This window comes from Mesorhizobium sp. M2E.F.Ca.ET.209.01.1.1, from assembly GCF_004010375.2.
Classification (GTDB): domain Bacteria; phylum Pseudomonadota; class Alphaproteobacteria; order Rhizobiales; family Rhizobiaceae; genus Mesorhizobium.
Genome location: NZ_SADP02000025.1, coordinates 1 through 57,671, shown reverse-complemented (window position 1 = coordinate 57,671; position 57,671 = coordinate 1). Strand labels below are relative to the sequence as shown.

At 63.9% G+C, this 57,671-nt stretch carries 48 protein-coding genes and 1 tRNA gene (1 of these 49 running past the window's edge); 22 read left to right on the top strand and 27 right to left on the bottom strand.

Annotated elements, in window-relative coordinates; all coding sequences use genetic code 11:
- Positions 1–417 carry the beginning of a histidine--tRNA ligase gene (gene hisS / locus EN852_RS30350; protein WP_127879601.1) on the bottom strand. It extends 1,089 nt beyond the left edge of the window, so only the first 417 of its 1,506 coding nucleotides appear in the window; the start codon lies at positions 415–417; its stop codon lies beyond the left edge, outside the window.
- 487 nt (positions 418–904) lie between these two features.
- Between hisS and EN852_RS30345 the strand changes: the two genes are divergently transcribed.
- Positions 905–1,132, top strand: a complete 228-nt coding sequence (locus EN852_RS30345) for a hypothetical protein (RefSeq protein WP_112130047.1) — start codon at positions 905–907, stop codon at positions 1,130–1,132.
- 93 nt (positions 1,133–1,225) lie between these two features.
- Here EN852_RS30345 and EN852_RS30340 read toward each other — a convergent pair whose 3' ends face one another.
- A complete protein-coding gene (locus EN852_RS30340) occupies positions 1,226–1,864 on the bottom strand; it encodes a DNA-3-methyladenine glycosylase I (RefSeq protein ID WP_127879574.1) in 639 nt (212 codons plus the stop codon).
- Between the two features lie 215 nt (positions 1,865–2,079).
- On the opposite strand from EN852_RS30340, the gene EN852_RS30335 reads away from it, so the two are divergent.
- Entirely contained in the window at positions 2,080–2,820 is a 741-nt protein-coding gene (locus EN852_RS30335) for a L,D-transpeptidase (RefSeq protein ID WP_127879572.1), read from the top strand.
- Positions 2,821–3,291: 471 nt separating this feature from the next.
- A complete protein-coding gene (locus tag EN852_RS30330) occupies positions 3,292–4,212 on the top strand; it encodes a bifunctional 5,10-methylenetetrahydrofolate dehydrogenase/5,10-methenyltetrahydrofolate cyclohydrolase (protein ID WP_127879570.1) in 921 nt (306 codons plus the stop codon).
- 147 nt (positions 4,213–4,359) lie between these two features.
- On the opposite strand, the gene glcF is transcribed toward EN852_RS30330, so the two are convergent.
- The 6 genes from glcF to EN852_RS30300 all read right to left on the bottom strand — a co-directional run bounded on the left by glcF (position 4,360) and on the right by EN852_RS30300 (position 11,148).
- The gene (gene glcF / locus EN852_RS30325) at positions 4,360–5,685 is read right to left on the bottom strand and encodes a glycolate oxidase subunit GlcF (protein ID WP_127879568.1); all 1,326 of its coding nucleotides are present in this window, start codon (positions 5,683–5,685) and stop codon (positions 4,360–4,362) included.
- Between the two features lie 10 nt (positions 5,686–5,695).
- A complete protein-coding gene (locus tag EN852_RS30320) occupies positions 5,696–6,085 on the bottom strand; it encodes a DUF4870 domain-containing protein (protein WP_127879566.1) in 390 nt (129 codons plus the stop codon).
- On the bottom strand, positions 6,082–7,338 hold the full coding sequence (locus EN852_RS30315; RefSeq protein WP_127879564.1) for an FAD-binding protein: 1,257 nt from the start codon (positions 7,336–7,338) through the stop codon (positions 6,082–6,084). The genes EN852_RS30320 and EN852_RS30315 overlap by 4 nt, the downstream gene beginning before the upstream one ends.
- A 214-nt stretch (positions 7,339–7,552) precedes the next feature.
- Complete coding sequence (locus EN852_RS30310; RefSeq protein WP_246694455.1) at positions 7,553–8,017, bottom strand: DUF559 domain-containing protein; 465 nt, start codon at positions 8,015–8,017, stop codon at positions 7,553–7,555.
- A 47-nt stretch (positions 8,018–8,064) separates the two neighbouring features.
- Complete coding sequence (locus EN852_RS30305; RefSeq protein WP_127879561.1) at positions 8,065–9,561, bottom strand: FAD-linked oxidase C-terminal domain-containing protein; 1,497 nt, start codon at positions 9,559–9,561, stop codon at positions 8,065–8,067.
- 264 nt (positions 9,562–9,825) lie between these two features.
- On the bottom strand, positions 9,826–11,148 hold the full coding sequence (locus EN852_RS30300) for a DUF3422 family protein (RefSeq protein WP_127879560.1): 1,323 nt from the start codon (positions 11,146–11,148) through the stop codon (positions 9,826–9,828).
- A 207-nt stretch (positions 11,149–11,355) separates the two neighbouring features.
- On the opposite strand from EN852_RS30300, the gene EN852_RS30295 reads away from it, so the two are divergent.
- From EN852_RS30295 to EN852_RS30285, 3 genes are all read left to right on the top strand, one after another.
- Positions 11,356–12,159: an FCD domain-containing protein gene (locus EN852_RS30295; RefSeq protein WP_127879559.1), complete on the top strand. Its 804-nt coding sequence runs from the start codon at positions 11,356–11,358 to the stop codon at positions 12,157–12,159.
- 23 nt (positions 12,160–12,182) lie between these two features.
- The gene (locus EN852_RS30290) at positions 12,183–13,319 is read left to right on the top strand and encodes an alpha-hydroxy acid oxidase (RefSeq protein ID WP_127879558.1); all 1,137 of its coding nucleotides are present in this window, start codon (positions 12,183–12,185) and stop codon (positions 13,317–13,319) included.
- A gap of 61 nt (positions 13,320–13,380) precedes the next feature.
- A complete protein-coding gene (locus EN852_RS30285; protein ID WP_127879556.1) occupies positions 13,381–14,148 on the top strand; it encodes a metallophosphoesterase in 768 nt (255 codons plus the stop codon).
- A 97-nt stretch (positions 14,149–14,245) separates the two neighbouring features.
- Here EN852_RS30285 and EN852_RS43245 read toward each other — a convergent pair whose 3' ends face one another.
- Both EN852_RS43245 and EN852_RS30275 read right to left on the bottom strand, forming a co-directional pair.
- Positions 14,246–14,377, bottom strand: a complete 132-nt coding sequence (locus EN852_RS43245; RefSeq protein ID WP_263481599.1) for a hypothetical protein — start codon at positions 14,375–14,377, stop codon at positions 14,246–14,248.
- Positions 14,378–14,671: 294 nt separating this feature from the next.
- Positions 14,672–15,370, bottom strand: a complete 699-nt coding sequence (locus tag EN852_RS30275) for a type 1 glutamine amidotransferase (protein ID WP_112130056.1) — start codon at positions 15,368–15,370, stop codon at positions 14,672–14,674.
- An 87-nt stretch (positions 15,371–15,457) separates the two neighbouring features.
- Between EN852_RS30275 and EN852_RS30270 the strand changes: the two genes are divergently transcribed.
- The 4 genes from EN852_RS30270 to EN852_RS30255 all read left to right on the top strand — a co-directional run bounded on the left by EN852_RS30270 (position 15,458) and on the right by EN852_RS30255 (position 19,548).
- On the top strand, positions 15,458–16,120 hold the full coding sequence (locus EN852_RS30270) for a hypothetical protein (RefSeq protein WP_127879555.1): 663 nt from the start codon (positions 15,458–15,460) through the stop codon (positions 16,118–16,120).
- Between the two features lie 133 nt (positions 16,121–16,253).
- Positions 16,254–16,988 (top strand): 16S rRNA (uracil(1498)-N(3))-methyltransferase, encoded by a 735-nt coding sequence (locus EN852_RS30265; protein WP_127879553.1) that lies wholly within the window; start codon positions 16,254–16,256, stop codon positions 16,986–16,988.
- A gap of 164 nt (positions 16,989–17,152) precedes the next feature.
- Complete coding sequence (locus tag EN852_RS30260) at positions 17,153–18,526, top strand: glutamate--cysteine ligase (RefSeq protein ID WP_127879551.1); 1,374 nt, start codon at positions 17,153–17,155, stop codon at positions 18,524–18,526.
- A gap of 101 nt (positions 18,527–18,627) precedes the next feature.
- The gene (locus EN852_RS30255) at positions 18,628–19,548 is read left to right on the top strand and encodes a DUF937 domain-containing protein (protein ID WP_127879549.1); all 921 of its coding nucleotides are present in this window, start codon (positions 18,628–18,630) and stop codon (positions 19,546–19,548) included.
- Positions 19,549–19,902: 354 nt separating this feature from the next.
- Here EN852_RS30255 and EN852_RS30250 read toward each other — a convergent pair whose 3' ends face one another.
- Positions 19,903–20,193: a DUF1127 domain-containing protein gene (locus tag EN852_RS30250; protein ID WP_127879547.1), complete on the bottom strand. Its 291-nt coding sequence runs from the start codon at positions 20,191–20,193 to the stop codon at positions 19,903–19,905.
- Between the two features lie 182 nt (positions 20,194–20,375).
- Here EN852_RS30250 and EN852_RS30245 point away from each other — a divergent pair, with 182 nt between their 5' ends.
- Complete coding sequence (locus tag EN852_RS30245) at positions 20,376–21,332, top strand: LysR substrate-binding domain-containing protein (RefSeq protein ID WP_042640974.1); 957 nt, start codon at positions 20,376–20,378, stop codon at positions 21,330–21,332.
- 3 nt (positions 21,333–21,335) lie between these two features.
- Here the strand turns inward: EN852_RS30245 and EN852_RS30240 are convergent, their stop codons facing one another.
- On the bottom strand, positions 21,336–23,546 hold the full coding sequence (locus tag EN852_RS30240) for an EAL domain-containing protein (protein WP_127879545.1): 2,211 nt from the start codon (positions 23,544–23,546) through the stop codon (positions 21,336–21,338).
- Positions 23,547–23,664: 118 nt separating this feature from the next.
- On the opposite strand from EN852_RS30240, the gene xseA reads away from it, so the two are divergent.
- Both xseA and EN852_RS30230 read left to right on the top strand, forming a co-directional pair.
- On the top strand, positions 23,665–25,230 hold the full coding sequence (gene xseA / locus EN852_RS30235) for an exodeoxyribonuclease VII large subunit (RefSeq protein WP_127879543.1): 1,566 nt from the start codon (positions 23,665–23,667) through the stop codon (positions 25,228–25,230).
- 7 nt (positions 25,231–25,237) lie between these two features.
- Positions 25,238–26,362 carry a P1 family peptidase gene (locus EN852_RS30230; protein ID WP_127879541.1) on the top strand — a complete coding sequence of 375 codons (1,125 nt, stop codon included), beginning with the start codon at positions 25,238–25,240 and terminating at the stop codon, positions 26,360–26,362.
- A 30-nt stretch (positions 26,363–26,392) separates the two neighbouring features.
- Here the strand turns inward: EN852_RS30230 and EN852_RS30225 are convergent, their stop codons facing one another.
- The 5 genes from EN852_RS30225 to EN852_RS30205 form a co-directional block, all read right to left on the bottom strand.
- The gene (locus EN852_RS30225; protein WP_127867336.1) at positions 26,393–26,647 is read right to left on the bottom strand and encodes a DUF768 domain-containing protein; all 255 of its coding nucleotides are present in this window, start codon (positions 26,645–26,647) and stop codon (positions 26,393–26,395) included.
- 352 nt (positions 26,648–26,999) lie between these two features.
- Positions 27,000–27,602 carry a GNAT family N-acetyltransferase gene (locus EN852_RS30220; RefSeq protein ID WP_246694454.1) on the bottom strand — a complete coding sequence of 201 codons (603 nt, stop codon included), beginning with the start codon at positions 27,600–27,602 and terminating at the stop codon, positions 27,000–27,002.
- A 102-nt stretch (positions 27,603–27,704) separates the two neighbouring features.
- Positions 27,705–29,105, bottom strand: coding sequence for an NAD(P)-dependent oxidoreductase (locus EN852_RS30215; protein WP_127879539.1), 1,401 nt, complete (start codon positions 29,103–29,105; stop codon positions 27,705–27,707).
- A 310-nt stretch (positions 29,106–29,415) separates the two neighbouring features.
- Positions 29,416–30,009, bottom strand: coding sequence for a DJ-1/PfpI family protein (locus EN852_RS30210; RefSeq protein ID WP_127879537.1), 594 nt, complete (start codon positions 30,007–30,009; stop codon positions 29,416–29,418).
- A 15-nt stretch (positions 30,010–30,024) separates the two neighbouring features.
- Positions 30,025–30,723, bottom strand: a complete 699-nt coding sequence (locus tag EN852_RS30205; RefSeq protein ID WP_127879535.1) for a GntR family transcriptional regulator — start codon at positions 30,721–30,723, stop codon at positions 30,025–30,027.
- Positions 30,724–30,947: 224 nt separating this feature from the next.
- On the opposite strand from EN852_RS30205, the gene EN852_RS30200 reads away from it, so the two are divergent.
- The 6 genes from EN852_RS30200 to EN852_RS30175 all read left to right on the top strand — a co-directional run bounded on the left by EN852_RS30200 (position 30,948) and on the right by EN852_RS30175 (position 39,217).
- On the top strand, positions 30,948–32,174 hold the full coding sequence (locus tag EN852_RS30200; protein ID WP_127879533.1) for an iron-containing alcohol dehydrogenase: 1,227 nt from the start codon (positions 30,948–30,950) through the stop codon (positions 32,172–32,174).
- Between the two features lie 21 nt (positions 32,175–32,195).
- On the top strand, positions 32,196–33,683 hold the full coding sequence (locus tag EN852_RS30195) for an NAD-dependent succinate-semialdehyde dehydrogenase (RefSeq protein WP_127879597.1): 1,488 nt from the start codon (positions 32,196–32,198) through the stop codon (positions 33,681–33,683).
- A gap of 110 nt (positions 33,684–33,793) precedes the next feature.
- The gene (locus tag EN852_RS30190) at positions 33,794–34,507 is read left to right on the top strand and encodes an alpha/beta hydrolase (RefSeq protein WP_348643490.1); all 714 of its coding nucleotides are present in this window, start codon (positions 33,794–33,796) and stop codon (positions 34,505–34,507) included.
- Positions 34,508–34,801: 294 nt separating this feature from the next.
- Positions 34,802–36,070, top strand: a complete 1,269-nt coding sequence (locus tag EN852_RS30185; protein ID WP_127879529.1) for an AGE family epimerase/isomerase — start codon at positions 34,802–34,804, stop codon at positions 36,068–36,070.
- A 140-nt stretch (positions 36,071–36,210) separates the two neighbouring features.
- Positions 36,211–38,139, top strand: a complete 1,929-nt coding sequence (locus EN852_RS30180) for an adenylate/guanylate cyclase domain-containing protein (protein ID WP_127879527.1) — start codon at positions 36,211–36,213, stop codon at positions 38,137–38,139.
- 334 nt (positions 38,140–38,473) lie between these two features.
- Positions 38,474–39,217, top strand: a complete 744-nt coding sequence (locus EN852_RS30175) for a DUF4239 domain-containing protein (RefSeq protein WP_246694453.1) — start codon at positions 38,474–38,476, stop codon at positions 39,215–39,217.
- A 142-nt stretch (positions 39,218–39,359) separates the two neighbouring features.
- On the opposite strand, the gene EN852_RS30170 is transcribed toward EN852_RS30175, so the two are convergent.
- From EN852_RS30170 to EN852_RS30150, 5 genes are all read right to left on the bottom strand, one after another.
- Positions 39,360–39,872 carry an OmpA family protein gene (locus EN852_RS30170; protein ID WP_127879523.1) on the bottom strand — a complete coding sequence of 171 codons (513 nt, stop codon included), beginning with the start codon at positions 39,870–39,872 and terminating at the stop codon, positions 39,360–39,362.
- 9 nt (positions 39,873–39,881) lie between these two features.
- Positions 39,882–40,538 carry a L,D-transpeptidase gene (locus tag EN852_RS30165; RefSeq protein ID WP_127879521.1) on the bottom strand — a complete coding sequence of 219 codons (657 nt, stop codon included), beginning with the start codon at positions 40,536–40,538 and terminating at the stop codon, positions 39,882–39,884.
- A gap of 126 nt (positions 40,539–40,664) precedes the next feature.
- A complete protein-coding gene (locus EN852_RS30160; RefSeq protein WP_127879519.1) occupies positions 40,665–42,749 on the bottom strand; it encodes an adenylate/guanylate cyclase domain-containing protein in 2,085 nt (694 codons plus the stop codon).
- Between the two features lie 631 nt (positions 42,750–43,380).
- Positions 43,381–43,457, bottom strand: a tRNA-His gene (locus EN852_RS30155).
- Positions 43,458–43,799: 342 nt separating this feature from the next.
- On the bottom strand, positions 43,800–44,267 hold the full coding sequence (locus EN852_RS30150; protein ID WP_126079079.1) for a phasin: 468 nt from the start codon (positions 44,265–44,267) through the stop codon (positions 43,800–43,802).
- Positions 44,268–44,538: 271 nt separating this feature from the next.
- Here EN852_RS30150 and EN852_RS30145 point away from each other — a divergent pair, with 271 nt between their 5' ends.
- Positions 44,539–48,576 carry a PAS domain S-box protein gene (locus EN852_RS30145; RefSeq protein ID WP_127879517.1) on the top strand — a complete coding sequence of 1,346 codons (4,038 nt, stop codon included), beginning with the start codon at positions 44,539–44,541 and terminating at the stop codon, positions 48,574–48,576.
- A 251-nt stretch (positions 48,577–48,827) separates the two neighbouring features.
- On the opposite strand, the gene EN852_RS30140 is transcribed toward EN852_RS30145, so the two are convergent.
- The gene (locus EN852_RS30140) at positions 48,828–50,786 is read right to left on the bottom strand and encodes an acetoacetate--CoA ligase (RefSeq protein ID WP_127879515.1); all 1,959 of its coding nucleotides are present in this window, start codon (positions 50,784–50,786) and stop codon (positions 48,828–48,830) included.
- Between the two features lie 265 nt (positions 50,787–51,051).
- On the opposite strand from EN852_RS30140, the gene EN852_RS30135 reads away from it, so the two are divergent.
- Positions 51,052–52,932 carry an AsmA family protein gene (locus tag EN852_RS30135; protein ID WP_127879513.1) on the top strand — a complete coding sequence of 627 codons (1,881 nt, stop codon included), beginning with the start codon at positions 51,052–51,054 and terminating at the stop codon, positions 52,930–52,932.
- Positions 52,933–53,060: 128 nt separating this feature from the next.
- Here the strand turns inward: EN852_RS30135 and EN852_RS30130 are convergent, their stop codons facing one another.
- The 4 genes from EN852_RS30130 to EN852_RS30115 all read right to left on the bottom strand — a co-directional run bounded on the left by EN852_RS30130 (position 53,061) and on the right by EN852_RS30115 (position 57,166).
- Positions 53,061–53,879 carry an ABC transporter permease subunit gene (locus EN852_RS30130; RefSeq protein ID WP_042640957.1) on the bottom strand — a complete coding sequence of 273 codons (819 nt, stop codon included), beginning with the start codon at positions 53,877–53,879 and terminating at the stop codon, positions 53,061–53,063.
- The gene (locus tag EN852_RS30125) at positions 53,876–54,838 is read right to left on the bottom strand and encodes an ABC transporter permease subunit (RefSeq protein ID WP_127879512.1); all 963 of its coding nucleotides are present in this window, start codon (positions 54,836–54,838) and stop codon (positions 53,876–53,878) included. Before EN852_RS30125 ends, EN852_RS30130 begins: the two co-directional genes overlap by 4 nt.
- A gap of 10 nt (positions 54,839–54,848) precedes the next feature.
- Positions 54,849–55,988 carry an ABC transporter ATP-binding protein gene (locus EN852_RS30120; RefSeq protein ID WP_127879510.1) on the bottom strand — a complete coding sequence of 380 codons (1,140 nt, stop codon included), beginning with the start codon at positions 55,986–55,988 and terminating at the stop codon, positions 54,849–54,851.
- Between the two features lie 80 nt (positions 55,989–56,068).
- On the bottom strand, positions 56,069–57,166 hold the full coding sequence (locus tag EN852_RS30115) for a polyamine ABC transporter substrate-binding protein (protein ID WP_127879508.1): 1,098 nt from the start codon (positions 57,164–57,166) through the stop codon (positions 56,069–56,071).
- 253 nt (positions 57,167–57,419) lie between these two features.
- Here EN852_RS30115 and EN852_RS41740 point away from each other — a divergent pair.
- Positions 57,420–57,671, top strand: a 252-nt coding sequence (locus tag EN852_RS41740; RefSeq protein WP_210238269.1) for a hypothetical protein, incomplete at its 3' end; no start/stop codon positions are given.

The window sequence follows — 57,671 nt, the reverse complement described above, 5'->3', positions numbered from 1 at the left end:
CGTGCCGATCGTGTCGGCATCGAACTGCATGAACTGGCGGAAGCGGCCGGGACCCGGCTTCTCGTTGCGGAACACCCAGCCGGAACGGTAGCTACGATAAGGCTTTGGCAGCTTGTCGAAATTTTCCGCCACGAAACGCGCCGTCGGCGCGGTCAGGTCGTAGCGCAGCGACAGCCACTGGTCGTCGTCGTCCTGGAAGGAAAACACGCCTTCGTTCGGCCGGTCCTGGTCGGGCAGGAATTTGCCCAGAGCATCGGTGTATTCGATCATCGGCTGGTCGACCGGCTCGAAGCCATAGAGCTCATAGACCGAGCGGATGGTCGCCATCATCTTCTCGACGGCGCGGATGTCTTCGGCGCTGCGGTCGGCAAAACCGCGCGGCAGCCGCGCTTTCGTCTTCTCGGATTTGTCGGCCATGGGATCGGTACTCAGTGTTTCGTGGCTCGCCATGGATAGGAAATTTCCTATTTCTAAGGCGCGCGTGTCCTAACCGATGCTGCTTGGTGCGGCAAGGGTTTGCAGCCTAAGTCGCAAGCGCCGCGCCGCCCCTCATCCGCCCTTCGGGCACCTTCTCCCCGTGGAACGGGGAGAAGGAGGAGCCTCGGCGCTGGCGCGACAGCTCCGGCGCGGGTGATTGGCGAAAACCACGGCGGCAGCTGTCCAGCGGATAGATGGGTAACACTTTGAACCGGATACATAGGTAACAGTTTTCTCCCCCTATGATGCGGTCGCCGCAGCGCCGAGCGGCGAAGATTAGCGTCGGTCTTGGTTTCGGGTATTTTGAGGTTCCAGCCCACCTTTCGAAACAAACCACACCAAAAACGAAACAATTCCGCCACCAGCGCGGCATGCTGCCGACACAATCGACGACCATAAAGCGCGCCGAAACAAGGGGTTCGGGGCCATGACGACGGCTGAAGACATCATCGAGAACGAGACCGCAAGGCTGAGGCCTGCCGGGGTTTCGGCGCTCAAGCCGGCGCAGCAGCCGGCCGGGCCGTTCGAGGTTGCGGCGGCCAAGCCGAGCGCGCGCGACGCGCTGGTGACCGGGCTTTTGGTGATCTACCCGGCTTTCGCGGCGGTGGCGGCGATCCTCGCTGGGTTGTTTTTGGCAGGTGCCAGCAGGGTTTGAGCTGAGGTCTATTGGGAATCTCGAAGGTCGCCGCTGCCCCTCATCCGCCCTTCGGGCACCTTCTCCCCGTGAAGGGGGAGAAGGGAAAACCCTTCATTTCGGCCGCTTAAGTTTCTTGCGCTCTTGCTCCACCTCCGCCCTGCAGTAGCAGCCCTCGAGATGGTCGTTGACCAGGCCCATCGCCTGCATGAAGGCGTAGACCGTCGTCGGGCCGACAAAGCTCCAGCCGCGCTTCTTCAACTCCTTCGAGATCCTGACCGACACGGCCGTCGTCGGATTGGCGCGCAGATGCGCGAGGTCGACGATTTCCGGACGCTCGTCCGGGCCCGGTTCAAACTTCCAGAACCAGGCGGCTAAAGAGCCGAACTCGTCGACCATCTCGCGGGCGCGTTTGGCGTTGTTGATGGTCGAGACGATCTTGCCGCGATGGCGGATGATGCCGGCATTGCCGAGCAGGCGCTCGACGTCCGCGTCGGTGAATGCGGCCACCTTGTCGAAGTCGAAGCCGGCGAAAGCCTCGCGGAAATTCTCGCGCTTGCGCAGGATGGTGAGCCACGAGAGGCCGGATTGGAATCCCTCGAGGCAGATCTTTTCGAACAGCCGGCGATCATCCGTAACCGGGCGGCCCCATTCATGGTCGTGGTAATGGAGATAGTCCGGCAAATTGCCATGCCAGAAGCAGCGCGCCTTCCCGTCAGGGCCGTCGAGAATGCCGGCATTTTCAGTCGCCATCGCTACCAAATCCATTCGTTAATGCGCTTCCGCGCTGGTTTTACCGTGGCTTTACCAGATTCCTGAACCGGCCGGTAACCACACCAAAAGGTTTACTGACAAAGCGGCATTTTACGCATTCCGATTCATGTTTTGCTTGCCGCTACGCGCCAAGGATCGCGCAACCGAAGGGCCCTCCGCTCTCGGCACGAGTTCGACGATCAAGGTGCGTTCCGATGAAGACAGCGTTCTGTTCCCTGCTTGGTGCCGCGGCGATCCTTGCCGCCGGCGCCACGACTACCCTTGCCAATGACCGCTATGCCGATATGCCGCCGGTGACGGTGAGCCCCGACCTTTCGGCGCCCTGGGTGCTGCAGCTTGGCCATGCGCCGGGCATCGTGCGGCCGGCCCGGCAGGCGATGCAGCAGCCGCTGCTGCGCCTTTTCCAGGCGCAGCCCGACCGGCAGCGCACGGCGGCCGTGCAGCAGCCGGCCAGGCGCATGGTGATGCGGCCGCAGATCAACCCGATCTATCTGCCGCAGGAAGTTGCCTATGACGGGCCGGCGAAGCCGGGCACCATCGTCATCGATACGCACCAGAATTTCCTCTATCTGGTCGAGAAGAACGGCAAGGCGCGGCGTTATGGCGTCGGCACCGGCAAGCCCGGCTTCGAATGGTCGGGCACGCACAAGATCACCGACAAGAAGGTTTGGCCTGACTGGCGGCCGCCGGCGGAGATGATCAAGCGCGAGGCCGCCAAGGGCCGTTACCTGCCGACGTATCTCGCCGGCGGCATCGAGAACCCGCTCGGCGCGCGCGCGCTCTATCTCGGCACCACCGAATACCGCATCCACGGCACCAACCAGCCCTGGACGATCGGCGGCGCGGTGTCTTCCGGCTGCATCCGCATGCGCAATGAGGATGTCGTCGACCTTTACGAGCGCGTGAATGTCGGAACCACCGTCGAGGTGATATAGCCGCAGCGAATCGGCCGGTTAGACGGCGCAGCACTTTTTAGTTCGATGCTGTTGCCGACAAGTCATAGTGCGATCCTTCGGGATGTGCTTAAACCGGCGGCAGAGTTTACGGGGGACGGGCCGTGTGGGGATACGGCCGGTCACGAAAGGGCAGCGCGGGCAACTGCGCTGCCCTTTTCGTTTTTGCGTCTTCTTTGACGCATGGCGCGCTAGAGCATGTCTCCCGAAAGTGGGAACCGGTTTCGGGATAAAGACATGCGTAAAACTAAAAACCTAAAGCGCATGGAGCGAATCTGAAAGATCGCGACGCGCTTTAGGTCGCCCCAAAAGCAGGCGGTTTCGCTTTCGGGGCTGATTTCGCGGCGCTCCTCTGCTATTGCAGTGCACAAATCCTGATAGTCACGCAATTCCGGTCGCAACGCCGCTTACGCGCTTTTCCTTGAATTGCTTCAGAAGGCAGAGGTGCCAGCCATGACCCGGACCGACAACAGCCGCTATTTGAAAGGCGGCCCGGTCGCCCAGCGCATCATCGCTTCGGTGCGCGAGGACGCCGCGATTGCAGCAGCCGAAGGCTTTCCGCCGAAGCTGGTGTCGATCACTGTCGGCGATACCGAAGCGGTCGACGTCTATGTGCGCAATCAGCGCGCCAAGGCCGCTCTTGCCGGCATCGGCTTCGAGGAGCGTCGCTTCGCCGCCGACATCACCGCCGGCGAGTTGGAAGCGGCGATCCATGGCCTCAACGCCGATCCGCGCGTCACCGGCATCATCATCCAGCGGCCGGTTCCGGCGCATATCCCGATCAAGACGCTGCAGGCGGCGGTGCATCCGCTGAAGGACGTCGAGGGCATGCACCCGGCCTCGATCGGCAACATCGTCTACAACCAGCTCGATCTGGCGCCCTGCACGGCGGCGGCCTCGGTCGAACTGCTGAAGGAGACCGGCCTCGAGCTCAAGGGACTTGAAGTGGTCGTCGTCGGCCATTCCGAGATCGTCGGCAAGCCGATCGCCTTCCTGCTGATGAGCGAAGGCGCGACGGTGACGGTGTGCCACCACATGACGCGATCGGTGGCGGCGCATGCACGGCGTGCCGACGCGCTGTTCGTCGCGGTCGGCAAGCCCAGGCTGATCAAGGCCGACATGGTGAAGCCGGGGGCTTGCGTCATCGACATCGGCATCAACTCGGAGGTCGGACCCGACGGCGAAACCCGCATCGTCGGCGATGTCGACACTGACAGCGTCAAGGAAGTGGCGTCGTGGATCACGCCGGTGCCGGGCGGCGTCGGCCCGCTCACCGTGGCGATCCTGTTGCGCAACACCATGGTGGCGCTCAACCGCCAGCGCGCGCTCTACCGCGCGACCTACGGCGTGGCGGACCAGCTCGCGGCGGAGTAGCACGGGCCCTCACCCGGCCTCCGCTTCGCTCGGCCGACCTCTCCCGGTGGGGGAAAGGAGATTGTCGACGCAAGCGCCAACCTCTTCTCCCCTCGGGGAGAAGGTGGCCGCAAAGCGGCCAGATGAGGGGGGAGCTGGCGACGAGGATCACTCTGCTGCCGCAAGCCCTCCCTCAGAAACACCCTCAGGCTTCGGACCGCCATAGGCCCAGTCGAGCAGTTTGATCGTGTGCACCACCGGCAGCCTGGCGGCGGACGCGATCTGGGTGATGCAGCCGATATTGCCGGTGGCGACGATCTCGGCGCCGGTCGCCTCGATGTTTCTCACCTTGCGGTCGCGCAATTTGGCGGAAATGTCGGGCTGCAGGATGTTGTAGGTGCCGGCGGAGCCGCAGCATAAATGCCCCTCGCGCGGCTCGCGCACGACGAAGCCCGCCTTGGCGAGCAACTCCTTCGGCTGGCGCGTGATCCTCTGGCCGTGCTGCATCGAGCAGGCGGAATGGTACGCGACGATCATGCCCGGCTTGCGCACCGGCTCGGGCAGGTCGAGCGTGGCGAGATATTCCGTGACGTCCTTGGCCAGCGCCGAGACGCGCGCGGCCTTGTCCGCATAGGCCGGATCAAGGCGCAGCATGAAACCGTAATCCTTGATGGTCGTGCCGCAGCCCGACGCGGTGATGATGATGGCGTCGAGCCCGCCTTGCTCGATGGCGCGGGTCCAGGCGTCGACATTCCGTCTGGCCGAGGCAAGAGCCTGATCCTCGCGGCCCATGTGATGGACGAGCGCGCCGCAGCAGCCCTCGCCTTCCGGCACCACGACCTCGACGCCCAGCCTGGTCAGCAGCGAGATGGTGGCGTCGTTGATGGCGGGATCGAGCACCGATTGCGCGCAGCCGGTAAGGATGGCGACGCGGCCGCGCTTTGTTCCCTGCCCGGCATGCACACCAGGCGAGGCCTTTGGCGACACAGGCGGAAGTGACGATGGGGCGAGCTTCAGCATGGCGGCGACCGGCTTCAAGGCCGGCAGTTTTTCGAACAGGCCGATGAAAGGCCGGCCGAGCCCGGCCAGTTTCAGCGCCGCGCGGAAGCGGCTGGGATAAGGCAGCACGAAGGCCAGCATGGCCCGGGTCAGCCGGTCGAGCAGCGGCCGCTTGTAGGTCTCCTGGATATGGGCGCGGGCGTGGTCGACCAGATGCATGTAGTTCACGCCCGACGGACATGTCGTCATACAGGCAAGGCAGGACAGGCAGCGGTCGATATGGGTGACGATCTCCTTGTCCGCCGGGCGGGCGTTCTCCAGCATGTCCTTGATGAGGTAGATGCGGCCGCGCGGCGAATCCAGCTCGTTGCCAAGCGTCACATAGGTCGGGCAGGTGGCGGTGCAGAAGCCGCAATGCACGCATTTGCGCAGGATTTTCTCCGATTCCGCGACATGCGGATCGGCGAGCTGGGCAAGGGAGAAATTGGTCTGCACGCAGAAATCCTTACTGTCCCAGAAGCCAGCTTTGCGGGTTCCTTACGGGCTCGCCGCGCTGCAGCGCCTGGATGCCGAGAATGCAGCGGGCGATGAACCAGACGGCGACGGCCAACATCAGCACGAAGCCGATCACAAGCATCATCAGCACCACCGAGATCAGCGCGTAGAGAACGCCGATCCAGAACGTCCTGATCAGGAACGTATAGTGGCTTTCGACGAAGCCGCCGGCCTTGCCGCGGTTGATGTAGGCAAGCACGATGCCGACAATGCCGGTGATGCCGATGACGAGGCCGGCGAGGTAGAGGATGTAGATGACCAGCGCGTTGGTCTGGCCCGGCTCCAGCCAGCGATCAGTCTGGCGCGGCGCGCTGCTCGGTCCTGGATCGGTATTGCTCATGATGCTGCTCCCTCCGTTGATTGGACGAGAGTAGCAGAGCCGGCGCCTGGCGCCATGCGGCCGGGGTTGAGTATATTCTTCGGGTCGAATTCGGCCTTGAGCCGCGCCGAGAGCGCCGCCAGATGTGGCGGCTGCGGTTCGAAGACCGGCAGCGCGGCGCGATGCGGGGCGGAGGCGCGCACCAGCGTCGCATGGCCGCCGCCATGCTTGCGGATCAAGCCGCGCAGAAGCTCGGCCTCCGGATCGTCCTCGCGCATGGAGAGCCACACCAGGCCACCCTGCCAGTCGTAGAATGCGTCGACCGCCACCTGCATGCGCAGCGCCATCACCATGTGGTGCGCCGCGGACGGCGCCATCGAGACGCGCCAGACCGCTCGCGCGCCGCCGTCGGCGAAGGGCCGGCAGTCGCGGATGTCGCGCCAGATCGTTTTCGACGCTTCGCCGGCGATCTCTTCCAGCGGCCCGGCCTTGCCGAGCAGCTGCTTGAGCGCTTCGATGCGATAGACGACCGAGGGGCCAAACCCCTCGACGCGCAGCAGCGTGGCGGCGTCGCTGCCGTGCTTGCCGCCGGCGACACGTGCGGCGATGCGTTCCGGCAGATGCGCCGCGCTCGACACCTCGGCGCTGGAGCCCAGCGCCATCGCCATGGCGACGACGGCGGCCTCGTCGAGCAGGCCGCGAATGGCCAGAGTCACTTCCGTTTCCGCTGCCGGCAAGACCTTGAACGTGACATCGGTGAGCACGGCGAGCGTGCCCCAGCTGTTCGCCATCAGCTTGGAAAGGTCGTAGCCGGTGACGTTCTTGACGACGCGTCCGCCCGACTTGAAGGCCTCGCCACGGCCGGAGACCGCGGCGACGCCAAGGATATGGTCGCGCGCGGCGCCTGCCTTCAGCCGCCGAGGGCCGGACAGGTTCGTGGCGAGCACGCCGCCGATGGTGCCTCTGCCTGGCTCGCCGCCGAGCAGCGGAGCGTAGTCCATCGGCTCGAAGGCAAATTGCTGGCCGTTTTCCGCAAGCAGTCTTTCGATCTCGGCGAGCGGCGTGCCGGCCTTGGCGGAGAGGACCAATTCGGCCGGCTCGTAGAGGGTGACGCCGGTGAGCGTGGAGAGGTCGAGCGTGTGCTCGGTCTGCAGCGGACGGCCGATGCCGCGCTTGGAGCCGTGGCCGAGGATTTCCAGCGGCGTTTCTTCGCCGGCCGCCCATTGGATGGTGGCGAGGACTTCGGCGGAAGAGGATGGGGTGAAGGTGGTCATGGGCGGGCGCCTTTCCTCGCCCCCGCAAGGCCAGGGCAATCGCATACGGCGGCGCTGCCCCCTCTCTGTCCGCCATGCGGACACCTCTCCCCCATTTCATGGGGGCGAGGAAACGCCAACCGCCGATGTCGCGACCTTGAAAAGCTTGGGTTCCTCGCCCCCGCAAAGCGGGGGAGAGGTGGCTCGGGCGAAGCCCGAGACGGAGAGGGGGCCATCATAGAGCGCTGTCTCCCGTCTTCCTGGCTGCGAAAACAAACCTGAGGTCGGCAGCAACGACGTCTTCAACAAGCCGCCCTTCCAGCGCTGCGAGGATCGTCTCGCAAACGCTCCTCCTGTTCTTCAAAACATCGAAGCTCCAAAACCGCAAAACCGAGAAGCCCTCGCCCCGCATGAATTCATCCCGCCGCCTGTCGTATGAACTGTCCGCGTGCTGGCTGCCATCTAGCTCCACGATCAGCTTTTGGCTCCTGCAGGCGAAATCCGCGAAATACGGACCGATGGGCATCTGGCCAACGAATTTATATCCGCCGAGCTTTCTTGCCTTCAGTTCGCTCCAGAGGATTGCTTCCGCCTGATTATCACCGTGACGCAGCTCGCGGGCTCGGGCGAGCTTTTCGGGCGAGCGGCGGCTTGGCTGATAGGGCGTCCCCCTCTCCGTCTCGGGCTTCGCCCGAGCCACCTCTCCCCCGCTTTGCGGGGGCGAGGAACTTTGATCCCGCGCCCCCATCAAAACCTCGGAATATCCGGAAACGCCACTTGCCCGCGATGCACATGCATCCTTCCCAGCTCCGCGCACCGGCGCAGTTGCGGAAACACTTTCCCCGGGTTGAGCAGATGGTTGGGGTCGAAGGCGCATTTGACGCGCATCTGCTGGTCGAGGTCGATCTGGTTGAACATTTCCGGCATCAGGTCGCGCTTCTCGACACCGACGCCGTGCTCGCCGGTCAGCACGCCGCCGACCTCGACGCAAAGCCGCAAAATGTCGGCGCCGAAGCTTTCGGCCTTGTCGAGCTCGCCCGGCACATTGGCGTCGTAGAGGATCAGCGGGTGCAGATTGCCGTCGCCGGCATGGAAGACATTGGCGACGCCAAGCCCGTATTTCTCGGAAAGTTCGCGCATGCCGGCCAGCACCCTCGGCAATTCCTTGCGCGGAATGGTGCCGTCCATGCAGTAATAGTCCGGCGAGATGCGGCCAACGGCCGGGAAAGCCGCCTTGCGCCCGGCCCAGAAGCTCAGCCGCTCCTGCTCGGACTGCGAGATGCGGCAGGTGGTCGAGCCGTTCCTATAGGCGATCGCCTCGACGAGACCGATCAGATGGTCGACCTCGACGCTCGGCCCGTCCAGCTCGACGATGAGCAGCGCCTCGACGTCGAGCGGGTAACCGGCATGGACGAAATCCTCCGCCGCATGGATCGCCGGGCGGTCCATCATCTCCATGCCGCCCGGAATGATGCCGGCGCCGATGATGTCGGCGACGCATTGGCCGCCCTCTTCGCTGGTCGGAAAGCCGATCAGCAGCGCGCGCGCCGTCTCCGGCTTTTTCAGGATCCGCACCGTCACCTCGGTGACAACGCCGAGCAAGCCTTCAGAGCCGGTCATCACGCCGAGCAGGTCGTAGCCTTCCTGATCGAGGTGACTGCCGCCGAGCCTGACCACCTCGCCATTCATCAGCACCATCTCGATGCCCAGCACATTGTTGGCGGTAAGCCCGTATTTCAGGCAGTGCACGCCGCCGGAATTTTCCGCGACATTGCCGCCGATCGAGCAGGCGATCTGGGAGGATGGATCGGGGGCATAGTAGAAGCCCTCCTGCTCGACGGCGGTGGTGATGCCGAGATTGGTGACGCCCGGCTGAGCGACCACGATGCGGTTGGGGTAGTCGATTTGAAGGATGCGGTTGAAACGGCTCATCACCAGCAGCACCGCATCTTCCAGCGGCAGCGCGCCGCCGGAGAGCGAAGTGCCGGAGCCGCGCGGCACGACGCGGATGTTGCGCTCGTTGCAGTATTTGAGAACCCGCGAGACCTGAGCCACCGTTTCCGGCAACACGACGACCAGCGGCAATTGCCGGTAGGCGGTCAGGCCGTCGCTTTCGAAGGCGCGCATTTCATTGGCCGTGTCGACGACGCCCTCGCCCGGCACGATGATGCGCATGTCGGCTACGATCTCGGCGCGCCGGCGCAGCGTCTCGGCATCTGGCTTGGGCATGGCTAGGCCGGACATCGGTCATCTCGCTTGACTGGTCAAAATCTTTTACCAGCCTGATCGTTTTGTTGCAAACGCTGCTTTGGTCGCATCGGGCGGCGAGCGTCGTGCCCAGCTTCCGCAGCGGCAATCTGCCGCTGGCGCTCCACCCTCCCCTTTGTGGGGAGGGTCGCGAACGAAGTGAGCGGGGCGGGGGCCGCGTTGGCGAGGCGCTTTACGAGCCCCCTCCCCGATCCGCTGCGCGGATCGACCCTCCCCACAAGGGGGAGGGTAAAGAGGTGCCTACTCGCCCGGATGCTTCGCCGGCTCGGAATGCATTTTGCGCACCCGGCGCACGCCCCACCAGACGAGCAGGATGGCGACCGGCACGGAGGCGGCGGTGACGACCTCGGGCGCGAAGGCATGGCCGAAGACCGAGGCGCCCTTGGCGACATAGCCGATGAGACCGACGACGTAGTACGACACGGCGGCCACGGACAGGCCTTCGACCGTCTGCTGCAGGCGCAGTTGCAGCCGGGCCCGGTTGTTCATCGATGCCAGCAGGTCACGGTTCTGCTTCTCGACTTCGACATCGACCCAGGTGCGCAGAAGCGTGGTCGCGCGGGTGAGCTTTCGCGAGAGGTTGGCCTGGCGCTCCTCGACCGAGCGGCAGGTGCGCATGGCCGGTGCCATGCGCCGCAGCAGGAAGCCCGCCCAGGTGTCGAAACCCTGCACCGGCTCTTCATCCAGCGCCTCCAGCCTTTCGGTAACGATGCCGTCATAGGCGCGGCTGGCGCCGAAGCGGTAAAGGCTGGAGGCGGCGTCGGCCTCGAGCTCGGCGGCGAGCTCGGTGAGGTCTGCGAGAAGCGTCTGGCTGTCGCGGGTCTCGACGGCCTTCATTTCCAGCGTGGTCTGGGCCAGGCGGTCCTCGATACGGCGGGCACGGCCGGACAGCGTCAACGCCAGCGGCAGGCCGAACATGGCGAGCGTGCGGTAGGTCTCGATGTCGATCAGCCGCTGCGACAAGGCGCCGGTGCTGGCCGGCGTCAAGCCGCGGTCGAGCACCAGCATGCGGGTCAGGCCGTCGCCGTCCTGGCGGAAATCGGTGATGATGGCGGCGGCGCCACGCTCGACCAGCGAATAGCACAGGCTGGTCGGATCGAAGCCGGCGATCAGCCTTTCGCTCGCCTGCGTCCATTTGCGGATTTCGAGGCGGATGCCGGAAATCACCGTGCCAGGCGGCGAGAAGCCGTTGCCGAAGGGCGAATCCTCCTGCCCCCGGCCGTTCTCGGCCAATGGCCCCTCCCACAGATAAGTCGAGAATTCCGTATGCCGCTCCCAACGCAGCGAGCCCTTGCCCCATTTCATGGCGTGGTGGCGCGCGTTGCGCTCCGGCGCGGCGATGCCCAGCCGCCGCGAAAGCTCCGAGAGCACGGCATGGTCGACCGCGGCGCCGGCCTCGGTCATGAAAGAAAGCTGGATCAGCACGCGCGGCTTTTCTATCAGCGGGTGCGGACGGGCATGGACCTCGCCAATCGCGCCGGGCCGCCCCTCATGCGCCGGCAAGCCCAGGACGCTGCCTTGGGCACGCGGCTGGAATTCGAGACTGGACATCTCGTCGGACACGGCTGGTCCCCCTGTTTTCGACCCTTCGTGCAACCCGGTCGTCTTGCGGCAATCGGCGGGACGCGTAAACAGCAAATATTAGCATCCGGCGATGGCGGCGCGCGGCAGCGGATCCGACCAGATCGAGCAAATTGGATAAATAATTTGACCAGTTGGCGACAGACGCATTAATCTGGGCGACATCCATTCCGTTCTCCAGGCGCCCCTTTGAGCGACATTTTCTCCAGGATCGAGCATTCGCGCACCGCCGACGAGGTGGTTCAGCAGATCGAGAGCCTGATCCTCGAAGGCGTTCTGCGCACCGGTGACCGGCTGCCCGGCGAACGCGAGCTGGCGCGCCAGTTCGACGTGTCGCGACCGATCCTGCGCGATGCGCTGAAGGCGCTGGAGGGGCGCGGACTGCTGACGACGCGACCCGGCGGCGGCACGTATATCGCCGACGTCATCGGCCAGCTCTTCACCAAGCCGGTGACGGACCTCATCTCCACGCACCGCAAGGCGGTGACCGACTATCTGGAGTACCGGCGCGAGATCGAGGCGGTGGCGGCCGAATATGCGGCGCGGCGGGCAACGCCGGAGGATCTTAAGCTGCTCGACCGCATCATGGCGCGCATGGACGAGGCGCACCGGACCGGCGACTTCGACGACGAGGCGGAGATCGACGTCGAGTTCCATCACGCGGTGTGCGAATGCGCGCACAACATCATCCTGCTGCACACACTGCGCTCCTGCTACCGGCTGTTGTCGGAAGGCGTTTTCCAGAACCGGCTTCTGGTGTTCGGCGTGCCCGGCGCGCGCGAGGCGCTGCTCGAGCAGCACCGGGCGATCCATGGCGCGATCAAGGCCGGCGATCCGATCGCCGCGCGCAAGGCTGCGATGGATCACATCAGTTATGTCGAGCGCTCGATGGCGGAAGCCGAGCGCAGCGGCGACTGGCAGCGCGTCTCCCGGCTGCGGCTGAGACAGCGCTCGGATGCCGGCGATATCGAACCCACACGCAAACGCTCCTAACCACAGATTTAGCGGGGACCACCATGAGCGAAATCCTCACCATCGCCGACCTCAAGGACCTGGCGCGCCGCAGGGTGCCGAAGATGTTCTTCGACTATGCCGATTCCGGCGCATGGACCGAGAGCACCTACCGCGCCAACGAAGAAGACTTCGGCAAGATAAAATTCCGCCAGCGCGTGCTGGTCGACATGAGCAACCGCTCGCTGGAATCGACCATGATCGGCCAGAAGGTGGCGATGCCGGTGGCGCTCGCGCCAACCGGGCTGACCGGCATGCAGCATGCCGACGGCGAGATGCTGGCGGCACAGGCGGCGGAAGCGTTCGGGGTGCCGTTCACGCTCTCCACCATGAGCATCTGCTCGATCGAGGATGTCGCCTCGGCGACGAAGAAGCCGTTCTGGTTCCAGCTCTATGTGCTGCGCGATAAGGATTTCGTGCTCAACCTGATCGACCGCGCCAAGGCGGCAAAGTGCTCGGCGCTGGTGCTGACGCTCGATCTGCAGATCCTGGGACAGCGCCACAAGGACGTGCGCAACGGGCTTTCGGCGCCGCCCAAAATGACGCTTGCCAACATCATCGACCTTGCGCTGAAGCCGCGCTGGTGCCTGGGCATCGCTGGCACGCCGCGCCGCACCTTCCGCAACATCGTCGGCCACGCCAAGGGGGTCGGCGACGTGTCTTCGCTGTCGTCCTGGACGAATGAGCAGTTCGATCCGCACCTGTCGTGGAAGGATGTCGCCTGGATCAAGGAGCGCTGGGGCGGCAAGCTGATCTTGAAAGGCATTCTCGACAAGGAGGACGCGCTGATGGCGGCCGAGACCGGCGCCGATGCGATCGTGGTCTCCAACCATGGCGGGCGGCAGCTCGACGGCGCGCCGTCCTCGATCTCGGTGCTGGAAGAAATCGCCGATGCGGTCGGCGACAGGATCGAAGTCCATATGGACGGCGGCATCCGCTCCGGCCAGGACGTGCTCAAGGCGCTCTGCCTCGGCGCCAAGGGCACCTATATCGGCCGGCCGTTTCTATACGGCCTCGGCGCGATGGGCAAGGACGGCGTCACCAAGGCGCTCGAGATCATCCGCAAGGAGATGGACGTCACGATGGCGCTGTGCGGCAAGCGCCTCGTGGCCGACATGGGCAAGGAGCAGTTGCGGCGCTAGGGCGTTGTTCATCGATCGGCACTAGGCTTGGCCCCAACTGTCCCCTGGGAACATGTCCACCTTGACCGAAACGAGCATCCACTATCTCGACGCGCGCGGGCCTGACGGCATGCGGCTCTACGCCATTGGCGATGTGCACGGGCGCCACGACCTTCTCGTCGCCATGCACCGGCGCATCGAAAGCCAACTGGAACATGCACCCCCCTCCGACTGGCGCATCATCCATCTCGGCGACTATGTCGACCGCGGGCCGGACTCCAAAAGCGTCATCGACTTCCTGATCGAGGCGCGCAAGCGCGATCCGCGCAACATCATGCTCGCCGGCAACCACGATATCGGCATGCTCGAATTCCTGGCCGATGCCGAGCCGGACGGCCTGTTCATGAATTACGGCGGCGTGCAGACCGCGCAGTCCTATGGAGTCGATCTTCTGCGCGACGCCCATTGGTACGGCAAGGCGGAGGCCGTCGCGCGCGGACACGCTGCGCTGGTGAAAGCGGTGCCGCGCAACCATGTCGATTTCCTGCAGTCGCTGACGTTTTCGGTCAGTTTCGGCGACTTCTTCTTCTGCCATGCCGGGATAAGGCCGGGCGTGCCGCTCGACAATCAGAACCAGCAGGACCTGATCTGGATCCGCGATGCCTTCCACGATCACCAGGAGCTTTTTTCGAAGGTGATCGTGCACGGGCACACGCCAGTGCCCGAGGCCGAGGTGAAGGCCAACCGGGTCAATGTCGATACGCTCGCCTGGAAATCGGGGACGCTGAGCGCGCTCGCCGTCAACGGCGGCGACAAGCAGATTATCGACGTGCAAGGCAAGGCGCTCTAAGGCGTGCTGATATTCAGGTGAGGCTGGCCTGACCTGAATCTCAACACGCCTTCGGCGCGATCCCGGGCGCGGGCGTGCTTGCGATTTTTGTCGAGGCTTAGTTCAGCGAGGCGGTGACGCCGTAGCCGTCGACGGCCCGGTGGTTGGTCGCTGCGTCGGCGGCATAAATGCCCAGGCCGCAGAGCACGATTGCAGACAGCATGACAAAAGACAGGAGAGCTGCTTTCACGGACGTCATCTCTGGTTAAGCTTTCTGCATCTGGGCACGAGGCGGTTACCAATGCGTTGAAACGATAAAATGCGTCTCAATGTTTCGACGATTTCGCGCTTCTAAGCAGATTCTGTTTCGCCGGTGTGTCGGCTGGATCACACAAAAGGTTCATGGCGGTTGCACCGGCGATACAAAGCGCGCCCTCTTAGGGGAGCGGCCGGACACAAACCAAGGAAGAAGAGCGTTATCCCCAGGCGCAGGCGCCGAGGCGTGCCAATTATGCCACGCTTCGGCCGACGAGGGATTGGATGCTTAGATGGTAGCCACCCAGGCGCGGGCAATCGCCAGCCCGGCGGCATCGGCTTCGGGGCCATTACCTGCCAACTCATTGTCGAGCCGGTCGTTCCAGTCGGGGTGACGCTCGGCGATCGTTGCCGCGAAGGACGTGCTCCAGTCGCGCACCATCGGCGTGTCCGCCTCGAAATGGAACTGGAAGCCATAGACGGCGCGGCCGAGGCGGAAGGCCTGGTTCTCGGCCACCGGACTGCCCGCAAGCCGCACGGCATTCTCAGGCAGTGCAAAAGTGTCGTCGTGCCATTCGAAGATCGGGAATTGTTCGGGCAGCGCCGCCAGCACCGGGTCCAACTTCGCGGCGGGCGTCAGCGAGACCTTGTGCCAGCCGAACTCGGTGGCGCCGCCGATGTGGTTGTCGCCACCAAACGCGCGGGCAAGGAGCTGGCTGCCGAGGCAGATGCCGAGCACCGAGCGATCCTTCTCGGCGAAATCGCGCGTCAGCTCAAGGAGCGCCGGGAAATAGGGATATTCCTCGTCTGCCAGCGCATTCTGCCCGCCGCCCAGCACGACCATCGCGTCATGCTCGCCTGCATCCTGCGGCAACGGATCGCCCTGGTATGGACGCCGCAGGTCGAGATCGGCGCCCGCCTCGGCCAGAGCGGCACCGACCTGGCCGAGGCCGGTATTGTCGTAGTTCTGGACCACCAGCACGCGCATCTAGAATCCTGCTGACATGAAAATGCTGGGGCGAGCGATATCATGCGGCCCGTGTTTCAGCCAAGATGCGGATCGAGAGACAAAACTATGCCACTGCAGAACCGGGTCGATCCCTTCGGCGCCATCCATGCCGTGGCGGAGCGCGGCCTGCTCACCGGCAATCGCGGCATCATCCACGACCCCGAGACGAAAACGCTGTTGAAGAAGCGCTGGGCTTTGCAGGCCTGGATCATCTGCGTGTGCCAGTTCCGAAATGTGCGGCGCGAACCGATGGGCCGTAATCGCCAAAACAATGGTGACTTGGGAGCAAAGGCCGGCTGGACCGAACTGTTCTTCCTCGACGAGGTGACGGCATTGGCTGCAGGCCACAGGCCCTGTTTCTTCTGCCGGCGCGAACGGGCGACCGATTTCGTCGGCCGCTTCGGCAGGGCCTTCGGGGTCGACGAGCCACGCGCGCCGATGGTCGACAAAAGGCTGCACAAGGAAAGGCTGGCTTCAGGCGGACGGCCACCTCTCGTAACCGTGCCGGAGCTTGGCGGCTTGCCTGATGGCGCGATGATCGCGGATGGCGACAGTGCCTATGCGCTGCGTTCCGGCAAGGCATTTAAATGGTCTTTCGCGGGTTACGCCAGTCCAACCGGCTTCGATCGCTTCACCGGCCGGTCGCTGCGCCTGCTAACGCCGGCGACCACCGTCGCGGTGCTGCGGCAAGGCTATGCGCCGGCCTGGCATCCCACCGCCGACACTTGACGATATCCACCGCCTCGCCCATTGCTCGCCAGATATTCGCGGGGTGGCCCGCAAATATCTGCCTAGATTCCCTTGTTTTTCGCAGGTTCTGATCGCAAAACCGCGAGGACACTTTTGCGGAACCTGCTCGGCCATGCGCGCCAACTACAAAATGCAGCGGCTGTTCGTGCCGGACGATCTTGGGCCCGGCCTCGAATTCGATGCCGGACAGCAGCAGAGCCATTATCTCGCCCATGTGCTGCGGCTCGGCGAAGGCGCCGAGGTTCTCTTGTTCAACGGCCGCGACGGCGAATGGTCAGCCGCGATCGTCGCCCGATCCAAGAAGGCGGTCCGGCTGAAAGTGCTGGAACTGCAGCGGCCGCAGCCGCCGCTGCCCGATCTCGTCTATTGCTTCGCGCCGCTGAAACAGGGCCGGCTCGACTATCTGGTGCAGAAGGCCGTCGAGATGGGCGCCGGCATCCTTCAACCGGTCATCACCCAGCACACGCAAGTGGCGAAGCCCGGCATCGAGCGGCTGCGCGCCAATGTCGTCGAAGCGGCCGAGCAATGCGGCATACTGGCGGTGCCGGAGGTGCGCGAAGCGGAGAAGCTGGAACGGCTGCTTGCCGGCTGGGACAGGGAGCGGCGGCTGATCTTCTGCGATGAGGACGCCTCGACCAACAATCCGCTGCCGGCCTTGCAAGCGGTCAAAGAGAAGAAACTTGCGCTTCTGGTCGGTCCGGAAGGCGGATTTTCCGAGGACGAGCGCAAGATGCTGAGAGCCCTGCCTTTCGTCACCGCAATTCCGCTCGGGCCGCGCATCCTGCGCGCCGACACGGCGGCGGTGGCGGCACTAGCCGCGATCCAGGCGACGATCGGCGACTGGTAGCATCTTCGCTTCTCCCCCAGGGGCCTACGAGGGGAGAGGGAAAGGCCGAGCCATACAGATCAAATCCAGTTGAGCCGTGGCTCAGGATTTTTCGCTTGATCGGCTACTGACATTTCGTCCATCTAGCGCCCGGCGGCCAACTGACCGCTGCGGAGGGCTTTCTCATGGCGCGCGACACAACCGATACACAGCCCATCGAAGGGATCGACGAACTGGTCGGCTATCTGGCCGCCGGCAACAAGCCGCGCGACAAATGGCGGATCGGCACCGAGCACGAGAAATTCCCCTTCTATGTCGACGGCAACGCGCCGGTGCCCTATGGCGGCGAGCGCGGCATCCGCGCCATTCTCGAAGGCATGCAGCAAAAGCTTGGCTGGGACCCGATCATGGATGCGGGCCGCATCATCGGCCTTGTCGAGCCGACGGGACAGGGCGCGATCTCGCTGGAGCCAGGCGGCCAGTTCGAGCTTTCCGGCGCGCCGCTGGAATCGATCCACCAGACCTGCCGCGAAGGCAACGCGCATCTGGCGCAGGTGCGCGAGATCGCCGAGCCGCTCGGCATCCGCTTCCTCGGCCTCGGCGGCAGCCCGAAATGGTCGCTGGCCGACACGCCGAAAATGCCGAAGTCGCGCTACGAGATCATGACGCGCTACATGCCGAAGGTCGGCACCAAGGGCCTCGACATGATGTACCGCACCTGCACGATCCAGGTGAATCTCGACTTCGAGAGCGAGGCCGACATGCGCCGCAAGATGCAGGTGTCGCTGAAGCTGCAGCCGCTGTCGACGGCGCTGTTCGCCAACTCGCCCTTCACCGAAAGCCGGCCGAACGGGCTGCAGAGCTGGCGCGGCGACATCTGGCGCGACACCGACAACCAGCGCTCCGGCATGCTCGAATTCTGCTTCTCGCCCGATTTCGGCTTCGCCGACTATGTCGAATGGGCGCTCGACGTGCCGATGTATTTCGTCATCCGCGACGGCCAGTATCACGACATGACGCGCTACACCTTCCGCCAGTTCATGGCGGGCTCGGCGCGCAATGAAATCCCCGACGGCCTGCCGACCATGGGCGACTGGGCAAATCACCTCTCGACCCTGTTCCCCGACGTGCGCCTGAAGCGCTTCCTCGAAATGCGCGGCGCCGACGGCGGCCCGTGGCGGCGCATCTGCGCCCTGCCCGCCTTCTGGGTCGGGCTGCTTTACGATGAGCAGGCGCTGGACGCCGCCGAGACGCTGACCGCAAGCTGGACCTATGAAGAGGCGCTGGCGATGCGCAACGCCGTGCCGGAGCTGGGCATAGCCGCGCCGTTCCGCAACGCCACCTTGCGCGACGTCGCCCGCGACGTGCTCGCCATCTCGCGCGCGGGCCTGAAGAACCGCGGCAAGAAGAACCGTGACGGCTACGACGAGACGTCGTTCCTCAACACGCTGGACGAGGTCGTGTCGCGCGGCACGACCAGCGCCGAGGAGATGCTGTCGGCCTACCACACGCGCTGGGGCGGCTCGATCGAGCCGGTGTTCATGGAATATGCCTATTAACCGTCCGCTACCCGCTACGCGGTTGGTTGGCAAAAGCCGCTTCAATCAGTGATCGAAACGAACTAGTCTTTTCCGGCGAGGACACTGCCGGAGGAGACCCCATGCCTTTCCTGTTCGACATCTTTGCCCAAGCCCAGAATGGCGCCGGCATGCAGGCGCTGGCCCAGCAATACGGGCTTTCGATGCAGCAGACGCAGGCCGCGGTGCAGGCGCTGCTGCCCGCCTTCTCGCAGGGGCTCCAGCGCAACACCGCCGATCCCTACGGGATGGGCGCCTTCATGACGGCGATGGCGAGCGGCCAGCACGTCAAATATTTCGAGGACGCGACCAGAGCCTTTTCGCCGCAAGGCATCGATGAGGGCAATGGGATTCTCGGCCATCTGTTCGGCTCGAAGGACCTGTCGCGCGCCGTGGCGAACCAGGCCGCGCAGGCGACGGGGCTCAGCCAGCAGGTGCTGCAACAGATGCTGCCGGCCATGGCCTCGATGATGATGGGCGGGCTGTTCAAGCAGACCAACAATCAGTTGACCGGGGGGCAGATGCAGGCCTTCGGCGGCAGTGGCAATCCGCTGGGCGAGATCATCGAGCAGATGATGCGGCAGGGCGGCCTCGCGCCGGCGCCGCAAACGCGGCAGGCGCCGGCGCCCAATCCTTATGGCGAGAACCCGCTCGGCAAGGTGCTGCAGGATATGTTCGGCGGCGGCGCGCAGTCGCAAGGCCAGCCCCAGCAGACGCAAAGCCCCTATGGCGACAATCCGCTCGGCAAGATCTTCGAGGAGATGCTGCGCCAGGGCGGCGGCGGCTTCGGCGTGCCCGGCGGGCAGCCGGCGCCGCAGCCGCAACAGCGCCAACCGCAGCAGAGCGCGCCGCAACCACAGACCAACCCGAGCGGGCGTCCGCGAAACCCGTTCGACGACATCTTCGGCAAAATGTTCGAGACCGGCGCGCAGCAGCGCGACGAATATGAAAAGAGCGTCGGGACGATCTTCGACCAGTTCAAGCGTGACATGGACCGGCGGTGAGTATCGCGCCGACGGCGAGGTCGTCATCCACGGGCGGAGCGACGCGAAGCGGAGCGCAGACCCGAGGATCCATGCCGTTACCTTCGCCGAAGGGTGCAGCGGAGCAGAATTCTGCACAGTTGCAGCACGTCAACGTCACGGCATGGATTCTAGGGTCTGCGCGCGTCGCTTCGCTCCTTGCTCCGCCCTAGAATGACGAACTAAAAGAAAAATGCCCGGTCCTGGAGGGGGAACCGGGCAATGTGCAGGCTGGCCGGCGGGGAACCGGCAGGGAGTGTGGGAGCCTGCATGAAGCTTGGTCGCGCAGAACGGCGAAAAGGTTCAGCGCAACCGGATCCAGGGAAACGCCGCCCCTCAGCCTACCTGACGAGCAAGGTCCTCGATCGTGTCGGCGCGCTCGCTTGCGATCGCGCGCAGCTTCGCCGTCGGATCGCGGCCGAAGGGCACGGCGACGGCAACGTGAAGGTCGGCGCGGGTCAGACCGATATCGGCAAGCTCGGCGTCCGACATCTCGCCAAGGCGATAGAAGGCGCGACGGTTTTTCCAGGCGCGGTAGCTGTTGGCAATGGCATTGACCACAAGCGTCGCAACGGCCGGACGCGTGGTGATGCGCGGGGTCTCGGAGGCGAATTCAATCGTGGTCATTTCAGTCTCTCCTTCCAGGAGTCGAGCGGACGAAACCAGGCAAGCGGCGCCTTGGGAGAAGCGCCGTTCCGGTTTCCATTCACATGCCTTCATGTGGACAATGCCAATTTGCCATCGCGCGATTGATTAATCCAACGAATGTTTTTAATCTGTAGCATCAACATCAATGATAGGTTGGACCGATGAAAGCGCCGCTTGACCTCGATCAGTTGCAAACCTTCATCTCGATCGCCGACACCGGCAGCTTCACCCGCGCGGCCGAGGAGGTGCACCGGACGCAGTCGGCGGTGTCGATGCAGATGCGGCGGCTGGAGGAGCGGATCGGCAAGCCGCTGTTCGAAAAGGACGGCCGCACCAACAAGCTGACCGAGGAGGGCGACAGGCTGCTTTCCTATGCGCGGCGGCTGATCTACCTCAACCGCGAGACGCTCGCCGCCTTCGACGACCAGCGGCTCGAAGGCACGATCCGCATCGGCACGCCGGACGACTATGCCGACCGCTTCCTGCCCGAGATCATGGCGCGTTTCTCGCGCTCCAATCCTCGTGTCGAGCTGACCGTCGTCTGCGAGCCTACGCCGGGGCTGGTCGAACACATCAAGCGCGGCAATCTCGACCTCGCGCTAGTGACGCATAACGACACGCGCGGGCAGTCGGAAGTGGTGCGGCGCGAGCCGCTTTTATGGGTGACCTCGGCCAACCACGCCACGCATGAACAGGAAACCCTGCCGATGGCGTTCGGCCGTCCGAACTGCATCTGGCGGCGCGCCGCGGTCGACGTGCTCGACCGGCAGAACCGCGACTATCGCGTGCTGTTCTCCAGCTTCTCGGCCACGGTGATCACCGCGGCCGTGCTCTCCGGCCTGGCGGTCTCGGTGCTGCCGGAATGCGCGCTGAGGCCCGGCATGCGCGTGCTCGGCGAGGCCGACGGCTTCGGCCAGTTGCCGGACTGCCGCATCGGCATCATGCGCGGCCAGACCTCGCAGCCGGAGATCGTCGACGCTTTGGCCCGTCACATCGCCGAAAGCCTCGACAATATTTCCGTGCCGGTGAGCGAAGAGGCGGGAAGCTTCGACTTCGCGGCGCTCGCCTTTGCCAAGATGAAGCGGGTCAAGGCAAACCAGATCATGCCTGGCTGGTAGACGTCAGGCACGAACGGCGGAACGTTCCTGGTCGGCGGCCGAAAGCCCCGGCAGCGCAAGCAGCTGGCCGGGCTCCAGCGGCGGCGACAGCAGATAGCCCTGCATCTGGTGACAACCCATGCCGACCAGCAAGGCCTTTTGCGCGTCGGTCTCGACGCCTTCGGCGGTCACCTCGACCCTCAGGGTCCGCGCCAGGTCGATCAGCGTCTTGGCGATCGCGCGGGCGCTTTCGTCCTCGTCGAGCAGACGCACGAAGGAGCGGTCGATCTTCAACTTATCGATCGCCTGGCGGCGCAGATAGCTGAGGGAAGAGTAGCCGGTGCCGAAATCGTCGAGCACGATGCGCACGCCTGACTGGCGCAGCGCGGCAATCACGGTGCCGATCATGTCATTGTGCTCGAGCAGAACGCTCTCGGTGGTCTCGAGCTGCAAGCGGGATGGGGCGAGCCCGGTTTCCTTCAGGATCGCGGCGACCTGTTCGGCAAAGCCGACATCGCGCAGCTGCATCGGCGAGATGTTGACCGCGATCCAGGGCAGTTCGGTCCTGGCGGCAAAGCGGCAGGCTTCGCTCAGCGCCCATTTGCCCAGCTCACCGATGAGGCCGCGCTCCTCGGCGATCGCGATGAATTGCGCCGCGGGCAAGGCGCCGTGCACCTCATGCCCCCAGCGGATCAGCGCTTCGGCTCCCAGAATCCGGCGGCCGTCGGCCGCGAAAACCGGCTGATAGGCGAGCTTTATGCCGCCGTCGCCATCCAAGGCCTTGCGGAGTTCCGACTCGACCTTGCGCTTGCGCAACAAGAGATCGTCCATGTCGCCGGCGAACACCTCGTAGCGGCCGCGACCGTTCTTCTTGGCCTCGTAAAGAGCGATATCGGCCTTGCGCAGCAGGTCGTCGGCATCCGTCTCCGATCCGGACGAGAGCGCGATGCCGATGCTCGCGCCGACGAAGACCTGGTCGCCGATCAGCCTGAATGGCTCACGCAGCTTCATAAGCAGCCTTTCGGCGATATCTTCAACGCTTCCGGCGTCGGGAATGTCGAGCAGGATCACAGCGAACTCGTCGCCGCCCAGCCGCGCGACGGTGTCGACTTCGCGGATCGTGTGCCTGAGCCGCGCCGCCGTCTGGCGCACGAGCTCGTCGCCGGCCGGATGGCCGAGCGTGTCGTTGATGTGCTTGAAGCGATCGAGGTCGAGGTAAAGCAGCGCCACGCGCGTTCCGTCCCGGCTGGCGAACAGCAGCATGCGCCGCAGCCGGTCCTCGAACAGCGCCCGGTTGGGCAGGCCGGTGAGCGTGTCATGGAAGGCGAGATATTGCGCCTGGTCCTGGCTGGTCTGCAGCGCGGCCGAGGCGCGGCGCAATCGGCGCAGCAGGAACACCAGAACGCCGCCCGCCACAAGCAGCGCTATCGCCAAGGCCGGAGCGATCTTGCGCACCAAGGTGAGGCCGGGCCGCAACTGGTCCCAGCCGATGTAACCGAGGATGACGCCGCGCGAATCGACCAGCGGCACGGCGGCCGGGCCAACCGGCTCGGACAAGGGCACCAGGCGCGCGCCATCGAGCATGTATTTGGCCGCGATCTTGCCGATGACGGCATCGTTGATGAACTCGGCCGAGATGTGCAGATATTCTGTGCCAGGCTCTTGGCTGACGCGATTCGTGCTCGGCACCAGCGGCATGACGCTCAGGATCGCGGGCTTTCCCTGGAGCGAGACAAGGTCCTGCGCGACCATCTTGGCCGGCTGGCTGGAGGCGTCGGCCTTTGGCGGCTCTGCCAACATGTGGCGCAGCTTGTCGATGGTCGGCCGCAGTTCCGGCTCATCCTCGCCGAAAGCCGACGCCGTGACGAACTTGCCTTCCCGCATGGCGTGGATCGCATGGTTGGCGGCGTCGAGGATGTAGATCCGGTTGTGACCGTAGTAGGTGTACATCCAGGTGCTGAGGTTTTCCTCGATCCAGGCCTGATTGCCCGCCCTCACATTGGTTACCGAGTCATCCCAGACCGTCACGCTTTCCTGCTCGCGCTGGACCGTGGCAATCTGGTCGTTCAGCCCATCGGCGATGAAAATCTTCTGCCGTTCGAGCGAAGCCTCGTCGGCCTGATTGGCGGCGTAGAAGCCGAAGCCGACGACAATCGCCAATGTGAAAGCGGCGAGCGTCAGCACGGTCAGCGTGACCTGGTGCGTCAACGGGCTGCTGTTGTGGCGTGCGCTCATGCGTTCCCGGCCGGCTCTCTGCCGTCAGTCAAAGCAAATCGGGCTTAAAATCACGTTATAATATTAGCGAGGTTTCTCGGTGCTTGACGCCGGCCGATAAGCGTTCCCCAATCGCACAATGAGTGAAACAGCAACCGAATCACGCAGCAACGCCACCGAATACACGGTGAGCGAGATTTCCGGCGCGTTGAAACGCACTGTCGAGGATGCCTTCGGCAATGTGCGGGTTCGCGGTGAGATTTCCGGCTATCGCGGCCCGCATTCGTCCGGCCATGCTTACTTCGCGCTGAAGGACGACCGGGCGCGGATCGATGCCGTGGTCTGGAAGACCACCATGGCGCGCCTGAAATTCCGCCCTGAGGAAGGCATGGAGGTGATCGCCAGCGGCCGGCTGACGACCTATCCCGGCAAATCCAACTACCAGATCGTCATCGACAATCTGGAGCCGGCAGGCGCCGGCGCGCTGATGGCGCTGCTCGAAGAGCGCAAGCGCCGGCTGCAGGCCGAAGGTCTGTTCGATGCAAGCCGCAAGCGGCGGCTGCCGTTCATGCCCAAAGTCATCGGCGTCGTCACCTCGCCGACCGGCTCCGTGATCCGCGACATCATCCATCGCATCAAGGACCGGTTTCCGCTGCATGTGCTGGTCTGGCCGGTGCGGGTGCAGGGCGAGACGACGGCCAGGGAAGTGACCGCGGCCGTCAACGGCTTCAACGCGCTGACTTGGGACGGGGCCATCCGCCAGCCCGATCTGTTGATCGTGGCGCGCGGCGGCGGCAGCCTCGAAGACCTGTGGGGTTTCAACGACGAAGGGCTGGCGCGGGCCGTCGCGGCATCCGCCATCCCAGTGATATCGGCCGTCGGGCACGAGACCGATACAACTCTGATCGACTTTGTTGCTGACATGCGGGCGCCGACGCCGACGGGCGCGGCCGAGATCGCCGTGCCGGTCAAGGCGGACCTGGAGGCGACGCTCGCCAGCCTCGGCGCGCGGCTCAACGCCTGCGCCTCCCGGCATCTGGAGCGCAAGCGCCAGGCGGTGCGCGCGGCGGCACGCGCGCTCCCCTCGCCCGACCAGTTGCTGGCACTGCCGCGCCGCCGTTTCGACGATGCGACCAGCCGCCTCGGCCGCGGGCTGACGGTGAATATCGAGCGCAAGCGGGCGACGCTGGAGCGGCAAAGGCTGACGCCGGCGACCCTGTCGCGGCGCTTGAACGAAGCGCGCACGCTGACCGGCCGGGATATCGCGCGTGCCCGCGCTGCGTTCTTCGCCATCGTGCGCGAGCGGCGCGGGCGCTTCCAGCGCAATTCGACGCGCCTGTCGCCGGCCCCGATCGTCCGGCGGCAGAAGCTGCAGGCCGACGCATTGGCCGGACTGTCGCGCAGGCAGGACCAGGCGATGGCGCGGCGGCTCGACCGGCTGCGCGCGGCGCTGACACAGGCCGACCGGCTGCTTGCGACGCTGTCGCACAAAGCCGTGCTGGCGCGGGGCTTCGCGCTGGTCAAGGATGCCGACGGCGCCGTCATCAAGCGGGTCGAAGACGTGGCGCCGGGCGCAGCCTTGCAGCTGGAATTCGCCGACGGCACTGCCGAGGCCATCGCCACCAGCGGCGGCGCGCGGCCGAAGCTGGCCGCGAAGCCGCCCGCCAAGGCCAAGGAGCCGGGCAATCAGGGCTCGTTGTTCTGAGGACCGCATGAGCAGCCACGATCCGCATCTTCGCACGCCTTCCGGCAAGCCGCGCCTGCGCTCCTTCGGCATCGCGCTCGACGGCACGCCAGGCCGTTTCAACGCCATCACCGACGTTCCAGGCGTGTCGGTGGGCTATACGACGCTGATTTCCGGCGACGGTCCGCTGAAAGTCGGCATCGGCCCGGTCCGCACCGGCGTCACCGCTATCCTGCCGAGGCCGGTTCAGGAACTCGCAACGCCGGTCTTCGCCGGCGTGTTCAGCCAGAACGGCAATGGTGAGCTGACGGGCACGCATATCATCGAGGAGACCGGCGCCTTCAACTTCCCGGTCACCATCACCAACACGCATTCCTGCGGCGTCACCCGCGACGCTACCTTACGCTGGATGCACAAGGTGCTGCCGGCCGCGCTCGACACGGGCTGGGGCCTGCCGGTGGCGGCCGAGACCTATGACGGCTTCCTCAACGACATCAACGGCCATCATGTCAGCGTCGAGCATGTCGCGGCGGCGCTCGACAATGCTACCGGCGGCGCCATCGAGGAAGGCAGCGTCGGCGGCGGCACCGGGATGATCACCTTCGGCTTCAAGGCCGGATCCGGTACCGCCTCGCGCATCGTCGAATGGCAGGACAGGCGCTACACGCTGGGCGTGTTCGTGCAGGCGAATTTCGGCCAGCGGCGCAATTTCACCATTCGTGGCCGGCGCATCGGGCAGGAGCTTGTCGACCCGGCGATCCGCGAGGCGACGGCACGCGCCGAAAAGGGTTCGATCATCGCCGTCGTCGCCACCGACGCGCCGTTCCTGCCGCATCAGATGAAGCGGCTCGCCCGGCGCGTGCCGCTCGGCATCGCCATGACCGGCGGCTATGGCTATCAAAGCTCGGGCGACATTTTTCTCGCCTTCTCGACCGCCAATCCCGAGGCCGCGCTGGCTCCGTCAGGCCGGACCGGACATGTCGAGTTCATCCCGGACGTCGACATCGACCCGTTCTTCGACGCGGTCGTGCAAGGTGTCGAGGAGGCGATCTTCAACGCGCTGGTCACCAATGAGGATATGACGGGACGCGACGGCAATTTCGTGCCGGCGCTGCCGAAAGACTGGCTGAGGGAAAAATTCGGCGAGAGATGACGCCACCGCCGGGCTTTGGCGGGCGGGTATTTACTCCGCGGGCTTGTCCGGCTTCGGTTCGCCGCTGCCTTCTTCGGCGGCTTCCTCGAGGCGCGATGCTATCAGTTCCTGGATGTCGCCGACCTCTTCCTGGATGTCCTCCAGGAGAATGCCAGCCTCGGCGGCCTTGGCGCAGCACTCCTTGGCGAGAGTCTCGGCCTGCTGGTCGATCTCGATCGGCGAATGCGGGCATTGGACTTTCTCGCCAATCCATCCGCGCAAGAACTCGATCGCATGTTCACTCATACTGCTTCTTCCCTGGCGGCAACGCCGGTTGGTAGCCATGAACGTTCGCACCCCGCAAAGGATGCATGTCCCATTCGAACCGAGTCGCCCCCGACCGGCAAGACATCTTGCGCATAGGGCAAGAGAGCTTGTCCATGGGACGCAGAGCCGCAGGAGTGGAAGGGTTCGAGGTGCACGTTCAGATCATTGAGAATGATGGAAGGGTTGGCCGGGATCGGCAGAAGGCCGCCGTTATTGTTTTTGCTTGCCTTTTTCTAACTTCGACAGCGCATTTACATTACAAACCGTATCGCAGCTTCCCGGTCAACGCTGCTCCGGCCCGAGCCGGGGCAGGCGCTATATAGTGACATCCTCATGCAATGTCGACTCGGGGCTCCGTCATCCGGGTGGCTACCTCCCCGGAAGGTCGCGCTCGAAGGTTCTCAAATGCGTCTCGATCGAGCGCGAAGCGTTCGCAACGCTCGCCGTCGGACGCATCAATGAAGCTCTCTACATGTTTGAAGCCGAACTTCGCCAGTATCCGCAGCGACGCCAGGTTGCGCACCGCCGCCTCGGCCGTCACCTGCTGAAGCGCCAGAGTTTCAAAGGCGTAGCGGAGGACTTCGCGCACCGCCTCACTGCCCAGCCCGCGGCCCCAATTCGCACGCGCCAGCACAAATCCCAACGCGGCCACCTTGGGATCGGTTGCGCTGAAGGACAGGGTTATCGTCCCGATCGCGTCGGATACTCCTGCCTGGTCCATGGACCATTGAATCGCCTCACCGTCAGCGAACCGCCGATGCGAGCGGGCGAACCATCGCTCGCCTGCGCTCATGTCATCGGGAACGGGATCGCCGGCAAGGGAGGCGGATTCGACATCCGTCGCGCGTGCAAACCATGCCGGGATATCCTGTTCGCTCGGCGCCCGAAGCACTAGCCTCGGTGTCGTGAGCTTGGGGAATCGGTCTGCTTCCATGGAGAAGCATTGTCGACCTGGGGCGGCGCCGATGCAACGGCGCCGGCAGGCCGCGTCCGCCAATCCGGTGGACCACCGGAGACCGAGAAGGAAATCGGAGGATTATTTTGACGTGAACGGCCCGGAAAGATGATGCTTGCGCAGCAAGGTGGAGAGCCGGTTCGCCGCCTCGGCGAAAACTTCCCCTTCCGAAAGAAGCAGCGCCTCCCGCTCTTGCGCGGACGCAGCCAGGAGACGCTCCCAGAATCCGGCCATGACAGCACCCGCACCGGCCATGTCGGCGGCAACCGCCTGGTCCGCGGCGAGCACTGCCAGGTGCCGAGGCGTGATGCCGCCGATGCCGGGAGGGACTTTCGCTCCCATGTCGACGAAACCCGGAGGCAGCGATCCTTTCAGATTGGAGACGCGACGCTCGGTGATGGCCGCATGGATCTGATCGACCGCCTGCTTGGCGCCGGCGACGCGAGAGGGATGATCGGTGTCGGCTGCCGCATGGGGGAGAAGTTCCAGACGCTTGCCATAGGCCTCGACCAGTTTAAGATAGGGCAGCATCGGGCCTGAAAGCGTGCCGCCGTCCCTGAACAGGTCCGCGTCGATCGCCGCGTGGGAAATGCGTCCTGACGCCAGCGCACGCTCCAGCGCTGCAACATCGACCAGCTCGCCGCGATCATAGTTGATAAGCACGGCGCCGTGGTTGAGGAGGGAGAGAACTTCATCTCCGATCAATCCGGCATTGGCGTATCGTTGCGCGTCGGGATCGAAAGCACCCAGCCCGAGGTGGACCGAAAGCGCGTCGGCGCCGCGCGCCGCGTCTTCCATGGTTGCGGCGTAGTCGAAGCCTTCCAGCTCGATCCATTTCTGGTGACGGGGCCGCGCATGAATGGCGACCCGCATGCCGAAGGCCTGGCCGAGCCTGGCGAATTCCCGGCCGATATTGCCATAGCCGATCACCGCCAGCCTTTTGCCTTCGAGCTTCTCGGTCGGGTAATGGCGCAGGTCCTTGCCCGTATCGAACTGCCCACCGGCGACCAGCGCGTTGAGCCTGTCCACGGGAAGATCCGGCCTGACTTTCAGCAGCGCCTTCATGGCCATTTGCGCGGTGGCGCGGCTGTTGATGCCGGGCGTATTCATCAAAGGCGCTTCGCCGCCTTCGCCGCTGCCTCCGCCCCAGGATGCCGACCCCATATTGCCGGTGCCGGCACCGATGCGCACGCCGCCGAGACGGAACCTGGTCTCGGCCGGAATGAAGGTCGCGGCGGCGATCACGGCGTCGTAGCGGCCGTCGCCGGCCTCGGCCAGCAATTCGTCGCGCGTGCTCAATTGCGGCTGGTAGAAGAAATGCAGCTTGCCAGGGTCAAGCGCGCCGGCCTTGGCGATGCCTGTCTGATGGAACACGCCACCCTTGGCCTCGATGTAGGCCTGGACCTCGCTGTGGTCGGGATTGCCGTCGGCGCCAAAGCGGAGGCCGACAAAATCGCAGATCAGAATATTGGCCGATGTCATGAGGCGTCGTTTCCCTGCAGCTGTCTCCGCCTACTCCAATCCGTCATCCGATGGAGCGACGTGAAGCGGCATATCCGGGTCGCAAGCGAGAGATTTGCCGCAGGGATCTAGAAATCTGTCGGCTCAGAACGGCGACAGGTCGAGTATCGGTTTAGTCGGCCGGAAAAGCCGGCCAGACTCCAGGTTCGATAGTCTCGAAGAATGGCCACTCTTCGACCGATGAAAGATTGCAATCTTTGGGTAGTTGGAGCGGTGCGCCTTCCACCAGAACCGGCCACCCGCTCCAAGTCTTCCTTCGTTCCGCCAGACCCTAGGCGTGCCGGATTTCCGTCCCGAGCACTTTCAGGCATTCCCGGATGAAGGCGGCGAGAGCCGTCCAGCCTTTGGCCGAAACCATCGTGCCGTCGACATATGCCTCCGTCGGAGACAGGTCGATATAGGTGCCGCCGGCGAGCGTTACTTCCGGCTCGCAGGCCGCCAGCGCGCCTACTTTCTTGCCGCGTACGACGCCATCGACCGCAATCAGGATCTGCACGCCGTGGCAGATGGTGAAGATCGGTTTCTTCATTTCGTGGAAATGGCGCACCATCGCCTGAATGCGCTTGTCGGTGCGGATGTACTCGGGTCCGCGGCCGCCGGCGCAATAGACGGCGTCATACTGGTCGAGCTGCTTCTCCGCGTCGGCGAACGTCTTGTTGATCAGAGCATAGTGGCCGAGCTTCTCGGTATAGGTCTGGTCGCCCTCGAAATCGTGCAGCGAGGTCTTGATCACGTCGCCCGCATTCTTGTCGGGGCAAACGACATGGACGGTGTGACCGACGGCCTCCATCGCCTGCTGATAGACAAAGATTTCATATTCCTCGGTGAACTCACCGGTCAGCATCAATATCTTCTTGGCTGGCATGACTTGTCCTTTCGGTTACTCGAAGGCGGGCAGGAGGCGGTCCCGCGAATTCTCAATGTGCACTTGCATCGCCTTCTCGGCGGCATGCGCGTCGCCGGCAGCGAAAGCAGCGAGGATCGCTTCGTGCTCATCCAGCGCTTCTTCGGTGACGCGCGAGTGATACATCAGGCGGAAGATGTGGAAGTGCGTATGCTGGTGGTTCAGCGTCTCGCGGATTAGCTCGTTCTGTGCGAACTCCATGATCTTGTCGTGGAAGATCGCGTCCTGCCGCGCGAAATTGGAGTAGCGCAGGCGTTCGTCCTTCCCCACCCGCCGCGCCATCACGCCTGCCGCTTCCTGCAACACCGCAAGGCGCTCTTCATCCAGGGTTGCCGTAGCCTTGGCAGCGGCAGCAGGCTCCAACAGAAGGCGCAGTTCGTAAAGTTCATCGAACCGACGCCGGGTGATTTGCGGGGCCGCGCTATAGCCGATCAGGTGGGTCTTGACCACCAGGCCCTCGCCCTCCAACCGCCCGAGCGCTTCGCGGATAGGCGTGTGTGAAACGTCGAATTCCCTGACGAGGTTGTCGACAGTGATGCGCGCTCCCGGCGGAATCTTAAGCGACATCAATTGCGCAAAGATTGCTTCGTAAACATCGCCCGCCAAGCCGTTGGCGCGCTGGATGCGACCGCTTGAGCGAGCTTCGGTTTCAACCGTCAGGTCGGGATTTTCCATCGGTTACCTCTTGACAGGAACGAGCCCTAACATGATGCTCCGGCCAATTCAATAGGATATCCTATACGATTTTATAGAGGATACGAACGGATGGGGCCAGGAACCGTATCGCCGCATTCAACGATGCGGGCACGAAAGCCGACAAAGCACCGGCCTGCGAACCAGAGGCCACTCAACCGATGCACAGCGTTTTCGCACCAGTCCCTTTCGAAAGATCTCAGTTCATGACCCTTTTTGCAGCCGCGCGCCTGCCGCGCGAAATCCTTTTCGGCAAAGGCCAGCGCCATGCGCTGCCCGCCATTGCCGGGCGACATGGCCGGCGCGCCTTCATCTGCACCGACGAACGGCTCGCCAGAACGTCCGAGTTCATCGAGATGCTCGAGGGGCTGCAGGCTGCCGGGATCGACACGCTCGTCTACGACCGCACCTTGCCGGATGTGCCGCGCGACAGCGTCGGCGCCTGTATCGCGGAGGCGAAGGGATTCGAGCCGGACATGGTGATCGGCGTCGGCGGCGGTAGTTGCCTTGACATGGCGAAATGCGCTGGGCTGCTCATCAGCCATGGCGGCAGGCTCCAGGACTATTATGGTGAGTTCAAGGTGCCGGGCCCTACCCTTCCCCTTATTGCGGTGCCGACCACGGCCGGCACCGGTTCCGAAGTCACTCCCGTCGCGGTCATCTCCGACCCGGAGCGGACGCTCAAGGTCGGCATCTCTAGCCCGCATCTCATCGCCGCGGTTGCGCTGTGCGATCCGGACCTGACGGCGAGTTGTCCGCCATCACTGACCGCCATCGCCGGCGCCGACGCGCTGACGCATGCGATCGAGGCCTTCACCGCGGCAAGACGCGGCGCCGATGCCGATCTGGCACAACGCCATGTCTTTGTCGGCAAGAGCGCGCTGACCGATCATTTCGCGCTTTTGGCGATCAGGCTCCTGGGCCGCAGCCTCGAAGCAGCCTATCGCGACGGGTCGAACGAGAATGCACGAGCCGATGTCATGATGGGAGCGTTGGTCGCCGGCTGCGCCTTCGGCACGGCGGGAACCGCCGCCGCCCATGCGGTGCAGTATCCAGTCGGCGCGCTCACCCACACGCCGCATGGGTTGGGCGTCGCGACGATGCTTCCTTATGTGATGCGCTACAACCTGCCGGCGGCAACCGCGGAGATCGCGGAAATCGGCATTGCGCTTGGCCTGCCGCGCCAGGATCGAAATGCAGATCAGCTGGCCGACGCCACGATCACGGAAGTCGCGCGACTGTTCAACTCCATCGGCATCACACGAACGCTGGCAGATCTCGGTCTTGCCGAGGACAGGATCGACTGGACGGCGGAACAGGCCCTCGGCATCGACCGGCTGATCAAGAACAATCCCCGTCCTTTCGACCTGCCCGCGATGCAGCGCCTGGTCGGGGCCGCTTATCGCGGCGATATGTCCGCCGTGACGATGTGAGGGACGGAGCCCAAGTCCATGATGAACATTTCGATAGACCTATTCGACCAGGACACCGACATGTCTGAGTATGCCGCGTTTTCGCATGGACTCTATATCGGCGGCAAATGGCGCCCCTCATCCGACGGCCGCGTCATCGAAGTGGTCGACCCGTCGACCGAGGCCGTGATCGCCGCGGTTCCGGACGCAACGCTCGCCGATGCCGCGGCTGCGGTCGAGGCGGCGGCACAGGCAGCTGCCGGCTGGCGCGAGACCCCGCCGCGCAAGCGGTCCGAGATCCTGAGGCGCTGCTTCGAGTTGATGACCGAACGCGCCGAGACCTTGGCCGTATTGATCTCCCTGGAGAACGGCAAGGCCCTGCGCGACGCGCGCGGCGAAGTTGCCTACGCGGCCGAGTTCTTCCGCTGGAACGCGGAGGAAGCGGTTCGCATCAGCGGCGAGTTCGGCCTTGCGCCGTCCGGCGCGAACCGGATCGTGGTCGACTACCAGCCGATCGGCATTTGCGTGCTGATAACACCGTGGAACTTCCCGGCGGCGATGGCCACACGCAAGATCGCGCCGGCCCTTGCCGCCGGCTGCACCGTCATCCTGAAGCCGGCCAGCGAGACGCCGCTGACGGCCTACGCGCTTGCTGCCCTCTACGAGGAGGCCGGGGTGCCGCCGGGCGTCGTCAACGTCATCACCACTTCGAATCCGGGGTCCGTGACTGCGGCCATGCTGGCCGACGCGCGGGTGCGGAAGCTCTCCTTCACCGGCTCGACCGGCATCGGCCGCGTGCTTCTCGCCGAGGCGGCGAAACACGTCATTTCCTGTTCGATGGAACTTGGCGGCAATGCGCCGTTCATCGTGCTCGACGACGCCGACCTCGAGGCGGCGCTCGACGGCGCGATGATCGCCAAGATGCGCAATGCCGGCGAGGCGTGCACGGCGGCCAACAGGCTCTACGTCCAGGCGGGTATCCATGACGCGTTCGCCGAAGGCCTGCGCAAGCGCATGGCGGCGCTCGCCATCGGCCCAGGCACGGATTCGGAAACCGAATGCGGACCGATGATCACCAGGAAGGCCGTGGACAAGATCGATCGGCTCGTCCAGGACGCGGTCGTGCGCGGCGCGAAGGTTCTGTGCGGCGGCGCGATCGCCGAGGGCCGAGGATTTTTCTATCCGCCCACGGTGCTGAGCGATGTGCCGGCCGACGCCGCCATGGCTCACGAGGAGATATTTGGTCCAGTGGCGCCAATCAGCCGCTTCGAATACGAGGCGGAGGTCATCGCCAAGGCGAACGATACCGAGTACGGCCTTGCCGCCTATATCTACACGCGCGACCTTGCAAAGGGCATGCGCATGGCGTCGAAGATCGAGTCCGGCATGATCGCGCTCAATCGCGGCCTGATGTCGGACCCTGCCGCGCCCTTCGGCGGCGTCAAGCAAAGCGGGCTTGGGCGCGAGGGCGGGCAGAAGCACGGCATCGCCGAGTTCATGGAGGCGAAATACATCGCCGTGACGATCTGATGAGACAGATGGCGAAAGATCCATTCCGCATTCGCGACCATGTCCCCGAGTTCGACGACATCGTCGCCGAGATCGTCCGGCGCAGCGCCGCGACCAGGGCGAGAGTTCCGATGGCCACCGACGTGCCTTACGGACCGGACGGCACGGAAACCGTCGACCTGTTCTTCCCGCAGGGCAAACGCGATCGTCTGCCGGTGCACATGTTCATTCATGGCGGCTACTGGCGCATGTTCTCCAAGCGCGACTATTCCTACGTGGCGGACACCGTCACCAACGCCGGGGCGATTGCCGTCATCGTCGACTACGCACTGATACCGAGCGTGAGAATGGCGACGATCGTCGATCAAATACGCCGCGCCAGGCAATGGATACATGACCACATCGCGAGCTATGGCGGCGATCCCGGCCAACTGACGGTAAGCGGCCATTCCGCCGGGGCGCATCTCGCGACGATGCTCTTTGACGACAACACCCGGCCTTCGGGCATCAAAGGCGCGCTCCTGCTCGGCGGCATCTACGACCTGGGACCGTTGCAGGAGTCGTTTCTCGCTGCCGAGATCGCGATCACCGACCAAGAGGTTCAGCGGTTCTCGCCGATCGATCACAGCTTCGATCCGGGCGTCGCGGTCGCGGTATCCGTCGGCGCCGAGGAAACGCCGCCTTTCCACAGCCAGGCCGCCGCTTTTGCAGAGAATCTCGAACGGCAAGGGCTGGTCGTTTCCCTCACGAGCCTCGCAGGGGCCAACCACATGAGCAGCGTCCGCGATCTTGGCTTGGCCGACACACCAGCCTCGGCGTTGTTGGCCCGTCTGTTGACCGTGTGAAAGGGCACAAAGGCCGGCTCGCCCAATTCAGCTCTTCAAGTCCGAACGCACGGTGACGACCAACACGCGGACCGTGCTTCGTGGGTCAGCGACGCGAGCGTTACAACTCGACCCCCTCCTCCAGCCCATCCACGATGGGCTTGGCCCTTGACCTTTCCAAACATTCTCAAGGACCATGCACCGAAATTGGCGCCTCGACGGGTTCATTCGCGCGGCTCGTTATCTGTATAAAGGAGCGCCGCCAACGAGGCGCCGCCAACAGCCAACCTGTTCACGCCCACCAGGAAACATTGAATGCCGGAATTTTCGTTTTCCTCGTCCAGTTCCGGCGCCTGGCGTGATGCGCCTTGGCACCGCGCCTGGCTCACCAAGCAGGCAAATATCCTGTTCGACCTTTTCGATCCGGTCACCATCAACCCGCGGGGCGGGTTCTTCGATCTCGATGCGACTGGCAAGCCCCTGCCCGGAAAGGCCGTCAGGCCAATCCACACCACCGCCCGGGCCGTCCATTGCTACGTCATCGCCAGTCTGCTTGGGCGGCCTGGAAGTGACCGGATGATCGATCATGGAATGCAGTATCTCTGGCACTGCCATCGTGATGCAAAGCATGGCGGCTACATGTGGTCGCTCGACGACGACGGGCCCAAGGACGCCAGCAAACAGGGTTATGGCCACGCCTTTGTGCTGCTTGCGGCATCAAGCGCGAAGCTGGTGGGCCACCCTTTGGCCGACGGGATGCTGGCAGACGTCACGACGATCCTGAACGACCGGTTCTGGGAAGAGCAGCACGGCGCCATCGCCGAGGAGTTCGAGCGCGACTGGACGCCGTTGCGCGGCTATCGCGGCCAGAATTCCAACATGCACCTGACCGAGGCATTGATGGCCGCCTATGAGGCGACCGCCGATCAGGAATACCTGCGCGAGGCGGAGCGCATTGCGGACCTGATCATCAACCGCCGTGCCCGCGAGTGCGACTTTCGCGTCGCCGAGCATTTCGACGAGCAGTGGGCGATCGACCGCTCCTACAGGGCGGTCAACGAGATGTTCCGTCCGTCGGGGACGACGCCGGGTCATTGGCTCGAATGGGCGAGGCTGGCCCTGCAGCTGTGGGTGCTTGGCGGCAAAAAGCACGACTGGATGCCGGCAGCCGCGGAGATGCTGTTTCGGCGCTCCGTGGAACTGGCATGGGATGGAACCAAAGGCGGCTTTTTCTACACCCTCGACTGGGCCGACAAGCCGGCGTTCCGCTTCAAACCCTGGTGGCCGATCGCCGAGGCCGCGGGCGCTGCCTCATTCCTGGCCGAGCATCGTCCAAGCGCCTTCCATGAAGAATGGTATCGGCGCATCTGGAATACCATCGCCGAGGCCTATATCGACCGCGAGCATGGCGGATGGTTCGAAGAACTCGATGAGGACCTGCGGCCGGCGCATTCGCTGTTTGTCGGCAAAGCCGACTTGTACCACGCCCTGCAGGCCTGCCTGATACCGCTCTATCCGGCGCAAGGGAGCCTGACGAACGTTATTCGTCAACGTTATGACGCTTCCTCGACCAGACTTCCATAGACCGGGACGCGACCTGCCGCGCAGTCGAATTTCGCTGCGATATGCTTCCTTAAGCCAATTTCGGATTCCAGGCATCCGAACAAGGGCTCGCTCGCGCCGTTTCTTAGGCTAAGATTGTTCGAACTGGCGGGAGGTCCTCCTTGCGAGAAGAGCAACGCAGGCTTGCGGCGATCTTGGCCGCCGACGTGGCAGGTTACTCGCGGCTGATGGCAGCCGACGAGTCAGGAACGCTGGGACGGCTGAGGCGGCTCCGAGCTGAGGTATTCGAGCCCAAAATCGCGCGGTTCCACGGACGCATCGTCGGCTCGGCCGGGGATAGCCTGCTGATCGAGTTTGGGAGCGCGGTTAACGCCGTGCAGTGTGCGATCGAACTGCAGCGCGAACTGGGCGGCGAGAACGCGGGCCTCCCCGAAAACCGGCGTATGGCGTTCCGTATGGGCGTAAATCTCGGCGACGTGATCGTCGAAGACGACACGATATACGGAGACGGTGTGAACATCGCGGCACGGCTTGAAAAGTTAGCGGAGCCTGGCGGCGTCTGCATCGGGCGCGCCATTTACGATCAAGTAAAAGGCAAACTCGAATACGTCTATACGGATATCGGCGAACAACGGGTTCACAACATTGCGGAGCCGGTACGCGCTTACCGTGTCATGTCCATTGAGCTATCCCCCACCAGCTCGTCCGTGCCGTCGGTCAAGGATGCGCTTCCGTTACGCAATCGACCATCGATCGCCGTGCTGCCTTTCACCAACATGAGCGGCGACCCAGAGCAGGAATACTTCTCTGACGGCATTACCGAGGACATCATTACGGACCTCAGCAAGGTCGGGGCGCTGGCAGTCACGGCGCGCAACACGACCTTTGCCCTCAAAGGCAAGTCGATGGACGTCAGCGAAGCGGCCCGGCAATTGCGCGTTTCGCATGTGCTGGAAGGCAGCGTGCGCAAGGCGGGTGGTCGCGTTCGCATCACCGCGCAGCTGATCGACGGGACGAGTGGGCACCATGTGTGGGCCGAACGCTACGACCGTGATCTTGACGACATATTTGCGCTCCAAGACGAGATCGCGCGGGCCATCGTCGATGCCCTAAAGATCCGACTGATGCCGGCCGAGTATGCTGCCATCGGCAAACGCACCACGGAGAACGTAGAAGCCTATCAATATTACCTCATGGGACGGCAGCATTTCTTGCGCCTGGGCCGTCGCAATCACCTTTCCGCCCGACGGCTCTACCAGCGGGCGCTGGAGATCGATCCCGAATACGCTCTGGCGCGGGCCGGGCTGGCGCTAGCTGAGGGCATGTTGCTGAGATCCGGAGATCCGAGCGCAAAGCTTGTCACCTTGAGCGCCGAGGCTGAGCGCGCGCTGGCCTTGGACTCGACGCTCGCGGAAGCTCACGTGGCCCACGCGATGGCGCATTTCCAGAAGGAGCAAATCGAGCTCGCAAGCGCCGCCTGCCGGCGAGCAATCGCGCTCGATCCCGATCTCTACGAGGCACACAGGACCTTGGGCGACGTGCTGCGCATGGAGCGCAAGTTTGCAGAGGCCGCGGCCGCCTATGAGAAGGCGGCGGAGGTTGACCGCAACAGCTATGGCGCGATGTGCATGCTGTGGGATTGCCGCAAGACGCTGGGCGACGAGGAGGAAGCCCATCGGCTCTCAAGGGAGTTGCTTACCCGCATCGAGAAAGCCATGCAGCTCTATCCGGACGATGGCGCAGCCTATGCCTATGGTTGTTACGTCCTCCACAATTTCTGCCTGGATGAACGCGCCTTCGAGTGGGCCGAGCGCGCGATCACCATCGACCCGGAAGACTATAACAGCCATTACAATGTCGCGTGTTTCCTGGCGGCGATCGGCGCCGTGGAAAAGGCGGTCGACACGCTGGAGCACTGCGTGCCGCAGCTTGGATTGCAGCAGGTGCACTGGATGGCGCAGGACGTGGATATGAATTCTCTGCGCGATCATCCGCGCTATCGGGCGCTGATCGAGCGCCTGGAGATCAGTTTTGCGGAGGCAGAAGGCCAATCAGGAAGCGGAATCGAAGGAAGGCCTTCCGGAGCTTAGAGCCATTTTCTCTCGGGACTGCGAGACAGCTGCAGATCCTGACTCCTTCCTGGGATAGTTCTGCTCCTGTCACCTCAGAGGGCCTGTTGAGTCATCAGGTTCTCGAGGCGGGTATAGAAGAAGCCCCTTACAGCCAGCGCCTCGTTGTTAAAGCAGGTCTTTCGACCGGCGCTGGCAGCAGTGCGTAGGATTGTTGACACGATGGAACACGGTGGCATTGCCACGAGTGGAACTACGGCCCTACAAACGCCTGCCGGCGAACTCTCAGCATAGGGAAGGCGCTACTATGAGTGGGTGGTTGCATACTCTTCCACTGGCTTGGATGGCTCTCGTCGTGTTCGGGGCCACCTATATCGTCGCGTTCATCTTGCACCAGGGCATCGCCGCTCTTGCTGCGGGTTCCACGGCGCGGTCATTCAAGGCGCTTTCGCCTGGCATGTTGCCGCCGCTCGGTATCATCTTCGGCTTATTCGTGGCGTTCACCGCGGCTCAGGTCTGGAGCGACAGCGACCACGCCAGTGCGGCAGTCAATCGCGAGGCCAGCGCGTTGCGGTCGGTCATGGTTCTGGCGGGCAGCTTTCCCGGGGAACCCGAGGCGCGCTTACGGACGCTGCTGCGCAGCTATATCGAGGAAACGACGAGCCAGGAGTGGCCGCTGATGGCCGAGGGAGCGGCGACCCTCACCATAGTCCCGCCGGCGCTTAACGAGGCGCTGCGGACGACGCTGGCTTTGACGCCAACCAATCCCGGCCAGGAGATCGCGCAGCGCGAGATGACGAGATGGCTTGAAGACGCCCTGGAGGCGCGTCGCCAACGGATTCTCGTCAGCTCCGCGCAGGTCAATCCCACGAAGTGGGCCTGCCTGATCCTGCAAGCCTTCTGTGCTCTTCTCGCGATTGCGGTCGTTCATAGTGACAACCGAACGGCATCGGCGATCGCTCTTGGAAGTTTTGCGACCGGCGTGGCGGCATCCGTTCTCCTGATTCTCGCCCACGATCGGCCCTTCACGGGAGAGATCGCAGTATCGCCGCAGCCGTTGCTGCAAGTTATGCCCGAAGCCAAAGCGGGCGGCGGATGATACAGATAGGCGTGCAAAGACGGATCTGTCGCTGGCCACGTCTGCTTTCATGCAGAGGCTAAGCCAATCTCCACCGCCGAAATGACCGAAGCGGACATGCCGCCGTCGCGTTGTGAGACACTGACAAGCAAAACAGTGTCCCCTACGACTCGTCCCTCTCATCGCGCAAATTAGACACGACGCGGCGATTCTGCGACCTGCAGGCGGTGTCGGGGCAGTCGCGGACGAGCCGGTCCTTGCCGTAGCCCTTGGCCCACATGCGGTTGCGGTCTATGCCGCCGGCGGCGAGGTAGTCCATCACCGCATCGGCGCGCCGCTGCGACAGAGCCGTTTCGTTTGCGCCAGGATCGTCGGCGAAACCCTGCAGCTTGAGCATCCAGCGCGGATACTTTGCTAACCAGGCGATCTGGGTGTCGAGGGTGGTCTTGGCGACAGAATCGAGCTCGGCCGAACCTTTCGTGAAATAGGTGCGGCGGCCGACATTGAGGATAAAATCCTCCTCGCTGCCCGGCTGCACGTTCTGGAAGCCGGCAATCTCGGCGTTGGTGACGTCGGGCGTGGGAGGGGCCAGCGTGTTGGTGGTCGAGCAGGATGCGGCCAGCAACAACAGGCCGGCGGCGAGCAGCCGGCGCGTGTTTTCAATCATGCGGTTCATGAGGCGCCATCATTCGACAGAGGTGGAAGCGGGCGCCTGGTCGGCGATGTGCGGCAGGACCTCCACCGCGGTGCCGATCGGGCACCGCTGGTAGAGGTCGATGATGTCTTCAGGGAACATGCGGATGCAGCCGCTGGAAGCGTCGGTACCGATGCTCCATGGCTCCAGCGTGCCATGCAGGCGGTAGCCGATGTCGACGCCGTCACGGTACAGATAGAGCGCACGTGGCCCGAGCGGATTGTTGGATGCGCCGCCTGCGATCATGTCAGGTAGCTCCGGTCTGCGCTTGCGCATTTCTGGGGGCGGAACCCATTGCGGCCAGAGCGCGCGGCGGTCGATCGTCGCGCGGCCGTACCATTTGAAGCCTTCCTTGCCGACGCCGACGCCGTAGCGGATGGCGGTCTTGTTCTCCATGATGAGGTAGAGGAAGTGGTGGCGGGTATCGACCACGACGGTGCCGACCGGCTCGCTGCTGAAATACTTAACGATCTGGCGATGCCATCTCTTGTCGATCTTGGCGAAGTTGGTCTTGCGATAGACGAAATTGTTGTCGATGGCGGTACCGGCGAAAAAGGATTTTGCCGCCGCGGCTTGAACATTGCCGGTTGCACCGACCGCAACCAGCGCCAGGCCACCGATCACGACACCCCTGCGTGACAGAACCATCGGCAATCCCCATGCCTTAAGCCTAGGGAACCATAGTTGAGAATTATTTCGCCTCAAAGTGGAAAATGCTGCGGTTTGCCGGAAGCCGTCAGTGCGCTTTTGCGGGCGAAGCGCGACAAGCCGCCATTAAAATCTCAACACCCAGGCTTCCACTTTTCCCTTGCCTTTGACTTCGATAGCGCCGCGAGGCTCGAAGACAAATTGGTCCTTGAGCTGTTCGTAGACAGGGCGCGTCACCTGAACAGAGTCGGGAACTCCGCCAGACTCCATGCGGCTCGCCAGATTCACTGTGTCACCCCATAGATCATAGATGTACTTACTCTTCCCGATGACGCCGGCGACCACTGGCCCGCTGTTGACGCCAACCCTGAGCTTCATCGAGATATTGTGTTCCATCGCGTGCTCGCGAGTAATATGGACCATGCGAATGGCCATCCGGACCATGCGCTCGGCGTGGTTGGCCACCGGCACGGGTAGGCCGCACACCGCCATATAGGCGTCGCCCACCGTCTTGATCTTCTCGATGCCGAGATCATGGGCGGCAACGTCGAAGCGCGTGAAGAGTCCGTTGAGAAACATCACGACATCGTGCGGCGGCATTTCCGATGTCAGCGTCGTGAAGCCGACCAGGTCTGCGAAGGCGACCGTGACCTCGGCGAAGCCGTCGGCGATCCTCTCCTCGCCAGCGCGCAGCCGATTGGCGATCGGTGCCGGCAGGACGTTGAGCAGCAGCAGCTCGTTCTCGCGGATTTTGTTCTCGATCACGACATTCTTCTGGTGCAGATCCTCAACCATGCCGTTGAAGGCTGTGCAGAGCTCGCCAATCTCGTCGCGCGTGCGGACCGGCACGCTGGTCGCATAGTCGCCAGCAGAGAAGCGTTTCACGCCGGCAGTCAGATCGCGGAGCGGTCCGAGCAGCGCGCGCGAAAGCCAGGCGGCGGTGGCGGCGACTACGAGCATCGCCAGTCCTCCGACGAGCAACAGATCCCGGCGGAGCTCGGCGATCGGTGCGAAGGCCTCGGCGCTGTCGATCTTGGCGACGAGCGCCCATTTGACATCGGAAATCGCGAGCGGTCCCCATGAAGCGAGCGTCGGGACGCCACGGTATCCGATGATCTCGCCTGTGCCCTCGACACCGGCGAGCGCGGCATGGGAAGCCTTGGTGTCGATGCGCTGATGCAGCACAGGTGTCCCGTAACGCTGAATGGCGGCGATCTCCTCTTCGGAGGTGCCGACGGATTTCAGGTCGGCGAAGAAGTTATCCCGGCTCTCGTAGAACGCCCGCGGCCCAGAGCGCGCCAGATAATCGGGTCCGACGAGATAGGCCCCACCTGTGTCGCCGAACCCTTCCTGCCGCCAGCGGCGATTGCCGGTGACAACATTGTCGATCTCATCATTCGACAGTTTCGCGACGAGCACGCCGATGACGACGCCCTGGGCAATCACCGGTGCTGCCATGAAGGCGATCGGTGCGCCGCCTGATGGCGCATAAGAGGCGAAATCTTCCAGGCAGCTGGCTGATGGGTCCGCGATCTGCGAGCAGCGGGCGACGGCGGCCGCGACGTTGGCGCTGCGGTACGGTCCCAACTGAAGAGACGTGGTGAAATCCACCTCCTTCTCGACCGTATAGATCAGGCGACCTGATTTTGGATCGGCAATCATGAGATCGAAAAAGCCGACCTTGCTAGCCGCCGCGCGCATCAATGGATGGTATATGGCATGCAGCCTGGAGTATTCGCTTCCGTCGCCGGGGTCGTCGAGAAGCTTGCGCCGCTCTGCGGGGTTGGGATTGTCGACAATGTAGTGATACTGCAGATAGTAGGGAGCCCCACTGACCGGCAGGTAGTCCGACAGGGCTGGCTCCTTGCCCAGAATGCGCGTCATGCCCGGCATGAAGTTCTCAGCGTACCAATCGCCGACCTTCTGCCGCAGTTGGAGCGGCGCGCCTGCCTGGTCGAGCTGGTCGACCGCGGTCCGGAACTCGCGTGTCGCATCGACCACCATCTTGGAAGTGGCAAGCAGGCTCAGCTCCGCCTGGATCGTGCGGAAGTAGGTTTCGACCTGGCGCGTCTTGGCCTGACGAGAGGCCGTGAGTTGGTCGAAGACTGTTTTTTCGAGAGCGTCGCGGGCGCGGAAGTAACCGAGCGCCCCGGTGACAAGGACCGCGATCGCACCAAGAAGGACGAGGGTTGTAAACAGCTTTGCGGCCAAGCCCCAGCGCGCCGGGCGGGATGAGCTGGTCACGTATAGAGAAGACAAAAGATCCGACATTGCTTTTGCATCACGTCGTCGCGAACAGGAGCGTCGGCGTCAAGTCGGACAGCAAGCCAAGATTGTGTTCCATGCGTTACCCTCTCGCGTAGGCATGCCAACTTTCCACGCGATCATCTTAGCCAAGAATGGCTCGGGCCGCATGGTCCTTGACCACCTCCACGCCACCCGGCGCTCGTAGGGATAGCGCAGCAGAGGGTGAGCCTGCACCACGTGTCAATCTTCGGACGTGACATCGAACACCCTCGAAGCGAGGACGAGCCTGACGAGCTTCGGCGATAGCAATGTCGTCAGCGGAAAGCTGGGGTTCAGCATGCGCCCGCACGTGCTTCGTCTTGCGTGCATCCCCCTGTGTGAGAAGCCAGATCCGGACTCGACAGCTGTCGTCCGAAATTGACAAGACGAGCGTGGGGCTGATGTCACGCGGCTTGCGGACGATCGTGCCCGGCCTTGATAGGTATCCGCCGAAACAGCTCGAATGAGACTGACGCAAAATCGCGGGCAGAAGCGAAGCCTACGATCGAACCGTCCAGCTAAAATCAAAAAATCAGCTATTTACGCGAGAAGGCGATGGTACCGTTGGCTGGGCTCGAACCAGCGACCCCCAGATCCACAATCTGGTGCTCTAACCAACTGAGCTACAACGGCACGCCCTGCATGAACTGGATCAAGGTGAAAGCTTCCTCTCCGTGATCCGCTCTGTCTTTCGGCGATGCGTCCAATACGGGCTATCGGATTCTAATTCAAGGCCCTTGATAAGGCAAAGGACCGGTTTCCTCGCCCTCCTGCATCCAGGCAAAAGAAAAGGCCGGCGGGAGGAGGTGCCGGCCTTTTCCTGTTACGAGCCAGCGGGAGGAGATGCTGGCTGGTCACCCCGGAAACAGAGGGAGGAGGTTCCGCTTCCGGGTATCTGGTTACTCAACTCTATCGCATAACTATTTGTCTGACGAAATGCGACGTTTTGATGCATCGCACAGTTGTGCGCGAAAATTAGGCAGCCTTGACGTCCTTGATCGCCTTCTCGAAGGCGCTCTTGACCGGCTTGGAGACATCCTCGACCGCCTTGGTGGCAACGGCCTGGAACTCCTTGGCCTGCTCCACCGCCAATTCGGCGCGCTTGCGCAGGAAAGCGGTCTGCAGCTCGACGACTTCCGAAAGGGTCTTGGCGCCGACCAGGGCTTCAAGGTGCGAGAAGCCGGCTTCGGCATTGGCGCGCAGCGCGGCGATCGCCTTGAGCGAGACGTCGCTGGAAACGGCCTTGGCGGTCTCGTAGGTCGACTCCAGAACCTTCTGGGTCTCCTCGGCGCCGGTCTTCAGCTTGGCATAGGCCTCTTTCGACTGCTCGACGCCCTTCTCGGCGAAGGCGCGGATCTGGTCGGTGGCCTTGGAAGCGTCGAAGCTCGGGAATTCAACGTTTTCGATGGTCTCGGCAGCGGTCTTAGCGGTGGTCTTGGACATTTTCCAACCTTTCAAGATAGCGGCTTTGACAGAAAGCCGTCTCGTTCATGTATGGTGGCAATATAGAGGTTTTTTTGTGCGTTGCAACATCTTTGTTGCACTGCACCATAAGAATCTTCCCTCACGGCAACCGTAGCGTCAGCCGCCGGGCCGTTAACCAAGAGCCCAGAGATTTCGACCTATGCAAGCCAGGGCTTGTGGACCTTCGGACCGTGGGCTTTTATTAACAAAGCGTTAACTGAAATGCCCGCTCCGGAGGGTTGCCCAGCGCATGCCGCCTGAAAACTACTCCTTCCTTGACGTCGCCGTGCTCGACGCGGTGCGCCAGCGCTTTGCCGCCGGCGATGCCCTGGCCATCTTGTCGGCCGACCTCGAACAGGTGATCTGGGCGAACGGACCGGGGGCGTCGGTGTTCGGCTATCCGGATATCGAGGCCATAATCGGCGCATCGGCGCGGCTGCCGCTGATCGCCAGGCGGCAGATCATGGCGACCAGCGGTTTTCCCGAGATTGGCAACGACCGCGCCATCACGGTGAGGCTGGCCACGGGCATGGTGAGCCGTGCCGTGGGTTTCCTGGCCAGCGCCGTGACGATGCCGGACGGCGAGAAGGCAATCATGCTGGCGGTGCCGGCGGCGCAGACCAGCTCCCGCAGCGCCGGCGAGATCGCCAGCCGCGCCATCGGCGGTTTCACCGAGGCAGGGCATTTCATCGCCTTCGTCGACGCGCAGGGCGATGTCGAGGCGGCTTCGGACGGCTTCGCGGCGCTCGGCATCGAGCCGCGGACCCTGGCTGCGCTGGTCGCGGATGTGACAAGCAGCGGCGACCGTGTCGTCAAGCGCCTCGTGCCTGGCAGCGGCACTTCCTACCCGGCCGGTTTCGCGCGGCTCACCGACACGCGGCATCTGCTGGTGGTGATCGATGAGGACCAGCTCGACGGCGACCTAGGCGAACAGCCGGCCGCCGGCCAGGACGATCGGCCCGATGGTGAGCAATTCGCGGCGCCAGGCACCGTGGCGGCCACGCTGTCGGGTGAAAGCCTGACCGCCGAGCCCGAACCCCAGCCGGTCCAGGACAACAGCCTCGCACCGGCCGTGACGGCTGGCGAACAGGCCGGGCTGGTCCCGGAGCCCGCTGAGGGCGATGCACGGACTGACGCCGGAAGCCGGATGATGGCCGGCCAGCCGCCCGCCCCGACCGATCATCACGCGAATGCCGCCGAGCCCGGCCAACAGGCTGCGGACGCCGGCGCCAGCCAGCATGACCATTGGTATTTCAACGCCGGCGAAGAGAACGCCAGGCCGGCTCAACCGGCAGCGCCGGCGAAGGATGAGCAGAAGGAAGCTGTCGCGGCCGAAGGCCTGCAGCCGGGTATTGGCGAGACGGCCGCGCGCGAAACCGTCATGCCGTCGCAGCCTGCCCTGCCCTCCCGCTACATCGACCGCTCGGCGCCACCTTTGCGCTTCGTCTGGCGCACCGACGCCGAAGGCAAATTCAGCGCTTTGTCGCCCGAATTCGCAGACATCGTCGGCCAGCCCGCCGCCGATGTGATCGGCCGCCGTTTCAAGGACGTCGCCACCACTTTCGGCCTCGACGCCTCGGGCGAGATCGCCGGTCTGCTCGAACGGCGCGACACCTGGTCGGGCCGATCGGTGCTGTGGCCGGTGGCCGGAACCGATCTGAAGATACCGGTCGATCTGGCGGCGCTGCCGGTCTATGGCCGCAGCCGTGCCTTCGAGGGTTTTCGCGGCTTCGGCGTCGCGCGCAGCGCCGACGCCGTGATCGATCCGGAGGCGCTCGGCATGGCGCTGGTGCCTAATGCCGCGCCTGCCGGGAACGAGCCGTCGGTCGAGCAGTCGGCCGCGGAGCAGGCCAAGCCGGAACAGCCAAAGCCCGAAGATCCGTTCCAGGGCGAAGTGCCGGCGTTGAGCATCGTGCCGAAGCCGGAGCGGCGCTTCGCCGACAAGGTGATAAGGCTGGCCGAGCACCGCCAGCCGGCCAACGACAAGCAGCCGGGAAGCGACACGCCCGCAAGTCAGAGGAGCCTGTCGATCCTCGAGCGCAGCGCGTTCCGCGAGATCGGCGAGCGGCTGCGCAAGGACAATTCCCTGCCTGCCGAGCCGGGCGCCGCCGAAGCCGGCAATGAGGCCGATGCGGCTGTTGCCAGCAAGGACGAGGCAACAGCGAAAGAGCCCGACGTCGAAACGAAGGCCGAGGCAAACCAGCCAACGACGCTTGAAACGGCCGGGCATGAGAACCCTGCGCTGGGAGCGACGCCGCCAGCCCCGGAAACCGCGGACGCGAAGGCTGATGCCGAGACCGCGGAAGCACAGACCGAGGCGGAAGACCAGAAAGACCTGGCGAGGCTCGACGGTATCGATGACGCCGCCGCGACGGACGACGCCGGCGAGACCGTGACGCCGGCCGCTTCCGGCTCGCTGCTCAGCTACGCCGATGGTGAGAAATCCGGGCAAGAAGCGGGCGTCGAACCTGCTTCCGAGGACAGCCAGGTAGCGGCCACCCAGCAGGCGGCCGAGCATGCCTACTCCGAGGCGCGGCAGCCGGCCGAACGGCCAGCGACCGAGCCGGTCGCCGAAAAGCCGGCGCGCGATGCGACGGCGAACGACGACAGCATGACCGCCGACGATTTCCGCGATGCGCAAGACAGCGAGGATTGGGCCGGCTCCGACGCCGACGCTGCGACGGCCGCGGAAGAACCGGAAACGGTAACGCCGGCGCGGCCGCGCCTGGACGCGCCGCCACTCAAACTCGCAGGCTTTGTGCCGTCCGCTTTTTCGACTGGAGAGGAAACCAAGGCGCCCGATACGTCCATCCTCGCCAGACTGCCGGTGCCGTTGCTGATCCATTCGGGCGACGAGCTCCATTACGCCAACGACGCCTTCCTCGAGCTCACCGGCTACGATGCGTTGGAAGACCTAGCGGATGCGGGGGGCCTGGGCGCGCTGTTTGCCGATCCCTATGCCGAGGATGCCGCCGCGGACGAAAGCGACCACTCGCTGAAGCTCAAGAGCCGCCAGGGCCAGGAATTTCCGATCGAAGCCCTGCTTCGCTCGGTGCCGTGGCGGAGCGGCAAGGCGCTGATGCTGGTGGTGCGGCGCTCCGGCGAGGACGATGCCGCGCATTTCATCGCCGCGAATGACGAACCGGCGCTGCAGCCGGACGTGCCGGAATTGAAATCGCGCATCGCCGAGATGCGCACCATCATCGACACCGCCACGGACGGCGTCGTGCTGATCGGCCGCGACGGCAATATCCGCTCGATCAGCCGGCCGGCGGAAGCCCTTTTCGGGTTCGACAGCGACGAGGTCGCCGGCAAGCCCTTTGCCTCGCTGTTCGCCATCGAAAGCCAGCGCGCGGCGCGCGACTATCTCGCTGGCCTCTCGGAGCCGGGCGTGGCGAGCGTCTTGAATGACGGCCGAGAGGTCATCGGCCGCGAGGCGCAGGGGCGTTTCATCCCGCTGTTCATGACCATCGGCCGGCTTCCCAACGACAGCGGCTTCTGCGCCGTGGTGCGCGACATCACGCAATGGAAGCGGGCCGAGGAAGACCTGACGCAGGCACGCGCCGTGGCCGAGCGCGCCTCTTCGCAGAAGACGGATTTCCTGGCCCGCATCAGCCATGAGATCCGCACGCCGCTCAACGCCATCATCGGCTTTTCCGAGCTGATGGTGGACGAGAAATTCGGTCCGATCGCCAACGACCGCTATCGCGACTACCTGCGCGACATCAACCGGTCAGGCAATCATGTGCTCGATCTCGTCAACGACCTGCTCGACATCTCCAAGATCGAGGCCGGCCAGCAGGAGATGGATTACGAGGCGGTGTCGCTGAACGACACGCTGGCCGAGACGGTGGCGATGATGCAGCCGCAGGCCAATCGCGAGCGCGTCATCATTCGCTCCAGCTTCGCCTCGCGGCTGCCGGAAGTGGTGGCGGATTTGCGAAGCGTGCGCCAGATCGCCCTCAACATCCTGTCCAACGCCATCCGCTACACCCAGGCCGGCGGCCAGGTGATCGTCTCGACCGCTTACGAAGCCTCAGGCGATGTCGTCATGCGCGTGCGCGATACCGGCATCGGCATGACCCCGGCCGAGATCGAGCAGGCGCTGAAGCCGTTCAAGCAGATCAATGCGCTGAAGCGCGGACGCGGCGATGGCACCGGCCTCGGCCTGCCGCTCACCAAGGCCATGGTGGAGGCGAACCGCGCCCGCTTCGCCATTACCTCGACGCCAGGCGAAGGAACCCTGGTCGAGGTCGCCTTCCCCTCGACTCGCGTGCTAGCCGAATAATCGTCCTGGATCAGTTTCGGCCAAAGAAAAAGGCGTCCGGGAGGACGCCTTGAGAAATGGGATGCTGTCACAACGGGGGCTTGAGCTGAACCTCAGGGGACGAGGAACGGGATTTCTCCCTCAAGTTACACGCGACTATCGGGGTCCTCCCTTAACAAGTCCTTACCGGGCGGCAGAAAAATTTACGAATGTGTACCACCCGTGAAATCTAGGTAAATTCGGCAGATAGATTTCGTTAACCATGCCATCTGTCAGCCTGCCAGTTGCGGCAGGTCGCGGAACAGCTCCAGCGCTTCCGGATTGGCAAGCGCTTCCTTGTTCTTCACGGCGCGGCCGTGAACCACGTCGCGCACCGCAAGTTCGGTGATCTTGCCGGACTTGGTGCGCGGGATGTCGGTGACGGCGACGATCTTGGCCGGCACATGGCGCGGACTGGCGCCGGTGCGGATCCTGGCGCGGATGCGCTTTTCCAACTCCTCGCTGAGGCTCACGCCGGCGGCCAGCCGCACGAACAGCACGACGCGCACATCATTGTCGAAGTCCTGGCCGATGCAGAGCGCCTCGAGGATTTCCGGCATCTGCTCGACCTGGTTGTAGATTTCGGCCGTGCCGATCCGGACCCCGCCCGGATTGAGCGTCGCATCCGAGCGGCCATGGATGACCATGCCGCCATGCGCCGTCCATTCGGCGAAGTCGCCATGGCACCAGACATTGTCGAAACGCTCGAAATAGGCGGCGTGATACTTCTTGCCTTCAGGATCGTTCCAGAAGCCGATCGGCATCGACGGGAAGGCCTTGGTGCAGACAAGCTCGCCCTTCTCCTGCCGGATCGGCTTGCCGTCGTCGTCCCAGACGTCGACAGCCAGGCCAAGGCCGGGACCCTGGATCTCGCCGCTCCAGACGGGCTCGGTCGGCACGCCGAGCACAAAGCAGGAGACGATGTCGGTGCCACCCGAGATCGAGGCCAGATGCACGTCCTTCTTGATGCCGTCATAGACGAAGCGGAAATCTTCCGGCGACAGCGGCGAGCCGGTGGAGGAGATGGTGCGCACGCTCGACAGGTCGTGGCTGGCGATCGGCTTCAGACCGGCTTTGCGAACCGAATCGATGAACTTGGCCGAGGTGCCGAAATAGGTCATCTGCTCGGCATCGGCGAAATCGAACAGCACATTGCCGTCGGGGTAGAAAGGCGAGCCATCATAAAGCAAAAGCGTCGCGCCCGAGGCGAGGCCCGAGACCAGCCAGTTCCACATCATCCAGCCGCAGGTGGTGAAATAGAACAGGCGATCGCCGTCGAGCAGGCCGGCATGCAGGCGATGCTCCTTGACGTGCTGGATGAGCGTGCCGCCGGCCGAGTGCACAATGCATTTCGGGATGCCGGTCGTGCCCGAGGAAAACAGGATGTAGAGCGGATGCGCGAAGGGCAGCCGCTCGAAGCTGACCGTCCTGGCGGCGAATGGCGAGAGCGCTTCTTCGAGCGCGGTCGCCTTGTCGATGGTGGCGGCGACGTCGGCCGAGGTGCCGAGATAGTCGACGATCAGCACCTTGCGGACGGTCGCCAGCTTCGCCGCGACCGCGCGGACCTTGTCGGCCACTTCGATCGCCTTGCCGTTGTACCAATAACCGTCCGGCGCGATGAAGACGACCGGCTCGATCTGGCCGAAGCGGTCGAGCACGCCCTGCTCGCCGAAATCGGGAGAGCATGACGACCAGACTGCGCCGATCGAGCTTGCCGCCAGCATCGCCGCGATCGTCTCGGGCATGTTCGGCATCATGGCGGCGATGCGGTCGCCGGCCTTGACGCCGAGCGACAGGAAGAGCTGCTGCAGCCGCGAGGTCAGCGCGTGAAGCTCGTTCCAGGACAGCCGGCGCTCGACCTTGTCCTCGCCGCGAAAGACGATCGCCTCCCCGGCGCCGGTCTTCTGCAAGAGGTTCTCGGCGAAATTGAGCCTGGCGTCGGGGAAGAAGCTGGCGCCGGGCATGCGTTCGCCGTCGATGAGGTTCCGCTCACCCTTTTCGCCGACAAGATTGCAGAAATCCCAGACCAGGCTCCAGAAGGCGCCGCGATCCTCGATCGACCAGCGGTGAAGTTCCGCGTAGCTGGAGAAAGCCTCCCCGGCCCTCGCTGCCGCGGCCTTCATGAACGCGGTTAGCGGCGCTGCATCGATCCGCTCCTGCGTCGGGGTCCACAAAGGTGTATCGGCGGCCATGATCGCTCCTCCCAAGCGCGTCGCGTTCGAGCCAGTTAAGCTCAACGTCGCCTATGCCATCGTTCCAAAAACGGCGCGCAACCGTGGACCGGGGTCGTACGGTTCGCTTATGCATATTGCAGCGCAGCAGAGCAAGATTTTGTTCGGGCGATCCATGGTTGCCGGTGCGCAAATGCCATCGCGGGGCCATAAAGACTTGAAAAGCGTCGGCGCTCGGTTACACCCGTCGGGCGATTTTGTCGGCAATAGAAGCATACGGGGCGAAATGCCATCATCATTGATCCGGCGCGGGGTGTGGGCGATCGGCGTTGTCGTGCTCGTCATCGCGCTTGCGGTCGCGGCACTGCCGCTGATTGCCTCGACACGCATTGTGCGCGACCGCATCGCCTGGGAATTGAGCGCCTGGAGCGGCTTTAGGGTCACGATCGACGGCTCGCCGCGCATCGAGGTCTGGCCGAAGTTCCGGGCCATCCTCAGCGACGTGACGCTGTCGCAATGGACAGAGACCGACGCGCCGCCGGTGGTCGAGGCCGATCGCGTGGAAGTCGATCTCTCGGCCATGGCCGCCCTGCAGGGCGACGTCGCCTTCTCGACCGCAAGGCTGGTGCGCCCGACGATCAGGGTCCAGCGCATGGCGAGCGGCTTCTATCTGCCACCGCTTCCGACCGGCGGGCGTATCACGCGCTCGATCGATACCGCGCGCGGCGTGGTCACCGCCAACCCGCAGAAGCCCGACCTCGGCAGATTGCCTTCCGATCCGTTCGGCACGGTCGAGTTTCGCGATGGCCGCGTCGTGACAACGGCCGACGGCAAGGACACCGAGATCCTGAGCAGCCTGAGCGGCCAGGTGAACTGGGAGGCGATGAACAGCGATGCATCGCTGACCGCGACCGGAATCTGGCGCGGCGAGACCGTGCAGCTCGATTTCTCCTCCGCGAAACCGCTGGTGCTGTTTGCCGGAGGCGCGGCCCCCGTCACCCTCTCCTTCAAGGCGGCGCCCGCAACGTTCTCCTTCGACGGAACGGCCTCGATGTCGGACAATGCCTATCTGGACGGCCAGGCCAAGTTCGCCGCGCCGTCGCTGCGGCGCGTGCTGGAGTGGTCGCAGGCCGGCCTCGCGCCGGGTGCCGCGATCGGTGCCGTCTCGGTCACCAGCAAGGTGAACGCCTCGGCGGGGCGCGCGAAATTCGAGAACACGACCGTCACGCTGAACAACAATCCGGGCATGGGCGCGCTGGATTTCTCCTTCGCCGAAGGGCGCCCGGTGATCGCCGGCACGCTCGCCTTCGATACGCTGGATCTGAGATCGTTCCTGTCGGCCTTCACGCCCGTCGCGCCCACCGGCGAGGCCGGCCCAGGCGACATCGACACCAGCTTCGCCGACCGCATCAACCTCGATCTCAGGCTGTCGGCGGCGCATGCGACGGCGGGACCGGTGCAGCTCGCCGACGTCGCGGCGACCGCGCAGGTCAAGAACGGCCTTGCCGTCTTCGACATATCCGACGCGTCGGCCTTCAACGGCACCGTTCAGAGCAGCCTGCGCCTCGATCGCAAGCCCGAGGGCACACAGGTCGAGATGCGGCTCCTGGCATCGGATGTGGACACGGGCGCCTTTGGCACGGCGGCGGGAATGACGCGGCTGGTGCCGGCCGGCACCGGGACGGTGTCGGTCATCCTCAAGGGACCGGGCAAGGCGTGGAACTCGATTTTCGAGAATGCCGATGGGTCGTTCTCGGCGACGTTCGGGCCGGGCACGCTCAACGGGCTCGACCTGCCGGCCTTCCTGAAGCGTAATCAGCAAGGCGGCTTCTTCGCGCTCGACGACGTCTCCAAGGGTTCGCTGCCGATCGACGGCGCCGAGATCAAGGCAAGCATCTCGAAGGGCGTGGCGCGCCTCGACAAGGCCGAGATCAATGCGCAGAAATACAAGATCTGGCTGTCGGGCATCGCCTCCTATGCCGGACGGGGACTGGCGCTCTCGGGCGGCGTCGTGCCGACCGGACAGCCGGCGCAGCAGCCTCAGCAGGCCAACGGCCAGGCGGCCAGTCCGCCTCCCGCTCAGCCGAACCAGTCGCTGTTCTTCGTCGGTGGCAATTGGAGCGCGCCGTTCATCTCGCCGATCGCTCCCGGCGTCTCGGGCCAGTAACTTAGAGCAATTCCAGGAAAAGTGTGGGCGGTTTTCCGTCCGGAATTGGGTAGCAACAAAAGGAAGAGCGGTTCGCCGTTTCCATGAGACGGTGAACCGCTCTAGAGGACGCAAAAGCGCCCCGCCACTTAACCGCGCTGCGCGGCCTGCTCGTCGAGCTGGCGCTGGATTTCGCGACGCTTATTGGCGATCGAGGCGATGATGACGCCGACCGCCACGACCGCGATCAGGATGGTGCACGCAGCGTTGATTTCCGGCGTCACGCCGAGACGCACCTGGCTGTAGATCTTCATCGGCAGCGTGGTGGCGCCCGGCCCCGAGGAGAAGCTCGCGATGACCAGATCGTCGAGCGAGAGGGTGAAGGCCAGCATCCAGCCGGAGATGATTGCCGGCAGGATGACCGGCAAGGTGATCTGGAAGAAGGTCTTCACCGGTGGCGCGCCGAGATCCATCGCGGCCTCCTCGAGCGAGCGGTCGAACGAGACCAGCCGCGACTGCACGACGACGGCGACGAAGCACATGGTGAAGGTGATGTGGGCGAGCGTCACCGTGAAGAAGCCGCGGTCGAGCCCAACGGCGACGAAGAGCAAGAGCAACGAGAGGCCGGTGATCACCTCCGGCATGACCAGCGGCGCGAAGACCATGCCCGAGAACAGCACCCGCCCCCGGAAGCGCGTGTAGCGCGTCAGCGTGATGGCGGCGAGCGTGCCGAGCACGGTCGCCACCGTCGCCGAGATGACGCCGACGCGCGCCGTCACCCAGGTGGCGTCCATCAGGCCCTGATTGTGGAACAGCGACACGTACCATTTGGTCGAGAAGCCGCCCCAGACGGTGACGAGCTTCGATTCGTTGAAGGAAAAGACGATCAGAAGCACGATCGGCAGATAGAGGAAGGCAAAGCCCAGCACGATCGAGGTGATGTTGAAGCGGCTCCAGGTCGAGTTCATCTGCCCTGCTCCTGTGCCTTTGCCTGCGCCTGCTGGAAGAACATGATCGGGATGGTCAGAACCAGAAGCAGGATGACGGCCACCGCCGAGGAGACCGGCCAGTCGCGGTTGGAGAAGAATTCGTTCCACAGCGTCTTGCCGATCATCAGCGTCTGCGAGCCGCCGAGAAGGTCGGGGATGACGAACTCGCCGACGGCCGGGATGAACACCAGCAGGCAGCCGGCGACGACGCCGGGCAGCGACAGCGGGAAGGTGATCTTCCAGAAGGCGCCGATCGGCGGGCAGCCGAGATCCTCCGCGGCTTCGACCAGCGAATAGTCCATCTTCTCAAGCGACGAATAGAGCGGCAGAACCATGAAGGGCAGGTAAGAATAGACGATGCCGATGAAGATCGCCGTGTAGGTATTGAGGATCACCAGCGGCTGGCTGATCAGGCCCGTGGCGAGCAGGACCTGGTTGAGCAGACCCTCCGGCTTCAGGATGCCGATCCAGGCATAGACGCGGATCAGGAAGGAGGTCCAGAAGGGTAGGATCACCAGCATCAGCAAGGTCGGACGGATCGTCGCCGGCGCACGCGCCATGCCATAGGCGATCGGATAGCCGACGATCAGGGTGAGTATCGTCGATATCGCCGCGATGACCAGGCTCGTCACATAGGCGTTGAAATAGAGCGCATCCTGGGTGAGCCAGGTGTAGTTGTCGAAGTTGAGCTCGCGGAAGCCGGCGAGGAATCCCGAGATGCCGTCGCTGAAGTCAAGCACCGGCGTATAGGGCGGCATCGAGATCGCCGTCTGCGACAGCGAGATCTTGAAGACGATGATGAAGGGAACGAGGAAGAAGAACAGCAGCCAGAGATAGGGGACGATGATGACGAGGCGGTTGACGAAGCCCTTCGCCAGCCTAGCCGGCAGTGTTGTGGTTTGCGTCGATGGGGCGGCAGTCGCTGCGATATCGGCCATCTCAGCCTCCCTACCTGGTCAACACGACGCCGGCATCGGGCCGGAAGGAGACCCAGGCGCGGTCATTCCAGGTCAGCGGATCCTCCGTGACGCGCGAGGCGTTCAAGGCGCTTGCCCGCACGATCTGCCCGTCGTCGAGCCTGATGTGAAAGACGGTCATGTCGCCAAGATAGGCGACGTCATAGACCTCGCCTTCCAGCGCATTGACGGCATCGGCGGGCTTTTTCGAGGAGACCTTGATCTTCTCCGGCCGGATCGCGAAGACGATGTCGGAGCCGGCAGCGGCGTTGCTGCCATTGTCGACGACGATCTGGGCGCCGGTCGCGCCGGTGATGCGCGTCGCGTTTGCCGTGTGCTCGGCAACCCTGCCCTCGAACATGTTCACGTTGCCGACGAAATGCGCCACGAAACGCGAGGTCGGCGCCTCGTAGATCTCGGCTGGCGTGGCGACCTGCATGACCTCGCCCTTGTCCATGATGGCGATGCGATCGGCCATGGTCATGGCTTCTTCCTGGTCGTGGGTGACGACGACGAAGGTGAGGCCGAGCTCCTGCTGCAGGTCCATCAGCTCGAACTGCGTTTCCTCGCGCAGCTTCTTGTCCAAAGCGCCGAGCGGTTCGTCGAGCAGCAGAACCTTGGGCCGCTTGGCGACCGAGCGGGCAAGCGCCACGCGCTGGCGCTGACCGCCCGAGAGCTGATGCGGCTTGCGCTTGGCGAACTGCTCGAGCTTGACCAGCTTCAGCATCTCGGCGACGCGCTTTTCGATATCGGGTCCCGGCATGCCTTCCTGCTTGAGGCCGAAGGCGATGTTCTTCTCCACAGTCATATGCGGGAACAGCGCGTAGGACTGAAACATCATGTTGACCGGCCGCTTGTAGGGCGGGATGCCGCGCAGGTCCTGCCCGTCAAGCAGGATGCGGCCCGCCGTCGGTTCCTCGAAGCCGGCGAGCATCCTGAGCAGGGTCGACTTGCCGCAACCGGAGGCGCCGAGCAGCGCGAAGAATTCGCGCTCGAAAATGGTCAGCGACAGATTGTTGACGGCGGTGAATTCACCGAACTTCTTGGTGACCTTGTCGAACTGGATATATGGCTTGGCGTTCGGGTCGTTCCATGGCGCGAAATCCCTGCGGATGCTGCCAAGCGATTTCATGATCCCCACTCCGTTACTTTTTTGATTTCCCCAAAAGAAAGCGACCCCGGCAGCTGGCTGCCGGGGTCGTGTCTCAATGCTTACTGACCGGTGACGATCTTGGTCCAAGTGCGCGTGATGACGCGCTGTGTCTTTGGATCGTATGGCTTAACGGTATAGAGCTTCTTGATCGTCTCGGCATCTGGATAGACCGAAGTATCTTCCAGGATCGCCTTGTCGACGAACTGCTGCGAAGCCTTGTTGCCGTTGGCATAGAGCACGTAGTTCGACGACTTGGCGATGACTTCGGGCGTCATCATGTAGTTGATGAACTCGAGCGCTTCGGCGACATGCGGCGCGTCAGCCGGGATCGCCATCTGGTCGAACCACATCTGCGCGCCTTCCTTCGGCACCGAATAGCCGATCTCGACGCCCTGCTTGGCTTCCTCGGCGCGGTTGCGCGCCTGGAAGACGTCGCCCGACCAGCCAATCGCCAGGCAGATGTCGCCATTGGCCAAGGCGTTGATGTATTCGGACGAATGGAACTTGCGGATATAGGGGCGGACCTTGAGCAACGCTTCCTCGGCCTTGGCAATATCATCCGGCGAGGTGCTGTTGGGATCGAGGCCGAGATATTTCAGCGCCGCCGGAATGATGTCGGCGGGAGAATCCAGCACATAGACGCCGCAATCCTTCAGCTTGGCCAGCTTGTCCGGATTGAAGAAGACATCCCAGCTGTCGATCTTGTCGGTACCGAGCGCGGCCGTCACCTTCTTGACGTTATAGCCGAGGCCGACCGTGCCCCACATATAGTTGACGGAGTATTCGTTGCCCGGATCGTATTTGGCGGTGCGTTCGGAGATGACATCCCACATGTTGGAGATGTTCGGCAGCTTCGACTTGTCGAGCTTCTGGAACACGCCCGCCTGGATCTGGCGCGCCAGGAAGTTGGCGCTGGGCACGACGACGTCATAGCCGCTGCCGCCGGCAAGCAGCTTGGTCTCCAAGATCTCGTTGGAATCGAAGGTGTCGTAGACGACCTTGATGCCGGTCTTCTTGGTGAAGTCGTCGATGATCGAGCTGTCGATATAGTCCGACCAGTTGTAGACATTGACGACGCGGTCCTCGGCATGGCCGCCTGCCGTGAAAAGCGTCAGAAATATCGACGTCGCCGAAAGCCAGAGCGCTTTGCGGATCATGATGTTCTCCTTTGGTGAGTGTTCCCTTGCCGGCTCGTCGCGATATGGCGGCGCGGCGTTGATTTCAGACTATTGGGCTTTCCGGAGGGCAACAAGCGCGGCATGTCGGCGCTGCGCCGGGTTGCCGGTCGGTGGTCGAAGACCGTCCGCGGGGCGCCCCTGTAAGGTACCTGGGCGGCGTCAACGGCGTTCGCCGCGGCGTGGGCAGAGATACGACGATGTGGTCCGGCCTTGGTCAGGCCGGCAGAGACACGTGGCAAGATACGCCTGTCTTGTTGTTGCCGTGGTCGCAGCCTGCCCGCCCGGCAGCGGGGTTGTCAATGGGGAAGGCTGCCTAAAGCGCGTCGCGCTGAAAGGGAATCAGGCGACATGCTTTAGCAGGCTGCGGAAAAACCGGAGCCGTGGGGCCGTTTTGCGTTTGGTTGATGCGAGATCGGCTTATGCGAGGGTCATTTTAGCGGCTCTTTCGGCTGGTTTTGCCGCGATCGGCCGGTTTGAGGTGGAT

Coding starts and splice junctions, on each gene's coding strand:
- EN852_RS30205 (WP_127879535.1), bottom strand. CDS start 30,723: ATGGAAAATCCCGACCTGACGGTTGAAACCGAAGCTCGCTCAAGCGGT.
- EN852_RS30190 (WP_348643490.1), top strand. CDS start 33,794: ATGGCCACCGACGTGCCTTACGGACCGGACGGCACGGAAACCGTCGAC.
- EN852_RS30165 (WP_127879521.1), bottom strand. CDS start 40,538: ATGGTTCTGTCACGCAGGGGTGTCGTGATCGGTGGCCTGGCGCTGGTT.
- EN852_RS30125 (WP_127879512.1), bottom strand. CDS start 54,838: ATGGCCGATATCGCAGCGACTGCCGCCCCATCGACGCAAACCACAACA.
- EN852_RS30245 (WP_042640974.1), top strand. CDS start 20,376: ATGAAAGCGCCGCTTGACCTCGATCAGTTGCAAACCTTCATCTCGATC.
- EN852_RS30315 (WP_127879564.1), bottom strand. CDS start 7,338: ATGACCACCTTCACCCCATCCTCTTCCGCCGAAGTCCTCGCCACCATC.
- EN852_RS30195 (WP_127879597.1), top strand. CDS start 32,196: ATGAACATTTCGATAGACCTATTCGACCAGGACACCGACATGTCTGAG.
- EN852_RS30260 (WP_127879551.1), top strand. CDS start 17,153: ATGGCGCGCGACACAACCGATACACAGCCCATCGAAGGGATCGACGAA.
- EN852_RS30200 (WP_127879533.1), top strand. CDS start 30,948: ATGACCCTTTTTGCAGCCGCGCGCCTGCCGCGCGAAATCCTTTTCGGC.
- EN852_RS30265 (WP_127879553.1), top strand. CDS start 16,254: ATGCGCGCCAACTACAAAATGCAGCGGCTGTTCGTGCCGGACGATCTT.
- EN852_RS30320 (WP_127879566.1), bottom strand. CDS start 6,085: ATGAGCAATACCGATCCAGGACCGAGCAGCGCGCCGCGCCAGACTGAT.
- xseA (WP_127879543.1), top strand. CDS start 23,665: ATGAGTGAAACAGCAACCGAATCACGCAGCAACGCCACCGAATACACG.
- EN852_RS30130 (WP_042640957.1), bottom strand. CDS start 53,879: ATGAACTCGACCTGGAGCCGCTTCAACATCACCTCGATCGTGCTGGGC.
- EN852_RS30115 (WP_127879508.1), bottom strand. CDS start 57,166: ATGATCCGCAAAGCGCTCTGGCTTTCGGCGACGTCGATATTTCTGACG.
- EN852_RS30135 (WP_127879513.1), top strand. CDS start 51,052: ATGCCATCATCATTGATCCGGCGCGGGGTGTGGGCGATCGGCGTTGTC.
- EN852_RS30120 (WP_127879510.1), bottom strand. CDS start 55,988: ATGAAATCGCTTGGCAGCATCCGCAGGGATTTCGCGCCATGGAACGAC.
- EN852_RS30250 (WP_127879547.1), bottom strand. CDS start 20,193: ATGACCACGATTGAATTCGCCTCCGAGACCCCGCGCATCACCACGCGT.
- EN852_RS30270 (WP_127879555.1), top strand. CDS start 15,458: ATGCCACTGCAGAACCGGGTCGATCCCTTCGGCGCCATCCATGCCGTG.
- EN852_RS30305 (WP_127879561.1), bottom strand. CDS start 9,561: ATGTCCGGCCTAGCCATGCCCAAGCCAGATGCCGAGACGCTGCGCCGG.
- EN852_RS30290 (WP_127879558.1), top strand. CDS start 12,183: ATGAGCGAAATCCTCACCATCGCCGACCTCAAGGACCTGGCGCGCCGC.
- EN852_RS30340 (WP_127879574.1), bottom strand. CDS start 1,864: ATGGCGACTGAAAATGCCGGCATTCTCGACGGCCCTGACGGGAAGGCG.
- EN852_RS30210 (WP_127879537.1), bottom strand. CDS start 30,009: ATGCCAGCCAAGAAGATATTGATGCTGACCGGTGAGTTCACCGAGGAA.
- EN852_RS30275 (WP_112130056.1), bottom strand. CDS start 15,370: ATGCGCGTGCTGGTGGTCCAGAACTACGACAATACCGGCCTCGGCCAG.
- EN852_RS30230 (WP_127879541.1), top strand. CDS start 25,238: ATGAGCAGCCACGATCCGCATCTTCGCACGCCTTCCGGCAAGCCGCGC.
- EN852_RS30185 (WP_127879529.1), top strand. CDS start 34,802: ATGCCGGAATTTTCGTTTTCCTCGTCCAGTTCCGGCGCCTGGCGTGAT.
- EN852_RS30240 (WP_127879545.1), bottom strand. CDS start 23,546: ATGAGCGCACGCCACAACAGCAGCCCGTTGACGCACCAGGTCACGCTG.
- EN852_RS30145 (WP_127879517.1), top strand. CDS start 44,539: ATGCCGCCTGAAAACTACTCCTTCCTTGACGTCGCCGTGCTCGACGCG.
- EN852_RS30215 (WP_127879539.1), bottom strand. CDS start 29,105: ATGACATCGGCCAATATTCTGATCTGCGATTTTGTCGGCCTCCGCTTT.
- EN852_RS30255 (WP_127879549.1), top strand. CDS start 18,628: ATGCCTTTCCTGTTCGACATCTTTGCCCAAGCCCAGAATGGCGCCGGC.
- EN852_RS30225 (WP_127867336.1), bottom strand. CDS start 26,647: ATGAGTGAACATGCGATCGAGTTCTTGCGCGGATGGATTGGCGAGAAA.
- EN852_RS30220 (WP_246694454.1), bottom strand. CDS start 27,602: ATGGAAGCAGACCGATTCCCCAAGCTCACGACACCGAGGCTAGTGCTT.
- EN852_RS30150 (WP_126079079.1), bottom strand. CDS start 44,267: ATGTCCAAGACCACCGCTAAGACCGCTGCCGAGACCATCGAAAACGTT.
- EN852_RS30335 (WP_127879572.1), top strand. CDS start 2,080: ATGAAGACAGCGTTCTGTTCCCTGCTTGGTGCCGCGGCGATCCTTGCC.
- EN852_RS30330 (WP_127879570.1), top strand. CDS start 3,292: ATGACCCGGACCGACAACAGCCGCTATTTGAAAGGCGGCCCGGTCGCC.
- EN852_RS30345 (WP_112130047.1), top strand. CDS start 905: ATGACGACGGCTGAAGACATCATCGAGAACGAGACCGCAAGGCTGAGG.
- EN852_RS30170 (WP_127879523.1), bottom strand. CDS start 39,872: ATGAACCGCATGATTGAAAACACGCGCCGGCTGCTCGCCGCCGGCCTG.
- EN852_RS30140 (WP_127879515.1), bottom strand. CDS start 50,786: ATGGCCGCCGATACACCTTTGTGGACCCCGACGCAGGAGCGGATCGAT.